This window comes from Microbacterium sp. ABRD28 (assembly GCF_003850245.1).
GTDB lineage: Bacteria > Actinomycetota > Actinomycetes > Actinomycetales > Microbacteriaceae > Microbacterium.
The window spans coordinates 1754503-1812173 of sequence record NZ_CP031015.1; the positions used below are offsets into that span (position 1 = coordinate 1754503).

Here is a 57671-nt window from a genome sequence, read left to right on the forward strand (position 1 = left end):
CAGATCCGCACCGCGGTGGAGCAGCTGCGTGCCGCAGGCATCCGCGACCTCGCCGGCACGACGCTCATGAGCGACGGCGCCTCGGTCTACCTCTGCACCTCGAACGACGAGGTCATCGACCTGGTCAGCCGTGGGCAGGGCGTGTTCGGCATTGCCGTGGGCAAGGTCCTGCGCGAGGTCGAGTCGACTCTGGTGGAGTTTGATCCCCAGGCTCCCGACCCCGTCGACGAGCTCGCTGCACGCCGCACCGCGCGCTCGGCCTGAGCCGAGCCGGTCTGCCTCATCGGCGGCGGCGGACGCCGCGGGGGTCAGACGCGGGTTTCGCCCGGAGTCGGGATGCGCCCCGTGCGGATGACGCGGTCCAGCAGCGCGTCGAAGTCGGCGGCGAGCTCCTGCGCCGAGTCTCCCGGCCAGATGTGGAGCGGCTTCGCGGCGCCCTGCGCCTGCTGGAGCGACGTCCGCTCGGGAAGCTGCGGGCTCAGGACGAGCGGACCGAACATGTCGCGCAGCTCCTTGATCCGGAACTGGTGCTCGATCGACTGGGGACGCACGCGGTTCACCACGAGGCCCAGCGGCTGGAGCCGGGGGGAGAGGCCTCGACGGATCTCCTCGATGGCGCGCAGCGCGCGGTCGGCGGCGGCCACGGAGAACAGACCGGGCTCGGTGACGACGATGACGCGGTCGCTCGCGGCCCACGCGGTGCGCGTGAGGGCGTTGAGCGAGGGCGCGCAGTCGATGAGGACGAGATCGTAATCGGCCTCGATCGTGGCGAGGGCCTCTTCGAGCTTCCACACGTCGCGAACGCTCGGGTGCGGTCCGTCGAAGTTGATCGCGGACGGGCTGCCGATCATCACGTCGATCGTCCCGGGGTGCACCTTGGCCCAGCCGGAGGAGGTGATCGCCTGGCGGACGACCTTCTCCTTGGGATTGGCCAGGACATCGGCGATGTTGAGGCGACCGGCGACCTGGATGTCCATCCCCGTCGACACGTCGGACTGCGGGTCCAGGTCGACGACCAACGTCCGGACGCCGCGTGCGAAAGCGGCGGAAGCGAGTCCGAGCGTCACGGTCGTCTTGCCGACCCCGCCCTTGAGCGAGCTGACGGAGAGTACGTGCACGAGGCACTACGTTACCGTCCCCTAGGCTGAGAGCACACTCAGCCCAGACCACACGGCCCAACCGCGAGGTGTGCATGTTCGAGAAGATCCTGGTCGCCAATCGCGGTGAAATCGCGATCCGCGCCTTCCGTGCCGCGTACGAACTGGGAGCCCGCACCGTCGCGGTCTTCCCCTTCGAAGATCGAGGATCGCTGCACCGGCAGAAGGCCGACGAGTCGTATGTGATCGGCGAACCGGGTCATCCGGTGCGCGCTTACCTCGATGTCGACGAGATCATCCGGGTCGCGCTGGAATCCGGCGCAGACGCCATCTACCCGGGCTACGGATTCCTGTCGGAGAACCCCGAGCTCGCCTCTCGGGCCGCGGAGAACGGCATCACCTTCATCGGTCCTCCCGCCCGCGCGCTGGCGATGGCGGGGAACAAGGTGACCGCGAAGGAGCACGCCATCGCCGCGGGTGTTCCGGTGCTGCGCTCGACCGAGGCTTCCGATGACGTCGACGCTCTCGTCGCGGCGGCCCCCGACATCGGTTTCCCGATCTTCGTCAAGGCCGTCGCCGGCGGCGGCGGTCGCGGCATGCGTCGTGTGGAGACCCCGGGTGAGCTGCCGCCCGCGATCGCCGAGGCGATGCGCGAGGCCGGCGCGGCATTCGGCGACCCGCGCGTGTTCCTCGAGCAGGCGGTCGTCCGGCCCCGGCACATCGAGGTGCAGATCCTCGCCGATGCGACGGGCCACACCGTTCACCTCTTCGAGCGCGACTGCTCGGTGCAGCGCCGCCATCAGAAGGTCATCGAGATCGCGCCCGCCCCGAACCTCGACGACGAGCTGCGTCAGCGCATCCACCGCGATGCGGTCGCCTTCGCCGAGTCGATCGGTTACGTCAACGCCGGCACCGTCGAGTTCCTCGTCGACACGGCGGGGGAGCGTGCGGGCCAGCACGTCTTCATCGAGATGAACCCCCGCATCCAGGTCGAGCACACCGTCACGGAGGAAGTGACCGACGTCGACCTCGTCCAGTCGCAGATGCGCATCGCCGCGGGCGAGAGCCTGGACGACCTCGGACTGTCGCAGGACCGGATCGTGCTCCGCGGCGCCGCGTTGCAGTGCCGCATCACCACGGAGGATCCCTCGCAGGGGTTCCGACCCGACACCGGCCGTATCACTACCTATCGCTCTCCCGGCGGCGCCGGCATCCGCCTCGACGGCGGAACGACGGCTGCGGGCTCGCAGATCAGTCCACACTTCGACTCGATGCTCGCCAAGCTCACCTGTCGAGGGCGTGACTACCCGGCCGCCGTCGCGCGGGCCAAGCGCGCGCTGGCGGAGTTCCGCATCCGCGGCGTCGCCACCAACATCCCGTTCCTGCGCGCCGTCCTCGACGATCCCTCCTTCCTCGAGGGAGACCTCAGCACCGCGTTCATCGAGGAGCGCCCGCGCCTGCTCACCAGCCACCCGTCGCGAGACCGCGCGACCAAGCTGCTGAACTGGCTGGCCGATGTCACGGTGAATCGGCCCTACGGCGAGAAGCCGGTCTCGGTCTCTCCCGGCAGCAAGCTCCCGGACATCGATCTGCTCGCCCCGGCCCCGGCGGGTAACCTGCAGCGTCTGCGCGAGCTGGGTCCCGCAGGTTTCGCCCGCGCCCTCCGGGAGCAGACGCCGTTGGCGGTGACCGAGACCACGTACCGCGACGCCCACCAGTCACTCCTCGCCACCCGTGTGCGCACGCGCGACCTGGTCCGCTGCGCGCCGCACGTGGCGCGGATGACTCCCGAGCTGCTGTCGATCGAGGCCTGGGGCGGTGCGACCTACGACGTGGCGCTGCGGTTCCTCGCCGAGGACCCCTGGGAGCGCCTCGCGGCGATCCGCGATGCCGTTCCCAACATCCCGGTCCAGATGCTGCTGCGCGGCCGCAACACCGTCGGCTACACGCCGAGACCGGTCGAGGTCACCGACGCCTTCGTCCGTGAAGCCGCGTCGACGGGCGTGGACATCTTCCGCATCTTCGACGCCCTGAACGATGTCGACCAGATGGTCCCCGCCATCCGCTCGGTTCTCGAGACCGGCACCGCCGTCGCCGAGGTCGCTGTCTGCTACACCGGCGACCTCCTCAACCCCGCCGAGCAGCTGTACACGCTGGACTACTACCTGCGCCTGGCGGAGCAGATCGTCGCGTCGGGGGCGCACATCCTCGCGATCAAAGACATGGCCGGGCTCCTGCGTCCGGCCGCGGCCGCACGCCTGGTTGCGGCCCTGCGCGACCGCTTCGATCTCCCGGTGCACCTGCACACGCACGACACCGCAGGTGGCCAGCTGGCGACTCTCCTCGCTGCGAGCGCCGCCGGAGTCGACGCCGTCGATGCGGCTGCGGCGCCCCTGGCCGGAACGACCAGTCAGCCGTCGCTGTCGGCGCTGGTCGCGGCCCTTGCGCACACCGACCGCGACACCGGGATCGACCTGCAGGCGGTGAGCGACCTCGAACCCTACTGGGAGGGCGTGCGGCACCTGTACCGCCCCTTCGAGTCGGGACTGGACGGGCCCACCGGCCGGGTGTACCACCACGAGATCCCCGGCGGTCAGCTCTCGAATCTGCGCCAGCAGGCGATCGCGCTGGGCCTCGCCGACGATTTCGAACTCATCGAGGACATGTACGCCGCCGCCGACCGCATCCTCGGACGCATCCCGAAGGTGACGCCCTCGTCGAAGGTGGTCGGCGATCTCGCCCTCGCACTGGTCGCGGCGGGGGCCGACCCGGCCGACTTCGCCGAGAATCCGCAGAACTACGACATCCCCGACTCCGTCGTGGGGTTCATGGCCGGCGAGCTGGGAGACCTTCCCGGAGGCTGGCCCGAGCCGTTCCGCACGAAGGTGCTGGCCGGTCGCACCGTGTCCATCGAGATCCCGCCGCTCACACCGGAGGAGAAGGAGGGGCTGGACGGCGACGCCCCATCGCGGCGCCGGACCCTCAACCGCCTGCTCTTCCCCGGTCCCGCACGCGAGTTCGAGAAGGCGCGTGAGACGTACGGCGACCTCTCGAGCCTCGGCACCCCCGACTATCTGTACGGACTCAAGCCCGGCGAGGAGCACGTCGCCGAGATCGACCCGGGCGTGCAGCTCTACGTCGGCCTCGAGGCCATCGGTGAAGCCGATGCCAAGGGCATGCGGACGGTCATGACCACGCTGAACGGGCAGCTCCGCCCCGTCTACGTGCGGGACCGCAGCATCAGCGTCGAGACCCGTCAGGCCGAGCGGGCCGACACGTCTCGACCCGGGCAGGTCGCTGCGCCGTTCGCGGGCGTCGTCACCGTCAAGACCGAGGTCGGCACCACGGTGACCGCGGGCGCGCCGATCGCCTCGATCGAGGCGATGAAGATGGAGGCGGCGATCACCGCGCCCGTCGACGGCGTCGTCGAGCGCGTCGCGATCGCCGCGACCGCGCAGGTCGAGGCGGGCGACCTTTTGGTCGTCATCCGCCCCGCGCACTAGCCTGGAACGGCGCCTCACCGTGAGTGCGCAGTGATGTGCCTGTTCCAGGAGACCCGCAGTGACGCCCGACGCCTTCGATGAAACGCCCGAGGACGACGATGAGAACGGCGTCCTCCCCGACACCGTGAACATCGATACGACCGCTCTCGGAGTACTGAGCGGCCAGACCGCGCAAGTCAGTGTCATCCTTCCCTCCTCGACCGACGACGACGCTCTCGACGACGAGGACGTCGTCGACGATGAGATCCTGCCGGCGACCGACGACGCGGAGACCCCCGTGCGCGAGGCTCCGGATGCCGCGGACACGGACTCGCCGGTGAGCGGGCCGATCGCCATCGAGCCCCCCGCCGAGACCGCCGAGGCGGAGATCGTCGAGGACGACGCACAGCCTGAGCACGCGGACGACGACGCGCACGCCGCCCACCCTGATCACGTGGATGCCGAGATCGTCGAGGACGCGCTGGAGCCCGCCACCGCGGTCGCCGCCGCGGCCGGCGGGGCTGCTGCGGAGACGGTGGCATCCGATCCGGTTCCCGCGACCACGGCGTCATCGGACGTCGTATCGACCCCGACGAGTGCCGGGCCCGCGTCGGGCATCAGCGCGCGGACCACGCGCACCGGTTCCGTCCCCGCGACGCGATGGGAGCTGCAGCATCCCGATCAGCCCGAGCGCCCGCAGCGCGCCCGTTCAGCGGAGCGCGTGACGACCCGCAACGAGGTCGCCCTGTCCTCCAAGCGCCTCGGCGAGTTCGAGGGGGGCCGGGAGACCCCCGATCTCCTCACCGCCGACCGGCTGCTCGATCAGCGCCACCTCGTCCGGGCCGAGCCCGAGGGAATGTGGCGTCACCTGGTCTACTCACTGACCGGCCGGCGGGTGAACCTCGGTGACAGCAAGCGCGCGCGAGCCCGCAAGGAGCTCGACCGTCGCATCGGCGCACCCCTGACCGGCGGAGCACGCTTCGTCCCCGTCCTGTCGCGAAAGGGCGGTGTCGGCAAGACCACCGTGACTACGCTCCTCGGCATGGCGCTGGCCGATGCACGCGACGATCGCGTCATCGCCGTCGACGCCAACCCCGACCGGGGGACGCTGGCCGAGCGCATCGCCCGGGCCAACGGCAAGACGGTCCGCGATCTCGCGCGTGCCCGCTCGGAGGTCAGCGGCTACAACGACATCTCGCAGATCGTCGCGCGCGACGAGACCCGACTTGACGTCCTCGCCTCCGACGCCGACCCGCGGGTGTCGGAAGCCTTCAGCGACCGCGACTACCACGACGTGGCCACGCTCGCGGCGCACTATTACTCCATCGTGCTGACCGACACCGGCACCGGTATCGTCCACTCCGTCATGGGCGCCACGCTCGAGCTCGCCGATCAGCTCGTCGTCGTGGCCGGCCTGAGCGTCGACGAGGCGCGCCTGGCATCGGAGACCCTGACGTGGTTGGAGACCAACGGATATGCCGAGCACGTGAAGAACGCCGTGGTCGTGCTGAACAACTCCCGGCCCGGTCCGCCCGTCGTGCGGCCAGACGAGCTGGAGATTCACTTCCGAAGCCGCGTCCGCGCCGTGGTCAGGATGCCGTTCGACCCGCAGATCGCCGCGGGGAGCGCCATCACCTTCCGCGACCTCCAGCCGGCCACGCGCCTCGCAGCGCGCGAGTTGGCGGCGACCGTCGTCGAGGGCCTGCGGACCCTCGCCCCGGCCGCGTGAGCGCGATCCGATGACGGTTCGGCCCATCCGCCTCTTCGGCGACCCGGTGCTGCGCGCCCCGAGCGCGCCGATCACGACGATCGACGACGGCGTCCGCGCCCTGGTGCAGGACCTGCTCGACACGGTCGAGCTGCCGGGTCGCGCGGGCGTCGCCGCACCGCAGATCGGCGTGCCGCTGCGGGCGTTCAGCTACAACATCGACGGCGACATCGGGTACATCCTCAATCCCGTCCTCGAAGAGGTCTCGGGCGAGCCTGTGCCCACGGGGGAGGGATGCCTGTCGGTCCCCGGCCTCTGGCACGACGCGCTGCGTCATCCCTACGCCCGGGTGCGCGGTATCGACCTCGACGGAGCGGAGCTCATCATCGAGGGCGAAGGCCTTCTCGCCCAGGCGCTCCAGCACGAGACCGACCATCTCGACGGCATGCTCTACTTGTCGCGGCTGCGCCCCGAGGATCGCAAGATCGCGATGCGCGAGGTGCGCGAGTCCGACTGGTTCTGACACGAGCCGGGTCGATGCCGCTCAACGGCGTCGACCCGGCTCGTGCCCGCCGTCGGGTCAGGGGATCGAGACGTTCGTGGTGTTGACCGGGGCGGAATAGATCTCGTCGATCTCCGCGGCGAAGTCGTTCACGATCGTGTGCCGCTTGATGCTCATCTTCGGGGTGAGGTGGCCGCTGGCCTCGGTCCACTCCGACGGCAGGATCGTGAACTTGCGGATGGACTCCGCGCGGGAGACCGTGGTGTTGGCGTTGTCGACGGCGCGCTGGACCTCGGCACGGACCTTCTCGTTCTTCGCCGCGTCGGCCAGCGACATGTCGCCCGGCAACCCGTTGTTGGCAAGCCACGTGGGCAGCATCTCGGGGTCGAGCGTGACCAGCGCCGAGATGAACGGCTTCTGATCGCCCACGACCACGACCTGGCCGACGATCGGGTTGGCGCGGATCGGATCTTCCAGCGCCGCGGGGGCGACGTTCTTGCCGCCGGCGGTGACGATGATCTCCTTCTTGCGCCCGGTGATCTTGAGGAACCCCTCGGCGTCGAACGAGCCGATGTCGCCGGTCTTGAACCAGTCGCCGTCGAACGCGGCCGCGGTGGCCTCGGGGTTGCGCCAATACTCCTTGAAGACGTTGATACCGCGCACCTCGATCTCGCCGTCGTCGGCGAGTCGCACGCTCACCCCGGGAAGTGCCGGACCGACCGTGCCGATCTTCGACTTGGTGGCGAGGTTTACCGTGGCCGGAGCGGTGGTCTCGGTGAGGCCGTAGCCCTCGAGGATCACGACGCCCAGGCTGTGGAAGAAATGCCCGAGCCGCTCGCCGAGGGGCGCGGAGCCCGACACCGCGTAGGTCACCCGGCCGCCCATCGCCGCCCGGAGCTTGCTGTAGACCAGGCGGTCGAACAGACGGAACTTCAGCCGCAGGCCCAGCGGGATCTTCTTGCCGTCCTGCAGCAGGGCGGAGTGCTCGATCGCCGCATGGGCGGCCGCGCGGAAGATCCGCCCCTTGCCGCCGGCCTCGGCCTTCTGCTCGGCGGAGTTGTAGACCTTCTCGAACACCCGCGGCACCGCCAGCAGGAACGTCGGCTGGAATGACCCGAGCGCGGGCAGCAGCTGCTTGGTGTCGGGCTGGTGCCCGGTCTTCACGCCCGCGTGGACGTTGAGGATCGAGATGAACCGGGCGAAGACGTGCGCCGTGGTGATGAACAGCAGAGTGGATGCTCCGGGCGTCTGCACCACTTCGCTCAGCGCGACCGCCGAGTTCCGTGCCAGCTCGACGAAGTTGCTGTGGGTGAGGACGCACCCCTTCGGGCGGCCCGTCGACCCGGAGGTGTAGATGAGGGTGGCGATGTCGGCGCCGACCGCGAGGTTGCGACGACGCTCGATCTCGTCCTCGGTGACGTCCTTGCCCTGGGCGACGAGGGTGTCGAGATCGCCGGACTGCATCTGCCACACCGAGCGGACCAGCGGGAGCTCTGCCCTGACCTCGGCGACGCGGCCGGCGTGCTCGGCCGATTCCGCGATCACGGCCACGGCCCCGGAGTCGGCGAGGATCCAGGAGATCTGCGCGGCGGAGCTCGTTTCGTAGATCGGCACCATGACGGCACCGGCGAAGAAGATCGCGAAGTCGACAAGCGTCCAGTCGTAGGTCGTGCGGGCGATGAAGGCGACCTTGTCGCCGGGCTCCACGCCAGCGGCGACCAGGCCTTTGGCCAGGGCGATGACCTGGGACTGGAACTGGGCGCCCGTGATGTCTCGCCAGCCGTCTCCTTCGGGGACGGCGAACAGCGGGCGCTCGGGGGTCGCCTTGACGCGCTCCACGAGGAGGTCGCTGATGTTGGCTTGGGGGTCGGCGGGGACCACGGCCGGAACATCGAATTGGATCACGGCAACTCCTTCGGTACCGATTCGGTCGGATGTCCTCAGATTCTAGTCGAGGCATATCCGGCCACGCAGTCCGCGGGGCCGCGACTAGACTCGATCCGCCTCCTCGGGCGGGGCCCAGGACGGAAGGGATGCGCGTGCTCACAGTCGGGATCGACATCGGTGGGACGAAGATCGCCGGCGGCGTCGTCGATCAGGAGGGCCGCATCCTCGACAAGGGACGTGTGGACACCCCCACCGACACGGCCGAGCTCGCTGCCGCCGTCGTCGGGATGGCCCGGTCGTACATCGATCGCTACGACGCGGTCGCCGTCGGTGTCGCCGCAGCGGGCTTCATCGACAAGGCGCAGGCCACCGTCATCCACGCTCCCAACATCGCCTGGCGCAACGAACCCCTCAAGGCCGTGCTCGAGGCGGGGATCGGGCGACCGGTCACCATCGAGAACGACGCCAACGCCGCCGGGTGGGCGGAGTTCCGCTTCGGTGCGGGCGCCGCGGTCGACGACATGGTGATGCTGACCATGGGAACCGGCGTCGGGGGAGCGGTCATCATCGGCGGCCGGATGTTCCACGGCGGCCACGGGATCGCCGGTGAGCTCGGCCACATCCGCTTCACCCGCAACGGTCTGCCATGCGGGTGCGGCCAGAACGGATGCCTCGAACAGTACGCCTCGGGGCGCGCGCTGCAGCGCGAGGCCAACACCATCGCCGATTCCGGCGGCCTCGGCGAGGCTCTCGCCGAGGCACGCGCCACGCACGGAACGCTCACCGGTCACGCCATCTCCGACCTGATCCTGGCCGGCGACCCCGGCGCGCTCGAGGCGCTGCGGCGCGTCGCCACGGCCCTCGGCGAGGCCTGCGGTGGGTTCCAGGCCGTCCTCGATCCCGAACTCTTCGTCATCGGCGGGGGAGTGGCTCAGCTCGGCGACATCCTTCTCGAGCCTGTGCGTCTGGCCTACGAGACGTCGCTCCCGGGGTACGGCGAACGACCCGTGGCCGATTTCGCGATCGCCCGACTCGGCAACGACGCCGGCCTCATCGGTGTCGCCGACCTCGCCGGCCGGGAGGCGTGAACGTCGATGTTCTACTGGCTGATGAAGTACGTGGTCATCGGACCCATCCTCAAGGCCATCTTCCGGCCGTGGGTCGTCGGTCGGCGCAACGTCCCCGCGGAGGGCGCGGCGATCCTCGCGAGCAACCACCTGTCGTTCGCCGACTCGATCTTCCTGCCGCTCATGATCGACCGGCCGATGTCGTTCCTGGCCAAGAGCGACTACTTCACGGGCAGGGGTCTGAAGGGCTGGGCGACCCGCGTCTTCTTCAAGGCCACGGGGCAGCTCCCGATCGACAGATCCGGCGGCAAGGCCTCTGAGGCATCGCTGAACACCGGCCTCCAGGTCCTCGGCCGAGGTGATCTGCTCGGTATCTATCCCGAGGGCACCCGCAGCCCTGACGGCAAGCTGTACCGCGGTCGCACCGGCATCGCGCGGATGGCGCTCGAGGCCCGCGTCCCCGTCGTCCCCGTCGTCATGGTCGACACCGACACGATGATGCCCATCGGCACGCGCGTTCCCCGCGTCGCGCGGGTGGGCGTCGTCATCGGCGAGCCGCTGGACTTCTCCCGCTTCGCGGGCATGGAGGGCGACCGCTACATCCTGCGTTCGATCACCGACGAGATCATGGTGGCGCTTCAGCGACTGGGGGCACAGGAGTACGAGGATGTCTACGCCTCCACGGTCAAGGACCGCCTGAAGCCCAGGGGCAGAGCGGCGTAACAACCCCGGAGGAGCGCACCGGAGGGATGGGCGGCGTCGCTAGACTGAGCGGATGCTCGCTCCCCTCGACGGTCTCGATCACTGGCGTTCCCTGCCCATCAAGCAGCAGCCCCAGTGGTATGACCTCGATGCCGCGGCGGCGGCCTCCGCGGAGCTGGCCACCCTCCCGCCGCTCGTCTTCGCCGGTGAGGTCGACATGCTGCGCGAGCGTCTCGGCCGCGCAGCGGCCGGGCAGGCCTTCCTGCTGCAGGGGGGAGACTGCGCCGAGACCTTCGCGGGTGCCACGGCGGAGCAGATCCGCAACCGCATCAAGACCGTGCTGCAGATGGCTGTCGTCCTCACGTACGGCGCATCGATGCCGGTCGTGAAGATGGGGCGCATGGCGGGGCAGTTCGCCAAGCCGCGCTCGAGCGACACCGAGACCCGCGGCGAGGTGACGCTGCCGGCTTACCGTGGCGACATTGTCAACGGGTACGACTTCACCGAGGAGTCCCGCAAAGCCGACCCGGCACGGCTGCTGAAGGGGTACCACACCGCCGCGTCGACGATCAACCTCATCCGGGCCTTCACGCAGGGCGGCTTCGCCGATCTGCGCGAGGTGCACAGTTGGAACCAGGGATTCGCCAAGAACCCCGCCAACCAGCAGTACGAGCGGCTCGCGGGCGAGATCGACCGCGCCATCAAGTTCATGGAGGCGGCGGGCGCCGACTTCGACGAACTCAAGCGCGTGGAGTTCTACACCGGGCACGAGGGTCTGCTCATGGACTACGAGCGCCCGATGACCCGCATCGATTCGCGCACCGGCACGCCGTACAACACCTCGGCCCACTTCGTCTGGATCGGGGAGCGCACGCGCGACCTCGACGGCGCGCACATCGACTACTTCTCGCGCATCCGCAACCCCATCGGCGTGAAGCTCGGGCCCACCACCACGCCCGAGACGGCTCTCGCCCTCATCGACAAGCTCGATCCGGAGCGCGAGCCCGGCCGACTGACGTTCATCACCCGCATGGGTGCCGGGAAGATCCGCGACGCACTGCCGCCCCTCCTGGAAGCCGTCCGGGACTCCGGCGCGATGCCGCTGTGGGTCACCGATCCGATGCACGGCAACGGCATCACGACCCCCACGGGCTACAAGACGCGTCGGTTCGACGACGTCGTGGACGAGGTGCGCGGGTTCTTCGAGGCGCACCGGGCGGTCGGCACGTTCCCCGGCGGCATCCACGTCGAGCTCACCGGCGACGACGTGACCGAGTGCCTCGGCGGATCGGAGATGATCGACGAGGCCACCCTTGCGACGCGCTATGAGTCGCTGTGCGACCCGCGCCTGAATCACATGCAGAGCCTGGAACTGGCGTTCCTGGTCGCCGAGGAGCTCGAGAAGCGCTGAACCGGCACCGGCGTCGGTCGGCGGCGGTGTCGACCGGTGAGAGTGTCGACCGGCGACAGTGCCGACCAGTGAGAGTGTCGACCGGTGGCGGTCTCAGCCGGTGACGGTGAGCTGGATGTAGATCCGCGTGCCGCGGACGACGAACTCCCCGGCGCCGGGGTCCATGCTGACCACCTCGGTCAGGGAGTCGGGGATGGCTGCGAAGAAGACCGCGTAGTCCACTTGGAATCCCGCATCCTCCAGGGCGGCGATGGCCCCATCGCGGGTCTGACCGACCACGTTCGGGATCTCGAACAGGGGAGGACCGGTGGAGACGATCAGCGTGACGGTGTCTCCGGGCTGCCACCAGCCGCCGCCTTCGCGATCGGCGATGCCGATGACCTCGCCGGAGGCGTAGGTGTCACTGCTCTGCTCGATGACCTGATCGGCGACCGTGAGTTGCACGCCCCCGAGTTCCGACCGGGCGGCGTCGACGGAGTCGCCCGCAACGTTCGGCACCGGGCCGCGCGAGATCAACAGCGTCGCCTCGTCGGCCTGGCGCGCGGTGCAGCCCTCGCCGCAGTCGATGTCGTCGCCGCCCGCGCGGGGGTGGATGCGCATGCCGACCACCGTGCCCGCCGGCGCGTCGGTGAAGAACTCCGCGTCTTCGCGCGTGGTGATGACGTTCTGCGCCAGCAGATCGCGCACCTGTTCGGCGGGGAGGTCGATCACCCGGCCGAGGGCGACCTCGGCGGGCCCGAGGGAGACGATGACGGTGACGAGCGCATCCTTGTCCACCCGCGCCCCCGGCGGGGGATCGGTCTCGATCACGAGACCCGTCTCCACGTCGACGCTGTACTCGCCGCGTTCCTCTGCGCGCAGCGACTGCTCGGCGAGGCTGGTCTGGGCTTCGGCGAAGGTGGCGCCACGCACATCCGGAACGGCCACGAGCGACCCGGGACCCGACCCGAACCACCAACCCGTCCCAGCGGCGAGGGCTGCGAGGATCACGACCAGCGCGATCAGCCATCCCCCCCTCGCGGCTCGGCGGCGGGTCACCTGGCGCAGACGCGCGGCGTTGTCGGTGTCGCTGACGATGGCAGCGGGTCCGGTCGCCGAGGCGGGCAGCACCTGGGTGAGCTCACCCGAGGGAAGGCCGTCGTCATCGGGGATGCCACGACCGGCGGTCCTCGTGACCTGCGGTGCGACGCCCAGCTGTCGTTCGATCTCGCGCAGTCTGTCGAGCATCTCCCGGGCATCGACCGGACGCTCGTCGGGGTTCTTCTCGGTCGACCACAGGACGAGTTCGTCCAGCTGCTCGGGAACGCCGGGGTTCTTCGCGCTCGGGCGGGGCACGGAGTCGGTGGCGTGCTGGAAGGCGATCTGCATCGGCTGCTCGCCCTTGTAGGGCTGCTCGCCCACGAGCATCTCGTAGAGCATGATGCCGAGGGCGTAGATGTCGGAGCGCGCGTCGGCCACTCCCCGCGTGACCAGCTCCGGGGCGAGGTAGGCGATCGTGCCGAGAAGCTGAGCCCCGCTGGCGGTGTTCGCCGTCGCCGCACGCGCGAGGCCGAAATCGCCGATCTTGATGCGACCGTCCTCGGCGAGGAGGACGTTCTCGGGCTTGACGTCGCGGTGGATGATGCCGGCGCGGTGTGCGGCGGCCAGGCCCGAGAGCACGGCGTCCATGATCGTGATGGTCTGCGGGATCGTCAGGCGGCGCTGCTCGCGCATCAGCTCGCGCAGCGTGATCCCCGGCAGGTACTCCATGACGAGGTAGGCCATGTCGCCGTCCTGGCCCTGGTCGAAGACGTTGACCACGTGCGGATCGGCCAGCCGCGCGGCGGCACGGGCCTCCTGGATGAAGCGGCTCTGGAAGACGGAGTCGTCGCTGAGGTGGCCATGCATCACTTTCAGGGCGATGCGGCGCTCGAGCCTCAGGTCGGTGGCCACGTACACGGTCGCCATGCCCCCGCGCGCGATGCGCGCACGGACCCGGTATCGGCCGTCGACGAGACGTCCGATCAGCGGGTCGGCCTGCTGACTCGTGCTCACGGTCAGAGTCTACGGACGGCGGGGTGGGAGCCCGGGCAGCGGCTCACCCCGGCAGCCACACGGATCACCCGTAGGTCGCGAGCCACGCGTAGGCGGGCGCCTCCCACTTCGCATAACGATCCGGGAACGCCGAGATCTGCACGGCCTGCGCCGCGCCGGCGAAGGACATCGACTCCCAGCCGGGGATGTCGAGCAGGCCACGGGTGCGCGACCCGTTGGGATCGGCGGGGCCCCCGAAGAACGCCGCGGTCGCCCGGACCGGGTCGCGGACCTCGTCGGCGCTTCCCCACCCCGTGCTGGGTCGCTGCTGGAACAGGCCCAGGGAATCCCTGTCGCCCCAGTCGAGGTTGCGCAGCCACGACTCGACCATCGCCGTTCCGAGCGCGATGGCGATACCGCGATCGGAGACTCCCCGTTCGCGCCCCACGGCGATGATGGTCCGCACATTGCCGATCTGCTCGTCGTCCAGCGTGACGGTCTCGGCCGCCAGGACAGGCGCAGGCGCGGGGGCGGCGGCCGGCGCCGGCGCGGTCGGCGACGGGATCGCGATCGCCTGGCCGGGGTAGATGATGGACGACGTCTGCAGGGCGTTCGCGTCGAGCACCGCCTGGGTCGACACCCCATGACGGCGTGCGATCGCGCTGATCGTATCGCCCGCCACGACGGTGTACGCCGTCGCCGCGGCGGGCGCCGCCGGAGCCGCGGGCGCTGCCGCAGCTGCGGGCGCGCCGGTCAGACGGATCACCTGCCCCGGATGGATGACGCTGCTCCACCCCAGTCCGTTCAGAGCCAGGACGTCGGTGGTCCGGAGTCCGTGGCGGGCCGCGATCGCACTGATCGTGTCTCCGGGTTGGACCACGACGCTCTCGGGTCCGGCGCTGTGGGCGGGCACCATCGCGGGTGCGCGACCCGTCGACGACACGGCGCCGCCGAGCGAGATCCGCCCCGCGCCTTCGCGGGCCAGGGGAGCGGCCTCGTTCGCAGAGGCGATGGGCGCCGGCAGCATCGCGACCGCGAGGGCGCCGAGGGCGGTTGCGGGAAGGCCGAGGCGGGCCGCGGTGAGCCGGACGGTTCGTGAGCGAGACATGGCGGTCCTCCCTACGGGGATTCTCCCCGCCAGCTACCGTGTCACGCGTGTAAACCACTGTCAACGAAAGTGACGGATGTGAAACATGAGGATGTCCTCATGTGTCCGAGATGAGATAGTTGCTGCGTGGCGGAGAAAGACGCACCTGTACCCACCGAGTGGCTCACCCTTCCCGAACTGGTCGAGGCGCTCGACCTTCCCCTCGGGCGCGTTCGTCGTCTGCTCGACGACCGCGCGCTCATCGGTTCTCGGCGACACGGGGCCCTCTCGGTGCCGGCCGTGTTCATCGTCGACGGAAAGCCGCTCGGTTCCCTCCGCGGGACGGTCATCGTGCTCGGCGATGCCGGGTTCAGCGACGACGAGGCCATCGACTGGCTGCTGAACCCGGAGGAGTCGATCGGCGTCGCGCCGATCGAGGCGCTGCGCGCCGGCCGCAAGAGCGAAGTGAGGCGGGTCGCTCAGACCCTCGCCTGAGCGCGCGCGATCAGGCCACGCGTACGGTCGCCGCGCGTGCCAGCTCGCGCAGGTCGTTGACGGCCGCGTGACCGAGCTCCGCCCCCGACAGCGCCCGGCCGGCCTGCGAGGAGTACTCCTCGATGAGGGTCTCGACCCGGCTCAGGGCCCCGCTGTCGATGATGGTGCGCTGAAGCGATGCGATCTGCTCGTCGTCCAGGTCGGGGTCTCCGATGAGTTCATCGACGATCTGTCGTGCCGAGGCGCCGATGCCCTCGCGGGCGTAGGCGATGAGCACCGTGCGCTTCCCCTCGCGCAGGTCGTCACCGGCGGGCTTGCCGGTCTCGGCGGAGTCGCCGAAGACGCCGAGCACGTCGTCGCGCAGCTGGAATGCCATGCCGAGGGGGTGGCCGAAGGCGGCGAGGGCGGCGCGCTGGGCGTCGGAGCCCCCCGCGAGGGCGGCGCCGATGACGAGCGGCTGCTGGATGCTGTATCGCGCCGACTTGAACGACGCCACCCGCAGGGCGCGCTCGGCGTGCTCCTCATCGGGCGCGACACGGAAGGCGGACTCCTCGGCGATGTCGAGGAACTGTCCGACCGTGACCTCACGACGCATGCGGGCGTATTCCTCCCGCGCGGTCGCGGCCGCGGCATCCTGCGCCCGATCCATCTCGGCGAGGGATTCCTCGAAGAGATCGTCGCTCCACGCGACCAGGAGGTCGCCGAGCAGGATGGCGCCGGATCGGCCGAACGCCGCGGCGTCGCCGCGCCAGCCCGAAGCGCGATGGCGCGCCTCGAGTGCACGATGCGCGGAGGGTCGGCCGCGGCGGGTGTCGGAATTGTCGATGACGTCGTCGTGCACGAGGGCCGCGGCGTGGAAGACCTCCAGCGCCGCGGCGGCGCCGATCACGGGCGCGGGTGGGTCGCCGGCGCGCGACTGCGCCTCGTGCACCGCCCGCCAACCGGCGATGAGGAAGCGTCCCCGCAAGCGCTTGCCGCCGGTCAGGGCGTCGGCGGCGGCGTCGATGATCATCGCCGCCTCGTCGCCGAGCTCCTTCGCCTGGGCACGCTGACGTGCAAGGAAGTTGTTCAGTCGCTGAGAAACAGCCTCTACGGCGCCCGCGGAAGATGACACGGCCCTAGCCTAGTAATCAGCGGGACGCGTAGAATCGTCCAACCGGATCCAGAGGGGGACCCATGCCACTCTCCGAACAGGAGCAGCGTCTGCTCGATGAGATGGAACGTCATCTCATGCGCAACGACGCCGACGTGGTCAGCGCGCGTGAAGGGCGCGCCCTCAGCTATCGCAACATCGTGTACGGCACGATCCTCGTGCTGCTGGGCCTGGGCGGCCTGATCGCCGGTGTGGCGCTGAAGCTCATCGTCGTCGGGGTGATCGCGTTCGTGGTGATGCTGGGCGGTGTCATCCTCGCCGTAACGCCTGCGCGGGGCGCCCCGAAGACCGCGCCTCGTCCGGTGAAGACGACCCCCGGGCGCGCCGCCGCCGGCGGTTCCTTCATGGACCGCATGAACGATCGCTGGGACCGCCGACAGGGCGAGCGATGATCACCGGCTGACTGCCGGCATCCACTTCCAGAGCACCGACCTTCGGGTCGGTGCTCTTTTTTGCGTCCGGTGGAGGAAAAGGGTGGTCACCGGCGCGCTCGGATGCGCGGAAAATCGCGGGTGAACAGGTGCGCAGGGTATCAAAGTGGAGGAAAGTGGAGTAAAGTGGCGAGCATCTTCGAAGGCCGGACGGAGAAGGGGGTGGTGTGCCGATGCTGCTGGGTACGCACACTCCCAAGCTCGACGACAAGGGTCGGGTCATCCTGCCCGCCAAATTCCGCGACGATCTCGGCGCCGGCATCGTCATCACCCGTGGCCAGGAGCGTTGCCTCTACGTCTTCAGCGAAAGCGAGTTCGAGCGCGTGCACGACCGCATCCGCGAGGCGCCGCTGAGCAATAAGCAGGCGCGCGACTTCCTCCGGATGTTCCTGTCGGGGGCGAGCGCCGAGAAGCCCGACGGCCAGAACCGCATCACCATCCCGCCGCCGCTGCGCGCCTACGCGGGACTGGGCAAGGACCTCGTGGTCACCGGTGTCGGCGCCCACGCCGAGATCTGGGACGCCGAGGCCTGGAACGCCTACGCCCTCGCCAACGAAGACAGCTACTCGGAGATGGAGCAGGAGGTGATCCCCGGCCTGTTCTGACGCCCCCGGCTGTGACTCCCAGCCGCTGCCGCCCTGTCGCACTTCCCCGGCGCCAGGTCGAAGCGGATGGGGATCAGAGCCGGGGGACCGGCCCCACGATCATGAACCTTCGCGACATCCACACCCCGGTCCTGCTCGAGCGCTGTCTCGAGCTGCTCGGCCCTGCGCTCGAAGCGCCCGGAGCGGTCTTCGTCGACGCCACGCTCGGCATGGGAGGACACAGCGAGGCGTTCCTCGAACGGTTCCCCCACCTCCACCTCATCGGACTCGATCGCGACCGCGACGCGCTTCGGATCGCCGAGGAACGCCTCGCACCCTTCGGTGACCGGGTCGACCTGGTCCACACGGTCTACGACGGCATCGACGCCGCGCTCGAGAGTCTCGGGGTCGACGCCGTTCACGGCATCCTGTTCGACCTCGGCGTCTCTTCGCTCCAACTGGACGAGGTCGACCGCGGTTTCGCGTATTCGCGCGACGCCCCGCTCGACATGAGGATGGACCAGTCGACCGGTGTCACGGCCGCAGACGTGGTCGCCACTTTCAGCGAAGGTCAGCTGCGGCGGATCTTCGAACGCTACGGCGAGGAGAAGCTCGCCGGCCGCTACGCCCGGGCCATCGTGGCCGCACGGGCGGATGCACCCATCGAGCGCTCCGGACAGCTCGTCGACATCCTCACCCGCGCCACCCCGTATGCCGCGCAGCGGAGCGGCCACCCGGCCAAGCGGGTGTTCCAGGCGCTGCGGATCGAGGTCAACGGCGAACTGGCCGCCCTCGAAGCGGCGATCCCCGCCGCTCTCGATCGGCTGGTCGTCGGCGGGCGCATGGTGGTGCTGTCCTACCAGTCCTTGGAGGACCGGCTGGTCAAACGCGTCTTCGCCGACGCCGTGGCATCCACCTCCCCGCGCGGGCTCCCGGTCGAGCTCCCCGAGCACGCCCCCCGCTTCCGGCTCCTGGTCCGCGGAGCAGAGCAGGCGGATGCCGACGAGAAGGCGCACAACCCCCGCGCCACCCCGGTACGGCTGCGTGCCGTCGAACGAGTGAGAGAGGCCGCGGCATGAGCGCACCCCTGATCGCCGCACCGCTGACGTCTCCCACCGGGCCGCGGCCGGCGCGTCCGGGAGCCCCCGACCGGACGACGGAGCGACGGCTGCGGCCGGTCGAGCAGACCGTGCCCGGCGCGCGGCGCCGGCCACGGCTGGCCTACGGAATCGTCGCCGTGGTGGCCGCCCTCGCCATCGCCGGGGTGCAGATGATGCTCTCGATCCTCACCACCCAGAGCTCCTACGAGATCTCCTCCCTCACCCAGCAGCAGAGCGAGCTGCAGTGGCAGCGGCAGATGCTCTCCGACGATGTCGCAGGCCTCAGCTCGCCCCAGTACCTCGCGGCCAACGCGGCGGCGCTCGGCATGGTCATCGAGGAGTCGCCGAACTACCTGCGTCTGAGCGACGGCGCCGTGCTCGGCCCGGGGATCGCTGCGGAGGGCGGCGTCTCGATCGACGCGCTCGGACGCGGCTCGGTCGCGAACAACCTCATCGCCGACCGGCCGCTGGTGACCGAGCCGGACGCCACCATCCAGGGGGCCCCGGTGGCCAGCACCGGGGACGGGCTCACCGACACGCCGCCGCCGGTAGCCGACACTCTGCCGACCCCCGCCACACACTGAGAGCAATGACCACCCGAGCAAGCCGCAGTCCACGCCGCCGCACGGTGGTCGCGCTGGCCGTCGTCCTGGCGGTCCTCGTCGGCTTCATCGTCCGCCTCGTCGACATCCAGGTGGTCAACGCCGACGAGCACATCGAAGACTCGATGGAGTGGGCGTTCAGCGGATCCCGCGATCTCCACGGCTCGCGAGGGGCGATCGTCGACACCGCGGGCAACACCCTCGCCGGCAGCATCCTGCGCTACGACGTGGTGATCGATCCCAAGAACACCGGCGACATCACCAGGGCGGACGACGACGACGTCGAATCCACACTGACGTGGCCCGAGGCGTCAGGTCTCATCGGGTCCGTCACCGGACAGGAGGCCGACGACATCCAGCGGATCGTCGCGTCGGCCCTGGCCGCCGATCCCGCCGACCAGTACGAGTTTATCCAGCGTGGGATCTCCACCGAGCAGTACCGGGCGTTGGCCGACCTGAAGCTGCCCTACCTGACCTTCGAGCAGCATCCCGCTCGGACCTACCCGGACGGCGCGGTCGCGGGAAACCTCATCGGGTTCATGGGCACCGACGAGGTGCCCCTCGCGGGACTCGAGCTCAGCCAGGACGGCTGTCTCACCGCCACAGACGGGCAGCTCCACTTCCAGCGCGGCAAGGACGGCGTGATCATCCCCGGCACCGAGGTCGAGGATCCCGCTGTCGACGGCGGCACCCTGGAGTTGACCATCGACCGGGACTTGCAGTGGTACCTCATGCAGCTGATCGCCGAGCAGGTGCAGGACATGGGGGCTCTGAGCGGGTCGATCATGGTCACCGAGGTCGGCACCGGCAAGATCCGCGCGGCGGCGGAGTTCCCCGCCGTCGACCCCAACAACGTCGCGGCCTCCCCGGACGACGACCGCAGGAGCCGGATCTTCACCGACTGGTTCGAACCCGGGTCGACGTTCAAAGCCCTCACGGCCGCCACGGTGATCGATGCCGGGGGACAGAACGCCCAGTCGACGGTGGTCGCCGCCAGCACCGAGACCTTCGCCAACGGTGCGCGCGTGCGGGACTCCTTCGTCCACCCGGCCTACAACTACACCCTCACCGGCGTCCTCATCGACTCCTCCAACGCGGCCATCTCCCGCATCAGCGAGACCGTCGACTCCCAGACGCGCTACGAGTACCTGCAGCGCTTCGGCGTCGGCGAGGGGAGCGCGGTGGATTTCCCCGGCGAGCAGACGGGTCTGCTGCGACCGGCGTCCGAGTGGGACAACCAGACGGTCTACAACACCACCTACGGCCAGGGCCTCACCACGACCCTCCCCGAACTCGTGGGGGCGTACGGGGCGATCGCCAACGACGGAGAGCGTGTCCCCCTGACGCTGGTGGAGAGCTGCACCGCAGCCGACGGAACCGTGACCACCCCCGACACGCCCGATCCGGTCCGCGTGGTGAGCGAAGACACCGCGACCCAGGTGCAGCAGATCCTCGAGAACGTCGCCCTGCAGGCCAACTACGCCGACGAGATCGCGGTGCCGGGCTATCGCATCGCCGTCAAGACCGGCACGGGTGAGAAGTCCGACCCCGTGACGCGCGGGTACAAGAGCGGCGCGTACTTCACCACGATGATCGGATTCGCACCCGCGGACGACCCGCAGTACGTCGTCGCCGTGACGCTCGACGAGCCCACCAAGGTAAAGTCTTCTGTGGCCAACGCCGCGGCATTCCAGCAGGCGATGACGCAGGTGCTCAAGACCTACCGGGTCATGCCGTCCACGACGGAACCGCCTGTCCTGCCGAAGTTCGGCTGACGATCTCCCTTTTGACACATGATCTCCCTCTCCCTGCACCACATCGCCCTGACACTCGGCGGAGACCTTCTGCTCGTCGGTGACGACACCGTCGACACCGAGGTCTCCGGGGCCGTCGACACCGACTCCCGCGCCATCGGGCCGGGCGACATCTTCGTCGCCAAACCCGGTGAGACCACCGACGGTCATCTGTTCGTCCCGGCGGCCCATCGGGCCGGTGCGGTGCTCGCGATCGTCGAGCGGCCGGTCGACGAGCCCATCACCCAGATCGTCGTTCCCGACGTGGTGCAGGCCCTCGCCGATCTCGCGCGGGAGGTCGTCGCGCGGGTGCGCTCCCGTGGCGCGCTGAAGGTCATCGGGATCACCGGCTCCAACGGCAAGACCACGACGAAGAACCTCCTGGCGCGCATCCTTCAGGATGAGGGCGAGACCATCGCCCCTCGCGCCTCGTACAACAACGAGGTCGGGGCTCCGCTGACGATGCTCCGCGTGACCGAGGACACCCGCTACCTCGTGAGCGAATTCGGTGCGAGCGGTCCGGGGGCGATCGCGGCCCTCGCCGGTCTCGTCCACCCTGACATCTCGGTCGTCCTCATGGTCGGCATGGCCCACGCCGGCGGTTTCGGCGGAATCGAGGGCACGTTCCGTGCCAAGTCCGAACTCGTCCAGGCACTGCGGCCCGGTGGTGTGGCCGTCCTGAACGCCGATGATCCGCGCGTTGTCCAGATGGCCCCGATCGCCGCGGAGAGACCAGCCGCGGTGCGCTGGTTCGGCCGAGGGGGCGCCGCCGAGGTGCGGGCCGAAGATGTCGAGGTGACCGCCGACGGCACCTCGTGCACGGTCTTCGTCGACGACGTGTCCGCGTCGCTGCGGCTGCGTGTGCTCGGCGAGCACCACGTCATGAACGCCCTCGCCGCCATCGCCGCGGCGACCGCCCTCGGTGTGCCGCTCGCGAATGCCGTCGCCCGGCTGGAGACGGTGGAACTCGCCGAGCGGTGGCGCATGCAGCCGCTGGGGTCCGCGCGTGTCCGCATCATCAACGACGCCTACAACGCCAGCCCCGATTCGATGTCCGCGGCCCTGCGGACGCTCGCCCAGATCACCGGACCCGGTGAGCGCACGGTTGCCGTCCTCGGTGCGATGAGCGAGCTGGGGGAGTATGCCGGCGAGGAGCACGACCGCATCGGACTCCAGGCCGTGCGCCTGGGCATCCAGCGCATCGTCGTGATCGGCCCGGAGGCCCGCCGCCTCTTCCTCGCCGCCGTGGGCGAGGGGTCGTGGGACGGCGAGGCGGTGTTCTTCGCCACCGCCGACGAGGCCTACGACTACCTCACCGGTGAACTGCGCGACGGCGACCGGGTGCTGGTGAAGTCATCCAATTCCGCGGGCCTGAGGTTCCTCGGCGACCGACTGGGAGAATTCTTCTCGTGAGATCCCTCCTGACCGCCGCGGCGATCTCGCTGGCCTTCACGCTCTTTCTCACCCCGGTGTTCCTGCGCCTGTTCCGCAAGTGGGGCTGGGGTCAGGTGATCCGCACACCCGACGACATCCGCAACCCCAGCCATGGCGAGAAGCGCGGCACGCCCACCATGGGCGGGACGATCTTCATCGCCGGCACCATCATCGGCTATCTCGTCGGCGGTGTGGCGGGGAACAACCCACCCACCGTGTCGGGTCTTCTGGTGCTGTGGATGATGGTCGGGTTCGGCACCGTCGGCTTCATCGACGACTTCATGAAGGTCCGCAGTCAGCGCAGTCTCGGCCTGAGCGGGTGGCGGAAGATCGTGGGTCAGGTCATCGTCGCGGTGCCGTTCGGCATCGTCGCGCTGAACTTCCCCAACATCTACAACGAAACGCCCGCGTCGCCCTACATCTCGGTGTTCCGCGACGTCCAGGTGCTGTGGTTCTTCGCCCTCGGTCCCATCCTCGGCTGGTTGCTGTACCTGGCCTGGATCTCGTTCATCGGTGTCGCCGCATCCAACTCGGTCAACGTCAGCGACGGGCTGGACGGTCTGGCTGCCGGAGCCGGCATCTTCGTCGTGGGCGCCTACAGCCTCATCGCCTTCTGGCAGTTCAATCAGGCCTGCTTCGGCGGCGGGGAGTTGAGTCCGGGTGGGCTCTCGGCCTGCTACGCCACGAGGGACCCGTTCGACCTCGCGATCGTCTCCGCCGCCTTCGTCGGGGCGCTGGTCGGCTTCCTCTGGTGGAACGCGCCGAAGGCGCAGGTCTTCATGGGCGATGTCGGATCGATGGCGATCGGGGGCGTCCTCGCCGCGATGGCGATCCTGACCCGCACCGAACTGCTCATGGTGCTCGTCGCCGGTGTCTACGTGATCGCCTCGGGATCGGTCATCCTCCAGCGCGTGTACTTCAAGGTGACGCGCGGCAAACGGCTGTTCCTCATGAGTCCCCTGCACCATCACCTCGAGATGCGCGGGTGGTCGGAGATCACCATCGTGGTGCGGATGTGGATCATCGCCGGGCTCCTCGCGGTCTCGGGTGTCGGGTTCTTCTACGTCGAATGGCTCTCGCAGACATGACGCGTCTGGACGGCCTCACGAGCTGGCACGCGGACTGGTCGGGGCTGCGCGTCGCAGTCCTGGGACTGTCGGTGACGGGCTTCGCCGCCGCCGACACCCTCGCCGAACTCGGCGCGGAGGTGCGGGTCTTCTCCGAGGCGGCCGAGCCCGAATACGAGAGGCTCCTGCCCGTCGTCGGCGTCGACGCCGTGATCGGGCCCCTCGGCACGGTTCCCGAGGCGCTGCGCGCCTTCGCGCCCGAGGTCGTCATCGCCTCGCCGGGCTTCTCTCCGAACCACCCCGTCATCGCGTGGTGCGCAGACGAGGGCATCGCCCTGTGGGGCGACATCGAACTGGCGTGGCGTGTGCGCGACAAGGTGGTCCGCCAGGACGGCAGACCCGCCGACTGGGTCCTGGTGACCGGGACCAACGGCAAGACGACCACGACGCGCCTCGTCGCCGAGATGCTCGTCGCGGGCGGGCTGCGGGCAGCCCCGGTCGGCAACATCGGCACTCCCGTGCTCGACGCCGTCCGCGACCCCGGCGGCTTCGACGTCCTCGTCGTCGAGCTCTCCAGCCATCAGCTCTGGTACCTCGGACGCCAGACCGGTCCGTCGCGCGTCTCACCGCACGGCAGCGTGTGCCTGAATCTCGCTGAGGACCACCTGGAGTGGCACGGTTCGTTCGTGGCGTATCGCGATGCGAAGGCGCACGTGTACGACAACACCCGCGTCGCGTGCGTCTACAACAAGTCGGATGTCGCGACCCGCCTCATGGTGGAGGAGGCGGAGGTCGTCGAGGGCGCACGCGCCATCGGGTTCGACCTGGGCGTTCCGGGCCCGAGCGACCTCGGCGTCGTCGACGGGATCCTCGTCGACCGTGCCTTCCTCGACGATCGTCGCACCAGCGCCCTGGAGCTGACGACGGTCGCCGAACTCGCCGAGCGCGGCCTCGCCGCACCGCACATGGTGGCGAACATCCTCGCCGCTGCGGCCCTGGCCCGGGCGCTGGATGTCGCCCCGGCGGCGATCCGCGACGCGCTCCGCGGGTTCCGGCTCGACCCTCACCGCATCGAGGTCGTCGCGTCCCACCGCGGGATCGTCTGGGTGGATGACTCGAAGGCCACCAACCCGCACGCCGCGGCGTCGTCGCTCTCGGCCTTCCCCGGGGCGATCTGGATCGTCGGGGGACTGCTGAAGGGCGTGGAGATCGCCCCGCTCGTCGCCCAGGTCGCAGGGAAGGTGCGCGCCGCCGTCGTCATCGGTGAGGACCGGGCCACGGTCATCGCGGCGTTCTCGCGACACGCGCCGGACGTCCCCGTCTACGAGGTGACCCGCGGCGAGACTGAGGACGTCATGGCGCAGGCGGTCGAACTGGCCGCGCAGGTCGCCCGTGACGGGGATGTGGTCCTCCTCGCCCCCGCCGCGGCGTCGTTCGACCAGTTCTCGTCCTACGCCGACCGCGGAAGGAAGTTCGCTGCCGCCGTGCAGCGGTGGATCGAGATGGGGGATGACGGTGACGACGACGCAGACCCGCACCCCCCGCACGGCACGCACGCCTGACGTCGACGAACGGCGTGGACTCGCGGCCCGCGTGTCGCTCGGCAGGGTCTTCGCCCCGGTGCCGAGCGAATTCCTCCTCATCGCCTCCACGGCGCTGCTGCTGACGATCTTCGGTCTGGTGATGGTGCTCTCCGCCACCTCCGCCACCTCCACCGCCGCAGGCCAGGCCCCCTGGGATGCCGCGATGAAGCAGGCGGTCTTTGCGGTCATCGGCGTCCCCCTGATGTTCATCGCCAGTCGCCTGCCGATCACGTTCTGGAAGCGGATCGCATGGCCCGCCCTCATCGGGGCCGTCGCGTTCCAGCTCTTGGTCTTCACGCCCCTCGGCCACGGCGCCGACGGAAACCGCAACTGGATCACCATCGCCGGATTCCAGGCGCAGCCCTCGGAGTTCCTCAAGCTCGCGCTGGCCCTGTGGGTGGGGTACGTCCTCTACCGCAAGCGCACACTGCTGGCGATGTGGCGGCACGTCTACATCCCGCTCGTCCCGGTCGCGGGCCTCGCCATCGCGACGGTGCTCGCCGGCCGCGATCTCGGCACGGCGATGATCCTCGTGCTCCTCGTGCTCGGGGCGCTGTTCTTCTCCGGAGTTCGGCTCCGCATCTTCATCCTTCCCGCCATCGCCGCGGCAGCGGCGGTCGCCGTGCTCGCCGTGACGAGCCCCGACCGCATGCGGCGCTTCCTCAGCTTCCTCAATCCCAACTGCCTCGAGGACTACTTCAACGACTGCTATCAGCCCCTCCACGGCATGTGGGGCCTGGCCGGGGGCGGTGTCTTCGGCCTCGGGCTCGGCAACTCGAAAGAGAAGTACGACTGGCTCCCCGCCGCGGCCAACGACTACATCTTCGCCATCGTGGGCGAGGAGCTCGGCCTCATCGGATGCGCCGTGGTGCTCGGCCTCATCGCCCTCTACGCCGTGGGCGCCTTCCACGTCATCCGGCGTACCGACGACCCGTTCGTCCGCATCGTGGCCGGCGGCATCACGGTCTGGATCGTCGGTCAGGCACTGATCAACATCGGCGTGGTCCTGCGTGTCTTCCCTGTGCTCGGGGTGCCGCTGCCGTTCATGTCGCAGGGCGGGACGTCGCTCGTCTCGGTGCTCGTGGCGTCGGGCGTGCTGCTGTCCTTCGCGCGTTCGCTCCCACCCAGACGGGCGGTTAGTGTCGTCGGGTGACGACCTACCTCCTGGCCGGCGGCGGCACCGCCGGGCACGTCAATCCGCTGCTGGCGGTCGCCGACGCTCTCCGCGCGCGGGAGCCCGACGCCGAGGTGCTCGTCCTCGGTACGCGAGAGGGTCTGGAAGCCCGACTCGTCCCCGAACGCGGCTACGAGCTGCTGTTCGTCGACAAGGTGCCCTTCCCCCGGCGTCCTGATCGCGCCGCCGCGATGTTCCCGCAGCGATTCGGGCGGGCAGTCGCGCAGGTGCGGCGTCACCTGCGCGATCGGGGGGTCGAGGTCGTCGTCGGCTTCGGCGGATACGCCGCGGCGCCGGGTTACGTCGCGGCCCGGCGCGAGCGCATCCCGACCGTCGTCCACGAGGCCAACGCGCGTCCGGGGCTTGCCAACGTGCTCGGGGCACGACGCGCGGCGGCGGTGGGTGTCGCCTTCCCGGGGACGCGCTTGCGCGGGGCCCGGGTCGTCGGGATGCCGCTGCGCCGGGAGATCGTCGACCTCGACGCCGGCGCGCGGCGCGGCGAGGCTGCGGCGGTGTTCGGTCTCGACCCGGCGCGGCCCGTGCTGCTGGTGTTCGGCGGGTCGCTCGGCGCGCAGCGCCTGAACGAGGCCTTCGGGGAGGACGGGGGCGCAGCCTGGCGGGACGTGCTCGATGCCGGCTGGCAGCTGCTGCACGTCACGGGGGAGCGAAGCACCACCCCCGATCCGGGCGTCGCCGGGTACTCTGTGCGCCGGTACATCGATCGGATGGATCTCGCGTTCGCGCTGGCCGACGCGGTGGTCTCCCGCGCCGGAGCAGCGACCGTCAGCGAGATCAGCGCGCTCGGCATCCCCGCGGTCTACGTGCCCTATGCGGTCGGAAACGGCGAACAGGCGCTCAACGCGGCATCAGCCGTCGCCGCCGGGGCGGCGGCACTGATCCTGGATGCGGACTTCACCGCCGAGCGGGTGCGTCGCGAGGTCATCCCGCTCCTCGCGGAACCGGCGCGCCTGGAGGCGATGCGCCGCGCCGCGGCATCCGTCGGCACGCGCTCGGGAAGCGAGGCGGTCCTCGCCCTCATCGACGAGGCGCTCGCCCGCGCCCGGTGACCTCAGCGCGCCGGGAGGAGGTGCGCAGGAGGCCGATCTAGGATTGACGGGCCATGATCAGACCTGACCTGTCTCTGCCGATTCCGGATGACATCCGCGCCGCCCACTTCATCGGCATCGGAGGATCCGGGATGTCGGGACTGGCCCGGATGTTCCTGGCCCGAGGAATCCGGGTGTCCGGCTCCGACCGAGCCGACAGCCCGTCCCTTCGGGCTCTTGCGGCGCTCGGTGCGACGGTGCACGTCGGCCATGACGCCGCGCACCTCGGCGACGCCGACACGGTCGTGCACACGGGAGCCATCTGGCCGGAGAACCCCGAGTACGTCACGGCGAAAGAGCGCGGTCTCGCCGTCATCCACCGTTCGCAGGCGCTGCACTGGCTCATCGGCGCGCGCCGACTGGTCTCCGTCGCAGGCGCGCACGGGAAGACCACCTCGACGGGCATGATCGTCACCTCGCTGCAGGCTCTGGGTGCAGACCCCACCTTCGTCAACGGCGGTGTCATCGCGCAGCTCGGCGTCTCCAGCGGAACGGGGGCGGACGACCTGTTCGTCATCGAAGCAGATGAATCCGACGGCACGTTCCTCCTCTACGACACCTCGGTCGCCCTCATCACCAACGTCGACCCCGACCACCTCGACCACTACGGATCCGCCGAGGCCTTCGTCGAGGCCTTCGCCCGGTTCGGCGGCGAGGCGCGCGAGGCGGTGGTGATCTCCGCTGACGACCCCGGCGCGAAAGAGGTCGCGGCGCTGCTCGCTCACCCTCGCGTGATCACGTTCGGCCTCGACGCCGAGGCCGACGTGCGCCTGAGCGACATCGACGCGCACGGGCCCGTCGGCTTCCGACTGACGCATGAGGGCGAGACGGTCGAGGTCCGCCTGCAGATCCCGGGTGTGCACAATGCCGTCAACGCCGCGGGCGCGGTGGCCGTGCTCATCGGCCTCGGCTTCCCGCTCGGCTCCGCGGCCGACGCGGTCACCGGCTTCGCCGGAACCGACCGGCGGTTCGAACTGCACGGCATCGAGCGCGGGGTGAGCGTCTACGACGACTACGCCCACCACCCGACCGAGGTCGCCGCTGCCCTCGCCGGCGCTCGGAGCGTCATCGGCGACGGTCGCATCATCGCCGTCCACCAGCCCCACACCTACTCGCGGACGCAGCACATGTACCGGGAGTTCGCCGAAGTGCTCGAACGCCATGCCGATCACACCGTGGTCCTCGACGTGTACGGCGCGAGGGAGGATCCCGTCCCCGGCGTCACGGGCGATCTCGTCGCCCACGCCTTCTCCGATCCCGATCGGGTGCGCTTCGTCGCCGACTGGCAGCGTGCTGCGGACCACGCCGCGGCGGTCGCGCGACCGGGCGACTACGTCATCACCCTCGGCTGCGGGAACGTGAACCTCATCGTCCCGCAGATCCTCGAGGCGCTGACCCGCATCCGTCCCGACGCCGCCGCCGTCGAAGGCTGACCCGTGGTGCGACGGCCGTCTCCGCTCCCGCCGCCGGCCGCTCCGCCGCGGAGCGCTGCTGCGGTGGAGCAGGCGAGCGTCGGCGCTCGGGACGAGCAAGACGGCTCGGGCGTCATCCTGCCGCTGCGCGACGCCGGCGGCAGCTCGGACGCCGTCTCCGACGACCTTCGCGCGGAGGGTGCCGGACAACCGGAGCAGCCCGCGCAGCCCGAGCGGCCCGTCGGCCTGCTGGCGGTGTGGCGCGCGTCGCGGGCCCGGAGGAAGGCGCTGCGCGCAGAAGTCCGGCGTTTCACCGTGCGACAGCGCCGCCGGCGGGCGCTGTGGGTGTCGGCGATCGGCGCGATCCTCGTCGTGGCGGGGGTGACCGCCGCCGTCGCGTACAGTCCGCTCTTCGCCGTCGAACGTGTGCGGGTCGTCGGAGCGGTCCAGCTCGACGCCGGCGGTGTCGAGGCGGCGCTGGCTTCGCAGCTGGGCACGCCGCTTCCGCTCGTCGACGAAGCGGCCATCCAGGACACGCTCTCGGACTTCCCGTTCGTGCAGAGCTACACCCTCGAGGCGCGGCCGCCGCACGAGCTCGTCGTCCGGATCGTCGAACGCACGCCCATCGGCGCGATCGCGTCGGCCTCGGGGTACTCCGTCGTCGATGCCGCGGGGGTCGTCCTCGCCGCCAGCACGGAACCGCCGGCCGGCGAGCCGGTCCTCGATGTCCGCGGCGGGGTCGACGGCGATGCGTTCGCGGCCGTCGGCAGGGTGATGCGGGCGCTTCCGGCCTCGATCGGCGACCAGGTGACGGCCGTGAGTGCGACGTCGGCCTTCGACGTGACGTTGACCTTGACCTCGTCCTCCCGCGTGGTGTGGGGGAGTGCGGAGGAATCGGCGATGAAGGCCCGCGTTCTCGAGACCGTCATGGCCGCGCGGCCGGCCGACACCGTCACGGAGTACGACGTCTCCTCGCCTGACGCCGTCGTGATCCGCTGACGCGGGTCACATGGTCGTGAATTCGCGGTCGTGATGGGCGTCGCGGGGCAACCGGACGGAGCCGAGGCGGGGCTTGCGAATCAGGATGTCGCGACACGCCGTGTCCCTCCGCGCCGAGCCGCGTCGGCCCCTTACCTTCAAGAACAGGAATTGCATACCGAGCAATTCTTTATACCTCTAGTAGAGGTTGAAGGTTCGGGAAGACGGAGGCCGGCATGAGCCAGAACCAGAACTACCTCGCCGTGATCAAGGTGGTCGGTGTGGGTGGCGGCGGCGTGAACGCCGTCAACCGCATGATCGAGCTCGGGTTGCGCGGCGTGGAGTTCATCGCGATCAACACCGACGCCCAGGCATTGCTCATGAGCGACGCCGACGTCAAGCTCGACGTCGGACGCGAGCTCACGCGTGGGCTCGGCGCCGGCGCCGACCCCGAGGTGGGTCGTCGAGCGGCGGAGGACCACGCGGAGGAGATCGAGGAGGCCCTGCGCGGTGCCGACATGGTCTTCGTCACCGCGGGCGAGGGCGGTGGCACCGGCACCGGTGGCGCGCCGGTCGTCGCCAAGATCGCGAAGTCCATCGGAGCCCTCACCATCGGTGTGGTCACCAAGCCCTTCTCGTTCGAAGGTCGTCGTCGACAGAGCCAGGCCGAGGCCGGTGTCGCGCGGCTGAAAGAAGAGGTCGACACCCTCATCGTCGTGCCGAACGATCGTCTGCTCGAGATCAGCGACCGCGGCATCTCGATGGTGGAGGCTTTCGCCACCGCCGACCAGGTGCTCCTGGCCGGTGTGCAGGGCATCACCGACCTGATCACGACCCCGGGTCTGATCAACCTCGACTTCGCCGACGTCAAGTCGGTCATGCAGGGCGCCGGGTCGGCCCTCATGGGCATCGGCTCCGCTCGCGGCGCCGACCGCGCCATCAAAGCCGCAGAGCTCGCCGTCGAATCGCCCCTCCTCGAAGCGTCGATCGAGGGTGCGCACGGTGTGCTGCTGTCGATCCAGGGCGGGTCGAACCTCGGAATCTTCGAGATCAACGATGCCGCTCAGCTGGTGAAGGAAGCCGCGCACCCCGAGGCCAACATCATCTTCGGAACGGTCATCGACGACACCCTCGGCGACGAGGTGCGCGTCACGGTCATCGCGGCGGGATTCGACGGCGGAGAGCCGTCGCTGCGGATCGATCCGGTCGCTGCGGCCCGCCCGGCCAGTGTGCCGGTCGTGCCCGCGATGCCCGCCGTCGATGCAGCGCGGGAGGCCGAGCCGGAGCGGGTCGAGCCGAAGAGGGAGTCGGTCGCGGTAGGGGCGACTCTGCCCGACACCGGGTACGACTCGGCGTTCGGCGACGACGATCTCGACATCCCCGACTTCCTGAAGTGATCCGCATCGCCTCGCGATGACCGCACCTGCGACCCTCGGCGAGCCGCCGGACGAGGACGACCTCGCCCGGCGGCTCGCCGACGTGGATGCGCGCATCGTCGACGCGGCGCGCTCCTCCGGTCGTCATCCGGAGAAGATCACCCGGATCGTGGTGACCAAGTTCCATCCCGCGCATCTCGTCGAGAGGCTCTACGGGCTCGGCGTCCGGGATGTGGGAGAGAACCGTCAGCAGGAACTCTCCGCCAAGCACGAGGCCGTAGGTCCGCTGCCCGGCCTCCGCTGGCACTTCATCGGTCAGGCGCAGACCAACAAATCCCGAGCGATCCGTTCCGCGGCCTCTGTCGTGCACTCGGTGGATCGTCCGAAGATCGCCGACGCCCTCGAGCGCGCCGCCGAGGAATCCGATCCCCTGCTGGATGTTTTCCTGCAGGTCAACCTCACCGATGACCCCGGCCGCGGGGGAGTCGCCCCGGGCGAACTGATCGCGCTGGCCGACCACACCGCCCGCTGCGCCACCTTGCGCGTGCGCGGAGTCATGGCGGTCGCCCCCCTCGACGAGGCCCCCGCCGCGGCGTTCGAGCGCCTCGCGCGGTACGCCGAGGCGGTGCGCACCGTCGTTCCCGACGCGACCTGGTTGTCCGCGGGAATGACCGGAGACTTCGCCGAGGCGATCGCCGTCGGCGCGACACACCTACGCATCGGTACGGCAATCACCGGCCCGCGGCCCGAGCGCGGTTAACCTCGGAAACGACACGAGCAAACGGAGGATCCGATGTCGAACCCGCTCAAGAAGACCATGGTGTACCTGGGCCTCGCCGACGAGGAAGAGGTCTACGAGGAGCCCACGTCGCAGCCCGCTGCTCGGCAGAAGCCGCAGGCGGTCGAGAAGGCCGCGCCCATCACCCCGATCCACCGCCCGGCCGTCGTCCGTCAGCCCGCGCCGACCGCGGTGAGCGAGATCCTGACCGTGCACCCCAAGCAGTACCGCGACGCACAGGTGATCGCCGAGAACTTCCGCGACGGGATCCCCGTGATCATCAACCTGTCGCAGATGTCCGATGCCGATGCGCGCCGCCTCATCGACTTCGCCAGCGGCCTGTCGCTGGGTCTGTACGGGCGAATCGAGCGCGTCACCAGCAAGGTCTTCCTGCTCTCGCCGGAGAACGTCGCCGTGTCCGGGGATGGTGCCATCGCGCACGCGGACCCGGAAGCCGTGCCCTTCTCGTAGCCTAGGTACGTGCCCGTCATCGCGTTCATCGCTTCCATCCTCAACGCGATCCTCTTCATCTACGTCTTCGTCCTGCTCGGGCGTCTGGTGCTCGAGTGGATCCCCTTCTTCAACCGCGAGTGGCGGCCGAAGGGCGTAGGCCTGGTGCTCGCCGAGGTCGTCTACACCGTCACGGATCCGCCGATCAAGATGTTCCGGCGCTTCATCCCGCCCCTGCGGGTGGGGCCCGTCGCTCTGGATTTCGGCTTCGCACTGACGATGCTGCTCTGCTTCATCCTGCTCGCCGTCACCCGTTCGCTCACGATGGTCTGAGCCTCTCCGGCGCCTTCGACACGTCCCGGGCCCGGGGCTATGCTTGGCTGGATACGACCGCCGCAGGACGGTGGGAGGGCCGCGACGTCGGCCAACGACCAGCTCGAAAGAGGAATCACCATGGCATTGACCCCCGATGACGTCGTCACCAAGCAGTTCCAGCACGTCCGCTTCAAGGAGGGTTTCGACCCGGACGAGGTCGATGACTTCCTCGACGAGATCGTCGTCGAATGGCGCAAGACGATCGCCGAGAACGAAGAGCTGAAGGCCAAGATCGCCGCTCTCGAGTCCGGCGAGTCCGCCGGCCCGGCCACGGTCGCCGCCCCGGTTGCAGAGGTCCCCGCTGCGGTCTCCGAGCCCGCGCCCGCCGCGGACGCCGGCTCGCCGAGCGCCGCCAGCGCCGGCATCATCGAGCTCGCGCAGCGCCTGCACGACGAGCACGTCGCCGAAGGCCGCGCCAAGCGCGACCAGCTCATCTCCGACGCCCAGGCGCAGGCCACGTCGATCGTCTCCGAGGCCGAGGCCCGCGGACGCGACGAGATGGCTCGCCTCGAGAAGGAGCGCGCCACGCTCGAGGGCCGCATCAGCGAGCTGCGTCAGTTCGAGCGCGACTACCGCACGCAGCTCCGCAGCTACATCGAGGGGCACCTGCGCGACCTGGACGCGTCGTCGACCGCCACCGGCTCTGCGCCCGTGCCGGCCGTCGGCCTGTAGTCCTTGACCGGTCGAACCCCGCTTCACCGGGCGGCGGCCAGCATCATCGTCGTGATCCTCGCGACGATCGTGCTGGCCGCCGACCAGTTCACGAAGTACCTCGCCATCGAGAACCTGCCCTACCAGGAGCCGGTCCGGATCCTCGGCGACTTCCTGATCTTCTACCTCACCCGCAACCCCGGGGCCGCGTTCTCCCTCGGTGAGGACGTCACCTGGATCTTCACGATCGCCCTGGCGGTGGTGGCGGTCGTGATCGTGTTCCTCGCCCTCACCCGCCTGCGCTCGCGCATCTGGGCGGTCGTCCTGGGGCTTCTCCTCGGCGGCGTGCTGGGCAATCTGACCGACCGCCTGCTGCGCGAGCCCGGGTTCCCCGTCGGTCACGTGGTGGACTTCATCAACACGCCGTGGATGATGCCGGCGATCTACAACGTCGCCGACATCTTCATCGTCACCATGATGATCTCGGTCGCGGCCCTCGTCCTGTTCGGTCCGCACCTGGACGGGACACCGCAGGAGCGCTCGCCCCGCAAGGGGGAACCGGCATCGGCCGATCCCGCCTCACGTTCAGAGCGCGCGGCCGACTGACGTGGAATCGCGTCACCTCCCCGTTCCGGACGGGCTCGACGGCACCCGCGCCGACGCCGCTCTGGCGAAGATGCTGGGCTTCTCCCGCACCTTCGCGGTGGACGTCCTCGACGCCGGCGGTGCGCGGATGGACGGGCGTGCCCTGGGGAAGTCGGATCGCCTTCGCGGCGGCGCCTGGCTCGAGGTCGAATGGGCGGCCAAGGAGGAGCCCCGCGTCGTCCCGATGGAGGTCCCCGATCTCGGGGTGGTGCACCAGGACGACGACCTGATCGTCGTGGACAAGCCGGCAGGAGTCGCTGCGCATCCGTCGGTCGGCTGGGAGGGACCCACCGTCCTCGGCGCCCTCGCAGCGGCAGGTGTGCGCGTCGCGACGACGGGAGCGGCTGAGCGACAGGGCGTGGTCCACCGCTTGGATGTCGGAACGAGCGGTCTCATGGTGGTCGCCAAGACCGAGGCGGCCTACACCGCTCTCAAGCGCGCGTTCAAGGAGCGCGAGGTCGAGAAGATCTACCACGCCGTCGTGCAGGGGCATCCCGATCCGCTGGCGGGCACGATCGAGGCGCCGATCGGGCGCCACCCCACCCACTCCTGGAAGTTCGCGGTCATTCCGTCCGGCAAGGATTCCGTCACCCACTACGAGACCCTCGAGGCCTTCCCGGGCGCATCGCTGCTGGAGATCCACCTCGAGACGGGCCGGACCCATCAGATCCGCGTGCACATGGCCGCCCACCGGCATCCGTGCGCCGGGGACCCGCTGTACGGAGCCGACCCCACCCTCAGTGCGCGGCTGGGTCTGACCAGGCAGTGGCTGCACGCGCATCACCTCGCTTTCATCCACCCCGCCACGGGGGAGTGGGTCTCGTTCACGTCGGACTACCCCGCCGACCTCGCCGCAGCGCTGGAGATCCTCCGCGGCGAGTGACCGGTGACGATGTCGGCGGGCCGCGGCAGAGTGGAGCCATGGCCATCCAGGTGAGACCGGCGACGGTGTTCGATGACATCCGCACCATGGTCGGTCCGAAGAAGCCGACGTCCAACGTTTGCTGGTGCCTCGGCTACCGCATCCCCGGTACCGAGAATCGCGGGTTGCGCGGCGTCGCACGCGGCGAGAGAGTGCGAGAGCTGCTCTCCGCCGGGCCACCGGGCGTGCTGGCCTACGACAGCGGGGAGGTGGTGGGCTGGGCAGCCGTGCATCCCCGCGCCGACACGTCGTTCGCCACGAACCGGAAGATCCCCCACGTGGATGAGAAGGATGTGTGGAGCGTGTGGTGCATCCGGGTCAGGCCCGGCTTCCGCGGACGCGGGATCTCCCACGCACTGCTGGATGGCGCGGTCCGATTCGCGCGCGAGAGCGGTGCACCCGCGATCGAGGGATACCCCGTCGACAACCGCGGGGCGAGGGTCGACCTGACGATGGCCTACGTCGGCACCCGCGCGTTGTTCGAGCGGGCCGGTTTCGTCCACGCGGCTGACACGACGTCTGTCCTGAACGGCTTCCCGCGCGTGCTCATGCGGCGCGACCTCAGCTGAGACTCCGGCGCTCAGCGCCCCTGGAGGAAGACGGTCGGACCGTCCTGGAGCGCACGACGGACGCGCTCGGCCATGTCGTCGTCGAGAAGGTGCTCGACCGCGGTGATCGGGTACCAGCCGACCTCGGTCATCTCACCGTCCACCGGTGCGGGCGAGCCCGAGATCCACTCGCAGCGGAAGGTGAGGTCGAGATAGTCGCTCTGATCGCCGTTGTCGTAGGTGATCCGGGGGATCTGGTGCACGAAGGCGAGTCGGACCGCGCGGACGACGACCCCCGCCTCCTCCTCCGCCTCACGGCGGGCGGCATCCGCGGGCTCCTCGCCGGGGTCGACGATCCCGGTGACGGGGGTGAGTCGGCCGTTGTCGCTGCGACGCCCGAGCAGCACGGCGCCGTCGCGTTCGATCACGGCGGTCACGCCCACCAGGGGGAGGGGGCGGGTCCCCACGTGACGGCGCAGCTCCAGCACGAAATCCGGTGTCGGCATCGCAGGCTCCCTCTGTCCGGCTGCCACGCTATCCGACACGCCGCCGGTGTCCGACCTCCCGCGTACGCTGGTTGCGTGGCATCCGACTCCTTCGTTCACCTGCACGTGCACAGCGAGTACTCGATGCTCGACGGGGCGGCCAAGATCGGCGCCATGACGCAGGCGGCGGCCGATTACGGCATGCCGGCCATCGCCGTCACCGACCACGGCAACACCTTCGCCGCGTTCGAGTTCTACAACGCCGCCAAGGCGGCGGGCATCAAGCCGATCATCGGTCTCGAGGCCTACGTCACCCCCGGCACGCACCGCAGCGACAAATCCCGCGTGCAGTGGGGCACCCCCGAGCAGCGCAGCGACGATGTCTCCGGCTCCGGCGCGTACACCCACATGACGATGTGGAGTCAGAGCACCGAGGGCATGCACAATCTCTTCCGGCTCAGCTCGTTGTCGAGCATGGAGGGGTACTACTTCAAGCCGCGTATGGACCGGGAACTGCTCGAGACCTACGGCAAGGGACTGATCGCGACGACGGGGTGCCCGTCGGGCGAGGTGCAGACGCGACTGCGTCTCGGCCAGTACGACGCCGCGCGGGCGGCGGCCGCGGAGTTCCAGGACATCTTCGGCAGGGAGAACTACTTCGCCGAGATCATGGATCACGGTCTCTCCATCGAGCGGCGGGTGATGACCGATCTGATCCGCATCTCGAAGGATCTCGGCATCCCGCTGGTGGCGACCAACGACTCCCACTACACCCACCAGCACGAGGCCGACGCGCACGCGGCGCTGCTGTGCGTGCAGTCGGGATCGACCCTCGACGACCCCAACCGGTTCAAGTTCGACGGCGACGGGTACTACGTCAAGACGGCGCAGGAGATGCGGCAGATCTTCCGCGAGCACCCGGAGGCGTGCGACAACACGCTCCTCATCGCCGAGCGATGCGAGGTCGAGTTCAACACGAGCGCCAACTACATGCCGCGCTTCCCCGTGCCCGACGGTGAGACCGAGGACAGCTGGCTGGTCAAGGAGGTCGAGAAAGGCCTCCATTACCGGTACCCGAACGGCATCCCGGACAACGTCCGCAAGCAGGCCGAGTACGAGACCGGAATCATCCTGCAGATGGGGTTCCCCGGCTACTTCCTGGTCGTCGCCGACTTCATCAACTGGGCCAAGGACAACGGCATCCGCGTGGGTCCCGGCCGCGGTTCCGGCGCGGGGTCGATGGTCGCCTACGCCATGCGCATCACCGACCTCGACCCGCTCGAGCACGGCCTGATCTTCGAGCGCTTCCTCAACCCCGACCGCGTCTCGATGCCCGACTTCGATGTCGACTTCGACGACCGGCGCCGCGGCGAGGTGATCGACTACGTCACCGAGAAGTACGGCTCCGAGCGGGTCGCGCAGATCGTGACGTACGGCACCATCAAGTCCAAGCAGGCTCTGAAGGACGCGGGCCGGGTGCTGGGCTTCCCGTTCAGCATGGGGGAGCGGCTGACCAAGGCCATGCCGCCGGCGGTCATGGGAAAGGACATGCCGCTGAGCGGGATGTACGACGCCCAGCATCCGCGCTTCAAAGAGGCCAGCGAGTTCCGCGCCCTCATCGACACCGATCCCGAGGCCAAGACGGTCTTCGACCGGGCTCTCGGGCTCGAGGGGCTGAAGCGTCAGTGGGGCGTTCACGCCGCGGGCGTCATCATGTCGTCGGAGCCCCTGCTCGACATCATCCCGATCATGCGCCGCGAGCAGGACGGGCAGATCGTCACGCAGTTCGACTATCCGTCGTGCGAAGCCCTGGGTCTGATCAAGATGGACTTCCTCGGGCTGCGCAACCTCACGATCATCTCGGACGCGCTCGACAACATCCGGATGAACCGGGGCGAGGAGCTCGACCTCGAGCACCTGGCGCTCGACGACACAGCGGCGTACGAGCTGCTCACCCGTGGCGACACCCTCGGCGTGTTCCAGCTCGACGGTGGTCCGATGCGCTCGCTGCTGCGACTTCTCAAGCCCGACAACTTCGAAGACGTGTCGGCCGTCATCGCGCTCTACCGACCCGGCCCCATGGGTGCGAACTCCCACATCAACTACGCCCTCCGCAAGAACGGTCAGCAGGAGGTCACGCCGATCCACCCCGAGCTCGAGGAGCCGCTCAAAGACATCCTCGACATCAGCTACGGCCTGATCATCTATCAGGAGCAGGTCATGGCGATCGCGCAGAAGGTGGCGGGCTTCTCGCTCGGCCAGGCGGACATTCTCCGCCGCGCGATGGGGAAGAAGAAGAAGTCCGAGCTCGACAAGCAGTACGAGGGCTTCTCGGGTGGGATGAAGGAGCGGGGCTACGGCGAGTCGGCGATCAAGGCGCTGTGGGACATCCTGCTGCCCTTCTCGGACTACGCGTTCAACAAAGCGCACTCGGCTGCGTACGGACTGGTGTCCTACTGGACGGCGTACCTGAAGGCCCATTATCCGGCTGAGTACATGGCGGCGCTCCTGACGAGCGTGGGCGACTCCAAGGACAAGATGGCCGTCTACCTCAACGAGTGCCGACGCATGGGCATCAAGGTGCTGCCGCCGGACGTGGGGGAGTCGATCCGCTACTTCGCGGCCGTCGGCGAAGACATCCGCTTCGGACTGGGCGCGGTGCGCAACGTCGGGGCTAACGTGGTCGACGCCATCGTCGCGGCCCGCCAGGAGGCGCGCTTCACGTCCTTCCACGACTTCCTGTCGAAGGTTCCCGTGCCCGTCGCCAACAAACGGACCGTCGAGTCGCTGATCAAGGCGGGCGCGTTCGACTCGCTCGGGGCGACACGCCGTGCGCTGATGGAGATCCATGAGGATGCCACCGAGCAGGCCGTCCTCGACAAGCGGCGTGAGGCCAACGGCGAGGTCGGATTCGACTTCGATTCCCTGTGGGACGAACCGCAGCAGGTGCAGAAGGTGCCCGACCGGCCGGAGTGGACCAAGAAGGACAAGCTGGCCTTCGAGCGCGAGATGCTCGGGCTCTACGTCTCCGACCACCCGCTCGCGGGGTTGGAGATCCCGCTGGCCAAGCACGCCTCGCTGTCGATCCACGACCTGTTGGCCTCGGAGGACATCGCCGACGGCGAGCAGGTGACCGTCGCCGGTCTCGTCACGAGCGTGCAACACCGGGTCGCCAAGTCCAGCGGCAATCCGTACGGCATGATCACCGTCGAGGACTTCGATGGTGAGGTCACCGTCATGTTCATGGGCAAGACCTACACCGAGTTCCAGTCGATGCTCCAGGCCGACTCGATCCTCGTGGTCCGCGGACGCGTATCGCGACGCGATGACGGCATGAATCTGCACGCCGTCTCGGCCTTCGTACCCGATCTCGGGGCGGTGGACGCGGCCGGTCCGCTCGTTCTCCTCGTTCCCGAGCATCGGGCGACCGAAACGGTGGTGACCGAACTCGCTCAGGTGCTGACTCGTCACCGCGGCGACACCGAGGTGACTCTGCGTCTGCATAAGGGCGGTGTGGCCAAGGTGTTCGAGGTCCCGCTGCCGGTGACGGTGACCGCCGACCTGTACGGCGAGTTGAAAGGTCTTCTCGGGCCCCAGTGTCTCGGGTGATCGAGCGCGGCGGCTCGTCTCCCGCAGCGTGCTGTCGCGACGACGCCCATGATCAGGATGGGCGGCGCAGGTAAGATCGGGAGTCGCCGTGCGGACCGCGCGGCTCCCCGGGAAGGATGACTGTGACCGACGGAATCAGCAACGACGAACCGACCGTGGGCGCCCCCGCCACGACCGCCGCGACCGATGACGCGCCCACCGTCGACGGCGGCCCCTCCGACACCGGGGTGGAGTACGGCGTGGGGCCCTTCTCGCTGCGAGAGGTGATCCTGGGCGGCGTCTGGCTCGTGGCCTTCGTCGTGTCGTTCTTCTCCTTCAGCACCGTGCAGTTCAGCTCGGTGTGGACCACCGGTCTGTGGTGGATCCTCACCATCGGCGTGCCCACGGCCGCGGTCTTCCTGCTGGCACTGCGACGGCTCTCGCCGGAGGGGATCCGACGTGTCGGCTCGCTCGGGATCGACCAGTTCGCCTCCGTGGCCTTCACCGTTTCGGCGGTCATCTGGCTGCACCTGATCTGGGAGACCGTCGCCATCGTCGTCGCCGGCGGCCCGTGGCTGCGCGGCTGGGTGATCTGGGTCGAGTTCTTCCTCATGCTCGCCGGTGTCGTCCTCACCGTGTTCGCGCCGCTGGTCCCTGCCGTCGCCGAGGACTTCCGCGACCGTCGCGAGGTCGTCGCCCACCGTTTCGCCCGCCCCGCGCGACCGGTCACGCCGCGTCCGCGCACCCCTCGTGCTCCGAAGCCCACGCCGGCCCCCGCCGCCGCGCCGGCGCAGGACAGCGCCCCCGACACCGCCGCCGACGACACCGGATCGTACGACACCGGCGCATACGGCGTGAACCCCTACGCACCCGCCTCCGCGGGCGCGCACGCCTCCGCAGGTGTCCCGGTCGGACCCGAAGCGATGAGCGGATCGGACGCGGATGCCGACCGTGCGAGCCAGACAGGCGATCTCGAGGCGATGTTCGGGCCTTCGCGCACCGAGCGCCCCGACGCCGATGACGACGAGCCGAAGACGGCGGTCGCCGACACCGTGGCCACCGACGTCACTCCCGACGACGATGCTCGGGATGCCGACCAGACGGCCACCACGGTGATCGAACCCGAGACGCGCTACCAGGCGTTCTGGGCCCTCGTGCCCGAGGAGCGCGACATCGTCGACGAGAACGGCGCCACCCTGTTCCGCATCGGTCCGACCGCGTGGGCGCTCGTGATCGAAGACCGCAAGACCCACTTCGTCGTGCGTCACGAAGACGGCCGCACCGGGTACCTGCACGACGTCTCCGGCGTCACCCGCGGCTGAGGATCCCCATCGATATGCGCACCATCGATCTGCGGGGACAGGCTCTCGCCCCCGCCGAGCTGCTCGCTGCCGTTCCCCGTGCGGCGGGCACCCGCGAGGCGGCGTTCACCGCCGCGTCCGACATCGTCGCCGACGTCGCGGCGCGCGGCGAGGCGTCGCTGCGTGAGCAGGCGGAGCGATTCGACGGGGTCACCGGACACGACATCCGGGTGCCGGCCGCGCACCTCGATGAGGCGCTGACGGGCCTCGCCCCCGACATTCGCGCAGCGCTCGAGGAGGCGATCGACCGCGTGCGCCTCGGTTCGGCGGCGCAGGTCCCGGCGGAGATCGTCACCATGATCCGTCCCGGCGCGCGCATCGTGCAGCGGTGGCAGCCCGTACGTCGCGTGGGCCTGTACGTCCCCGGGGGCAAGGCCGTCTACCCGTCGAGCGTCGTGATGAACGTCGTCCCCGCGCAGATCGCCGGGGTCGCCGAGGTCGCACTCGCCTCGCCCCCGCAGCGTGAGCACGGTGGGCGGGTGCATCCCGTCATCCTCGCCGCCGCGCGACTTCTGGGCGTCGCCGAGGTCTACGCGATGGGCGGTGCCGGAGCGATCGGCGCCTTCGCCCACGGCGTCACCGACATCGGCCTGTCGCCTGTCGACGTGGTGACCGGACCCGGCAACAACTTCGTCGCAGCGGCCAAGCGCGCCGTCGCGGGTCTGGTCGGCACCGACTCCGAGGCCGGGGCCACGGAGATCCTCATCGTCGCGGACGATTCCGCTGACGCCGACATCGTCGCGGCTGACCTCATCAGTCAGGCAGAGCATGACGAGCAGGCATCCGCCGTCCTCGTCACCACGTCGCCCGCCCTCGCCGACGCCGTTGCGGCGGCGGTCGCGCGGAGGGCCGCCGCAACCCGTCATGCGACACGCGTGCAGACCGCCCTCGCCGGCGCGCAATCGGCCATCGTGCTGGTGGACGATCAGGCCGCCGCCACGGCGTTCAGCAACGCCTACGCCCCCGAGCACCTCGAACTCCACCTGGCCGATCCCCGCCCGGAGGACTTCGTCCACGCCGGCGCGATCTTCGTCGGTCGTCACACGCCGGTGAGTCTCGGCGACTACCTCGCAGGGAGCAACCATGTCCTCCCGACCGGGGGACAGGCCCGCTATGCGGCCGGGCTGTCGGCGTCGACATTCCTCCGGCCGCAGCAGGTGGTGACATACGACGAGCAGGCGCTGGCCGACGTGCGCGACGCGATCGTGACGCTGGCCGATGCCGAGGACCTCCCCGCGCACGGCGAGGCCGTGACCGCACGCTTCTCGGCGTAACCTGTTCTCGCCATGCATTGTCCCTTCTGTCGTCATTCCGACTCCCGCGTCATCGACTCGCGTACCAGCGACGACGGACTGAGCATCAAACGCCGCCGGCAGTGCCCGGAGTGCGGCGGCCGGTTCTCGACCATCGAGACGGCGAGTCTCAATGTGATCAAGCGATCCGGGGTGATCGAACCATTCAGCCGCGAGAAGGTCATGTCGGGTGTCCGCAAGGCCTGCCAGGGGCGCCCTGTCACCGAGGGTGACCTCGCGGTTCTCGCCCAGACCGTCGAAGAGGCGGTACGTCAGACCGGCGCCTCGCAGATCGACACCAACGAGATCGGCCTGGCGATCCTCGGCCCGCTCCGCGAGCTCGACGAGGTCGCCTTCCTGCGTTTCGCCAGCGTCTACCAGGCCTTCGATTCCCTGGAGGATTTCGAATCGGCCATCGCCGGCCTCCGTGCCGACCACGCCGATCGCGTGCGGACGGGTGAGAGCGAGCCGACTCGCTAGCCTGGAGGGGATGTATCCCCTCCTGTTTCGCACGGTCCTCGCGCGCATGGACCCCGAAACCGCGCACCACGCCGCGGTCGTCGTGATCCGGGCGCTCGGCGTGCCGCCGCTGTCCGTGCTCGCATCCCGCCTCACCCGGCCGGCTCCGACGCTGGAGACCTCAGCGCTCGGCCTGACGTTCCCGACGCCGTTCGGTGTGGCAGCCGGGTTCGACAAGGACGTCCGTGCCGCGCGCGGACTCGCCGCACTCGGATTCGGTCACATCGAGGTGGGCACGATCACCGCCCACCCGCAGCCGGGGAACCCCCGCCCGCGCTTGTTCCGCTTGATCCCCGACCGTGCGGTCATCAATCGAATGGGCTTCAACAACGCCGGTGCCGAGGCCGCCGCCGCGCGATTGGTCGCCCTCCGCCGACGTCGGCGCCGGCCCCTCATCGGGGTGAACATCGGCAAGAGCCGCGTCGTGGAGGTGGCCGATGCGACGGCCGACTACGTGCGCAGCACGAGACTGCTCGCCCCCCTCGCCGACTACCTCGTGGTCAACGTGTCCTCGCCCAACACGCCGGGCCTGCGCGACCTCCAGGCGGTCGCCAGCCTCGGGCCGCTGCTGAAGGCCGTCAAGGATGCCGCCGGCGACACACCCCTGCTGGTGAAGATCGCTCCGGATCTCGCAGACGAAGACATCGTCGAGGTTGCCAGACTCGCTGTCGACGGCGGACTCGCGGGCATCATCGCCACGAACACCACCATCGGGCGCGAGGGGCTCACCACCGATCCGCAGACCGTCGCCGCTGCCGGCGCAGGCGGCCTCTCCGGAGCGCCGCTGCGCCATCGCTCGCTCGAGGTGCTGCGACTGCTGCGCCGAAGCGTTCCCGCCTCCTTCGCAGTGATCTCCGTCGGCGGGGTGGAAACGGGGGAGGACGTGCGCGAGCGGCTGGAGGCCGGCGCCACCCTCGTCCAGGGGTACACCGGATTCCTCTACCGCGGTCCGCTCTGGGCGCGTCAGATCAACCGAGCGCTCGCCCGCTCGGTCGCGCACCCGTCGGTCTGAGTCAGGCGATCCGCCCGCCGCGGAATCCGCGACGCTTCACCTGGGGCTTGGGAAGGCGCAGGAATCGCATCTGGATGCTGCGCATCGCGGCGTACCACCCCAGGCCCTTCTCCATCTTGTCGGCTCCGAACTTCTCCCGGGCGCCGCGCTTGACGCGGATCGAGGTGATGATCATGTCGCCGATGACGAACAGGATGAAGATCCACAGCACCACGAACGACCAGTACTGCACGGCGAGCACGGGGACGAAGGTCGCCACGATCACCAGGACCATGGCCGGCATGACCGCTTCACCCAGGTGGAACCCCGAATCGACGAAGTCGCGCACCCAGCGGCGCTGCGGGCCCTTGTCGCGGACCGGGAGATAGCGCTCGTCTCCGGCCGCCATGCCGGCGCGGGCCTTCTCGCGCTGCGCGGCGAGGTCGGCGCGCGCGCGTGCCTTGGCCTCCTTGGTGTCGGGAACCAGGGGACGCTTGCGAGCGGCCTCGCGCTCGGCGCGGGTCGGCGTCGCGCGGCCCTTCCCCGTCGCGGATGCGGCGCCCTCGGGCGCGTCCTTCGGTGTGGAAGCTGCGGGGGTGGGTGCGCCGGGAGTCTTGGCCACGGGAGATCCTTGGAAGCGGAGAACGGGTGTCCGCTTAAGATTACCCGCATGACCTCCACCCCCACCCGGCGCGATGCCGTCCGCGACGCCGCGCTCTCCGGCATCCCCACCGCCCTGGCCGATCTCGGTGCGCTCGTGCGCATCCCCTCCGTGGCGTTCCCCGGTTTCGATCACGCCGAGGTGCGCCGATCGGCCGAGGCGGTGGCGACGCTCGCACGCGAGACCGGCGTCTTCGACGACGTGCGGATCGTGGACGCCGCCGTTCCCGACACCGGCGAGCGGGGGATGCCGGCGGTGCTGGCCACGCGCGCCGCGGCGCCCGGGCGGCCGACCATCCTGCTCTACGCCCACCATGACGTCCAGCCCGTCGGTGACGAGTCGCTGTGGGACTCACCCCCCTTCGAGCCCACCGTGCGCGACGGGCGGCTCTACGGGCGGGGCGCCGCCGACGACAAGGCCGGCGTGATGGCCCACATCGCCGCGGTCCGTGCGCTCCGCGATGCTGCGGGCGAAGACCTGGGGCTCGGCATCGCCCTGTTCATCGAAGGAGAGGAGGAGGCGGGCTCGCGTTCGTTCGCGCAGTTCCTCTCCGACAACGCCGAGACACTGCGTGCCGACGTGATCGTCGTCGCCGACTCGGGCAACTGGGACGCGCGGACGCCGGCGCTGACCGTGTCGCTGAGAGGCAACGTGCGCTTCACGCTGATCGTGCGAACCCTCGATCACGCCTCGCACTCCGGGATGTTCGGGGGTGCCGTGCCCGACGCCATGCTCGCCACCATCCGACTGCTGTCCACGCTCTGGGACACCGACGGGTCGGTCGCGGTCGAGGGGCTCGCTCGCCGGGACGCGGCGACCCCCGAGTACACCGAGGAGACCCTGCGCGACGAGGCGGGCCTGCTCGACGGCGTGAGCCCGATCGGCTCGGGCTCGATCCTCAGCCGCATCTGGAACCAGCCCTCGGTGACGGTCACCGGCATCGACGCGCCGAGCGTGAAGAACGCCTCCAACACGCTCAGCCCGGAGGTCTCTGTCGTCGTCAGCGCGCGCATCGCGCCGGGCCAGTCGGCGTCGGAGGCGTACGAGGCCCTCCGTGCCCATCTCGAGCGGCACGCGCCGTTCGGTGCTCGACTCGCCTTCGGCGATGTCGACCTCGGTGACGGCTTCCTCGTCGACACCAGCGGCTGGGCCGTGGAGTCGGTCCGGACCGCTTTCGCCGAAGGCTACGGCGTCGACCCGGTGGACTTGGGTGTCGGCGGATCGATTCCGTTCATCGCCGACCTCGTCCGCGAGTTCCCCACCGCCCAGATCCTCGTCACCGGTGTCGAAGACCCGCACGCCCGCGCCCACGCGCCGAATGAGTCGCTCCACCTCGACACGTTCCGCAACGCTGTCGTCTCGGAAGCGCTGCTCCTGGAGGAGCTGGATCGCAGAGTCTCTTGATGGGCGTGCTATCCCGTCCTGAACGAGGGGCCGGGGCGTAGAATCGGTTCACCGAGCCCTGTCTCGCGCACTGCACCCGGAGGATCTGAAATGACCGACACCGCTCTGTCCACCGACACCGCGCGCGCACACGGCGTGCTTCTCACCGATGCCGCCGCGCTGAAGGTGAAGAACCTGCTCGATCAGGAAGGTCGCGACGACCTGCGGCTTCGCGTCGCCGTCCAGCCGGGCGGATGCAGCGGGTTGATCTATCAGCTCTACTTCGATGAGCGTCTGCTCGAGGGCGACAAGACCGTCGACTTCGACGGCGTCGAGGTCATCGTCGACGACATGAGCGTCCCCTACCTCGATGGTGCGACGATCGACTTCAAGGACACCATCTCCGAGCAGGGCTTCACGATCGACAACCCGAACGCGGCCGGCAGCTGCGCCTGCGGCGACAGCTTCCACTGACCCGCTCATGACCGGTCATCTCACCTCGGCGACGCGTCGTCGGGGGCGACGATGAGCGTGTCCTCGCGGTCGAACAACCTGTGCGTCAGGCCAGAACGCGCCCAGAGGTTGCCCTAGACTGGCCACGGAAACACACTGAACGGAAAGGTGCGCACGTGCCCTCGAAACGCCGTCTCCGCTGGGCGTTCGTCCCGGTCGGGATCGCCGCGGCCCTCGCGCTCGCGGGATGCACTCCGACCGAGTTGAACGGGTACCTGCCCGGCTTCGTCGAGGAGGGGACGCCGGCGACCAACCGGACCGAACTCGTCTCGGGTCTGTGGGTCAACTCCTGGATCGTCCTCCTCGCCGTCGGCGTGGTGACCTGGGGTCTCATGGGCTGGGCGGCGATCGCCTACCGTCGGCGCAAGGGTCAGACCGGCCTTCCCGTGCAGCTGCGGTACAACATGCCGATCGAGATCTTCTACACGATCGTGCCGCTGATCCTCGTCGTCGGCTTCTTCGCCTTCACCGCCCGCGACCAGGCGATCATCGAGACGCAGTATGAGGACCCCGACGTCTCGATCACCGCGATCGGCAAGCAGTGGGCGTGGGACTTCCAGTACAACGGCGAGGACGAGGACAACTCCGACGCCGTGTGGAGCATGGGTGTGCAGGCCGAGCCCGACGCCCGCGGCGACTACGACCAGGCAGCGCTGCCGACCCTCTACCTTCCCGTGAACCAGACGGTGAAGATCGATCTCGAAGCCCGCGACGTCATCCACAGCTTCTGGATCATCGACTTCCTTTACAAGAAGGACATGTACATCGGCAAGGACAACGAATGGTCCTTCACGCCGACCCGAGAGGGCACGTACGCCGGCAAGTGCGCCGAGCTCTGCGGCGAGTACCACTCCGCGATGCTCTTCAACGTCGAGGTCGTCAGCGAGGCGGAGTACGAGCAGTACCTCGACTCTCTCCGCGACCGCGGCCAGACCGGTGACATCACCGATGCGTACGACCGGTTGCAGAACCTTCCCGGCACCGGGGCGGGCTCCGAAACGGAGACCAGCTCGAGCGGGGAAACGAGCACAGAGGATCAGGGCTGATCATGGCGACGACACTGCCACTGCAGGAATCCACCCCCGGCCGCTCGACCACGCTGCCGCCGCGGCAGGCCGCGCTGCTGAGCTCGTCCCGCGTCGAGCAGAAGGGCAACATCGTCGTCAAGTGGATCACCTCCACTGACCACAAGACGATCGGGTACATGTACCTGATCGCGTCGGTGGTGTTCTTCATGTTCGCCGGCGTGATGGCCCTCATCATCCGCGCCGAGCTGTTCGAGCCCGGCATGCAGGTCGTTCCGACCAAGGAGCAGTACAACCAGCTGTTCACGATGCACGGCACCGTGATGCTCCTGATGTTCGCGACGCCGCTGTTCGCGGGCTTCGCCAATGCCATCCTGCCGCTGCAGATCGGCGCTCCCGACGTCGCCTTCCCGCGTCTGAACGCCTTCGCCTTCTGGCTGTTCCTGTTCGGTTCGATGATCGCGGTCTCGGGCTTCCTGACGCCGGCGGGTGCGGCCTCGTTCGGCTGGTTCGCCTATCAGCCATTGGCGAGTGCGACCTTCTCACCAGGTGTCGGTGGGAACCTCTGGATGCTCGGCCTCGGCATGAGCGGTTTCGGCACGATCCTGGGTGCCGTGAACTTCATCACCACCATCATCACGATGCGTGCCCCGGGCATGACGATGTGGCGCATGCCGATCTTCACCTGGAACACCCTCGTCACCAGCATCCTGATCCTGATGGCCTTCCCGGTCCTCGCCGCCGCGATCCTCGCCGCCGGTTCGGACCGCATCTTCGGCTCGCACGTCTACGACCCCGAGAACGGCGGCGTGCTGCTGTGGCAGCACCTGTTCTGGTTCTTCGGCCACCCCGAGGTCTACATCATCGCGCTGCCGTTCTTCGGCATCGTCTCCGAGGTGTTCCCGGTGTTCAGCCGCAAGCCGATCTTCGGTTACAAGACGCTCGTCTACGCGACCATCGCCATCGCGGCGCTCTCGGTGGCGGTGTGGGCGCACCACATGTACGTCACCGGCGGCGTGCTCCTGCCCTTCTTCGCGTTGATGACGATGCTCATCGCCGTTCCCACAGGCGTGAAGATCTTCAACTGGATCGGCACGATGTGGCGAGGGTCGGTGACCTTCGAGACGCCCATGGTGTTCGCGCTCGGCTTCCTCGTCTCGTTCGTCTTCGGCGGTCTGACCGGCGTCATCCTCTCGTCCCCGCCGCTGGACTTCCACCTCTCCGACTCGTACTTCGTCGTGGCGCACTTCCACTACGTCGTCTTCGGAACGGTCGTGTTCGCGATGTTCGCCGGCTTCTACTTCTGGTGGCCGAAGTGGACGGGTCGCATGCTGAACGAGCGCCTCGGCATCATCCACTTCTGGCTGCTGTTCATCGGCTTCCACATGACCTTCCTCATCCAGCACTGGCTGGGCGTGGACGGCATGGTCCGTCGCTACGCCGACTACTCCGCCGCCGACGGGTGGACCTGGCAAAACCAGGTCTCCACCATCGGTGCGATGATCCTCGGTGCGTCGATGATCCCGTTCCTCTTCAACGTCTGGATCACCGCGCGCAAGGCGCCGAAGGTCACCGTCAACGACCCGTGGGGATACGGCGCTTCGCTCGAGTGGGCGACGTCGTGCCCGCCGCCGCGGCACAACTTCACCTCGATCCCGCGCATCCGCAGCGAGCGTCCGGCGTTCGACCTGAACCACCCCGAGGCGGGCCTCCCCGTCGGCGTGGGCCCGGCGAAGGACGCGCCCGACACGCCCGTGGTCGACCTGGCACAGGGAGAGGTCAAGTAAGTGCGTACCAACGTCGGACTCTGGTGGCTGCTCAGCGGCTTCTTCCTCCTGGTCTTCGCGTTCTACACGGTGTGGAACATCATCTCCTACACGACCGCCGAGGTTCCGTGGTTCTCGGCGATCGAGTGGGTCGGTTCCGTCGCGCTGCTGTTCACGGCCTTCATGGCGGCCCTGATCGCGTTCTACATCCAGCGCGTGCATGTCGCTCAGGGTGGCGAGCTGCCCGAGGACGTGCTGACCGCCGACATCGATGACGGCGACCCCGAGATGGGCGAGTTCAGCCCGTGGTCGTGGTGGCCCATCGTGCTGGCCTTCTCTGCGGGTCTCGCGTTCATCGGCCTCGCCGTGGGGGCGTGGATGGTGCCGATCGGCCTCGGAGTCTTCGCTGTCGCGATCGTCGGCTGGGTGTACGAGTACTACCGCGGATACTTCGCCCGCTGACGGTGGGCTTCCGACTGGAGTCGGTCGCGGTATCCGCATCGGGCCCGAGACCGAGCAACCAGGACTCCGCGTTCGCCGCGCCCTGGGGTGCGGGAGTCGCCGACGGAGTTGGCGGCGGTCCGGCCGGAGATCTCGCGTCAGCCGCCTTCGTGCACCGTCTGGTGGCGGGGTGGCACCAGTCTCCCGATGCCGAGATGCTGACCGAGCGGACGCTGCTGGCCAACTGGGACATCGCCGCCCATGCGCACCGTGATCCCCGGCTCGCCGGCATGGCGACGACCTTCACGGGCCTGTTCGTCGGATATCGGAACCGGCTCCTCCTCGCCCACATCGGAGACTCCCGCGCCTACTCGCTCCGGTCGGGCACGATGACCCGGATGACGCGGGACGACTCGTTCGTCCAGGCGCTGGTCGACGGCGGCCACGTGCGCGCCGAGGACGCCATGAGCCACCCGCACCGGAACCTGATCACCGCCTCCATGTCCGGCGGCCCTGACGACCTTCCGCTGGTGACGTGGGTCGATCCCCTCCACGATGACCGCTGGCTCCTGTGCAGCGACGGGCTCACCGACTACGTCGACGACGGGGCCGTGAGCGAGGTCCTGAGTCGGGATGACCGCGAGGACGCGGCGTCCGAGCTCGTCGACCTGGCGCTCGATGCCGGCGCTTCTGACAACGTCACCGTGGTGGTCGCCGACGTGATCGCGTCGGGCGACTCCCCGCCCCGGAAGACGCCGGTGTTCGTCGGTGCCGCGGCGCGACGGTTCACGCTCGACGATCCGTTCCGCGACGTCGCCGTCTGAGTCCAATCGCGTCTCGCAGAGCGCCGGTCATCCGGCCGCGGTCGTCTCCGACCGCACGACCATGACGGTCGGGTCGAACGTGCGGGGGAGGGGGCCTTCGTCGTTCTCGGTGGGCTGTCCCTCCCTGACCCAGTACTCGTACCCGCCGATCATCTCCCGCACCGCGATGCCGAGGCCGGCAAGGGCGGCCGCCGCCTTGGTGCCGGCGTTGCAGCCGGGGCTCCAGCAGTAGACGACGACCTCTCCCCCCCCCGCCAGCTCCCGAGGCGCCCGTGTGGGGATGTCGCGATAGGGGAGGTGCCGGGCGCCCGTGATGCGCCCCTGCCGCCACGCTTCGTCGCTGCGCACGTCGAGGAGCACGACGTCCTCGCCCGCGCGCTGCGCGGCGTACACGTCGGAGGCGTCGGTCTCGTAGGCGAGCTTGGCGGCGAAATACGAGGCAGCGTCGATCATGAGCCCACCGTAGGGGCGGACGATCGACGTCGCGATCCGCGTGTCGGTCACCGACCGGTGGTTTCCTGCCGATTCGCGAGATGCGCCCACCGGGGTGACGCGAACAGGGGCCGCGCGGACGCACCCGCAACCCGAGGGTCGACATGATGAAGGGCCCTGCCCTCCCGGGGGAGTGCAGGGCCCTTCATCATGAACGGATCAGTCTTTGTCGCGGTTCGGGGGACGGGTCTCCTCGGCGACGATGACGTTCGAGGGACGCACCGCCGTCTCCGAGCGGTTGCCGTCGTCGATGGGCACATGCGGGGCGTCGGGGACTCCGGCGCGCTCGTGGGCGCCCTGCAGCTCGGCGTCCTTCTCGCTGGCGACGTGGTCGAGCGTGTGGTGCTGGTGCTCCAGCGCCGCGTCGAGTTCCGTCTGCGTGAGCGGGGTGAGGCGGTCCTCGAAGAACCACCGAGAGATCGACGCGCGCACGTTCTGGTGCCACGGGATGCGGCCCTTCGCGTTCGGACGCACCACGAGGGGCTCGTACACGTCGGTCTCGATGAGCTTCCAGCGCTCGTACTCGTCGACCGGCTGGTGGACCTCGATGTACTCGCCGCCCGGGAGGCGCACGATGCGGCCCGACTCGTAGCCGTGAAGGAGGATCTCGCGGTCCTTCTTCTGCAGCGCGATGCAGATGCGCTTGGTGACGAAGTAGGCGATGATCGGGCCGAGGATGAGCGCGACCTGCAGGGTGTGGATGACACCCTCCATGGTGAGCCAGAAGTGGGTTGCGATCAGGTCGGAGGACGCTGCCGCCCACATCACCGCGTAGAAGGTGACACCGGCCGCGCCGATGGCGGTGCGGGTCGCCGCGTTGCGGGGACGCTGGGCGATGTGGTGCTCGCGCTTGTCGCCCGTGATCCACGCTTCGATGAAGGGGTAGAGGGCTACCACGACGAGGAAGAGGCCGAGGATCGTGATCGGGATGATGATGTTCCACGACCAGGTGCGGTCGAGGAAGACCGTCTCCAGGTGCGGCGGAATCAGACGCAGCATCCCGTCGGCGAAGCCGATGTACCAGTCCGGCTGGGTTCCCGCCGACACCGGCGACGGGTCGTACGGGCCGTAGTTCCAGATCGGGTTGATCGTGAACAGTGACGCGACCAGCACGATCACGCCGAACGTGATGAAGAAGAAGCCGCCCATCTTGGACATGTAGACCGGCATCATCGGGTAGCCCACGACGTTGTCGTTCGTGCGGCCAGGGCCGGCGAACTGCGTGTGCTTGTTGATGATCATCAGCATCAGGTGCGCGACGAGCAGCGCGACCAGGATGGCGGGCAGCAGCAGGATGTGCAGCGCGTAGAGGCGACCGACGATGGCGGTGCCCGGGAACTCGCCGCCGAAGAGCAGGAACGAGGTCCACGTGCCGATCAGGGGGATGCCCTTGATCATTCCGTCGATGATGCGGAGGCCGTTGCCCGACAGCACGTCGTCGGGGAGCGAGTAGCCCGTGAAGCCCTCGCCCATCGCGAGGACGAACAGCACGAAGCCGATGACCCAGTTGAGCTCGCGGGGCTTGCGGAACGCGCCGGTGAAGAACACGCGGAGCATGTGCACACCGATGCCGGCGATGAAGACCAGCGCAGCCCAGTGGTGGATCTGGCGGACCAGGAGGCCGCCTCGGATATCGAACGAGATCTCGAGCGTCGAAGCCATGGCAGCCGACATCTCGATGCCGCGCATCGGCAGCCACGACCCGGTGTAGTGGGTCTCGACCATGGACGCGTCGAAGAAGAACGTCAGGAACGTCCCCGAGATGAGGACGACGACGAAGCTCCACAGCGCGATCTCACCGAGCATGAACGACCAGTGGTCGGGGAAGATCTTGCGACCCAGCTCTTTGACGAGGCCGGAGACGCTCGTGCGCTCATCGACGTAGTTGGCCGCCCAGCCGACGAATCGGCCTCCCAGCGGCTTGCCGTCGGTCGTGCCCTGGGTTCCGTCCGTCATGGCCGGCTCGAGGGTCACGTTCTCTGTGGGGTGGTTCCCGGTGCTCATCGGCGCTCCCAGAAGCTCGGGCCAACGGGTTCGGTGAAGTCACTCTGGGCCACGAGGTAGCCCTCGTCGTCCACCGTGATCGGTAGCTGCGGCAGCGGCCGAGCGGCCGGGCCGAAGATCACCCGTGCGCCGTTGGCCACGTCGAACTGCGACTGGTGGCACGGGCACAGCAGGTGGTGGGTCAGCTGCTCGTAAAGAGCGACGGGGCAGCCGACGTGCGTGCAGACCTTGGAGTAGGCCACGATCCCGTCGTAGGTCCAGTCCAGACGGTTGGTCTCGGCGGGGAGGTCCTCGGGGCGCAGGCGCATGAGGAGGACGATCGCCTTGGCCTTCTCCTCGAGGTAGCCCTCTTCGTGCGACAGCTCGGCGAGGGGTTCGGGGATGACGTGGAAGGCGGAGCCGAGCGTGACGTCGGCGGCCCGGATGGGCTCACCGGTGGGATCGAGGGCGAGACGCATGCCCTCCCCCCACATGGTGTGCTCCAGAAGGGCGACGGGGTTTCCGGCGATCGGGTTCTCGGTCGAGTTGAACGGAGCGAGACCGCGGAACAGCGTGATGCCCGGGAGGATCGAGGCGACCAGCGCCGCGAACAGGCCGTTGCGGATCAGCGCGCGGCGGCCGAAGCCGGACTCCTCGTTCGCCGTGCGGAACGATTCCACGACCGCGGCTCGGGTCGTGTCCTTGCCACGGGTGGCGTGGCGGGGCTCGACATGCTCCTTGTCGGCCATGATCGCCTTGGACCAGTGGATGGCGGCGATGCCGATGGCAAGGAGCGCCAGGGCGATCCCCAGACCGATGAAGAGGTTGTTGTACCGGATGTCGGTCAGGCGGCCACTCTCGATCGGGAACGCGAAGTACGCCACGATCGCTGCGATGCTGCCGGCGACCGACAGGTAGAACAGGGTGTAGACCGTGCGGACCGCCCGCTTCATCGCGGCGGGATCCTTGTCCGTCATCCGCTCGCGGTGGGGCGGCGGGGCCGGTGCTTTCACCGGATCCTTGACGGCCACGGCAAGACCGCTCGAGGGCTGCCAAGAAGCCCTCTCGTGGGCGAGCGCGTCGTCCTCGTGTGCCATGGTGCTCCTCGTTGCTGTGTCGTGTCGGGTCAGTTGGATTTCGCCGTGACCCACACGGTGATGGCGATCAGCGAACCGATGCCGAAGATCCAGATGAACAGACCCTCGGAGACCGGGCCCAGCGAACCGAGCTCGAACCCACCGGGGGACCGGTTTTCCTGTATGTAGAGCAGGTAGGTGATGATGTCCCGCTTCTCCTCGAGGGAGAGGTTCATGTTGTTGAACACCGGCATGTTCTGCGGGCCGGTCACCATCGCGGCGTAGATGTTCAGCGGCGACGTGCCGTCCAGCGCCGGAGCGTACTTGCCTTCGGTCAGCGCGCCGCCCGCGCCGGCGACGTTGTGGCACATCGCGCAGTTGATGCGGAACAGCTCGCCACCGTGGGACGCGTCGCCCTGACCGTCGAGGACCTCCTCGGCCGGGAACTCGGGACCGGGCGCGACCGACTGGACGTACTCGGCGAGAGCCTGGGTCTGCGCCTCGGTGAACTGCACCGGCTTCTGCGGGGCCTGCGGACCCTGCGCCTGCAGCGGCATGCGTCCGGTGCTGACCTGGAAGTGGACCGACAGCTCGCCGACGCCGTAGAGCGACGGGCCGGCCTCGGAGCCCTGGAGGTCCAGGCCGTGGCAGGTGGCGCAGTTGGCCTGGAACAGCAGTTCACCGTCTTCGACCGTGAGCTCCTGCGTCGAGCCACCGTCGTCGGTGGCCGCGACGGCCGCGGAGGCGCCGGCGTAGACGCCGCCGGTGATCAGCAGGCCGATGCCGATGAGGGCTGCGGCGGCCCAGGGGCTGCGGCGACCGGTCGCGCGGTGTGATTTCTTGCGTGCCATGTCGGGGTTCAGCTCCGCTCTCACTTGAGGAAGTAGATGACGAGGAAGAGGGCGATCCAGACGACGTCGACGAAGTGCCAGTAGTACGACACGACGATCGCCGAGGTCTCTTCCTTGCGCCCGAAGTTGCGGACCGCGTAGGCACGGCCGATGACGAGGAGGAAGGCGATGAGACCACCTGTGACGTGCAGGGCGTGGAACCCGGTGGTGAGGTAGAAGGCCGAGGCGTACGAGTCGGAATCGATCGTCATGCCTTCGTAGACGAGCTGGGCGTACTCCCACACCTGACCCGACACGAAGATCGCGCCGAGCGCGAAGGTGAGCCAGAACCACTCGACCATGCCCCAGCGGTTCCAGAAGCGGTTCGACTTCACCGTGTACGGCTGTGCGCGCTCAGCGGCGAAGACACCCATCTGGCATGTCACCGATGACAGCACCAGGATGATCGTGTTCACGGTCGCATACGGCACGTTCAGCAGCTCGGTGCGGTCGGCCCAGAGCTCGGGCGAGGTGCTGCGGAGGGTGAAGTAGATCGCGAACAGTCCCGCGAAGAACATCACCTCCGAACCGAGCCAGACGATCGTTCCGACGGCGACCGGATCGGGTCGCTTGACGGACCGCATGGCCTGGGAGTATGTGGCAGGGGTGGTCGTCACGCTCCCCATTATGTCTGAGATCGGGCCGTCGATCGCCCAACGGATCGGGTGGATCTCTCACCGTCGAACCAATCCTGGGGCTGCGTGATCGCTGAGGTTCCCCTCACAGAAGCCCAGGAAATGGCTCGACGGCGGTCGACAGTAGGCTGATGGCCATGGCGGAGCTCTCTTCATGGCCGAGTGTGCTGACGAGCCTGTTGGATCGACGCGACCTCAGCGTGTCCGAATCCACCTGGGCGATGCGTCAGATCATGACGGGCGACGCGACCCCCGCGCAGATCGGCGGCTTCCTCACCGCCCTGCGCGCGAAGGGCGAGACGGTCGACGAGATCGTCGGGTTCCGCGACGCGATCCTCGAGGCCGCGGTGCCCCTCGACGTGCCGGCCGAGGTCCTCGACATCGTCGGCACCGGCGGCGACAGGTTCGGCACGGTCAACGTCTCGACCATGGCTGCCGTCGTCGCCGCGGCATCCGGAATCCCCGTCGTCAAGCACGGCAACAAGGCCGCCAGCTCGTCGTCGGGATCCTCCGACGTGCTCTCGGCCCTCGGCATCGATCTCACCCTCGATCCCGCGGCCGTGGCCGAGAGCCTCTCCCGCGCGGGCATCACCTTCGCCTTCGCCACCGCGTTCCACCCCGGATTCCGCCACGCCGGTCCGGTGCGGCGAGAGCTCGGCGTCCCGACGGTGTTCAACTTCCTCGGGCCGCTGTGCAACCCCGCACGCGCCGAGGCGAACGCCGTGGGTGTGGCGAACCTCGACCGTGTCCCCCTCATCACCGGTGTCTTCCGCACGCGAGGCGCGACCGCGCTGGTCTTCCGCGGCGACGACGGATTGGACGAGCTCACCACCACCGGTCACAGCCGGTTGTGGGAGATCAGCCTCGGCGACGTGCACGAGCACGACCTGGATCCGCGCGATCTCGGCATTCCGCTCGCCGACATCGATGACCTGCTCGGTGGTCAGCCCGAGGAGAACGCCGCCGTCGTGCGCCGCGTGTTCGACGGCGAGAGAGGTCCGGTGCGCGACATCGTGCTGCTCAACGCCGCTGCAGGCATCGTCGCCTACGGGCTCTTCCGCGATCCCGGCCAGGCGGGTCGCCCGATCCTCGAGCGGCTGGCGGAGGCCCGGGATGTCGCTGCCGCGACCATCGACGACGGGGCGGCCGCCCGCAAGCTCGACGAGTGGGTCACCACGTCGCAGGCGCTCGCGGGGGCATGAACCCGCACGACGCGCTGACCGAGATCGCGCGACTCCTCGAACGCGAGCGGTCGTCTCGGTACAAGTCCAAGGCCTTCCGGACGGCGGCGGACGCCATCGCCGACCTCGACGACGCACAGCTGCGCGACACCGCCGCGCTGAAGCGGCGGAAGGGCATCGGCGACTCGACCTTCGCCGTGATCCAGGAGGCGCTGGCGGGCCGGGTCCCGCAGTATCTGAGCGATCTGCGCGCCAAGGCCGGGGGAGAGCGCATGTCTGCGCTGCGTCCCCTCCTGCGGGGAGACCTGCATGCGCACAGCGAGTGGTCGGACGGACTCACCTCCATCGACCTGATGGTCGCCGCGGCGAACGACCTGGGGCACGAGTACTTCGCGCTGACCGATCATTCGCCGCGTCTGCGCGTGGCGAACGGCCTGTCGGCCGAGCGCCTCCGCGAACAGCTGGGGGTCATCCGGTCGCTTTCTCCCGGCGGTGTCACCGTCCTCACCGGCATCGAGGTCGACATCCTCGACGACGGCGGTCTGGATCAGCAGGACGACCTGCTCCACGAGCTCGACGTGGTCGTCGCGTCGGTGCATTCTCACCTGCGCATGGAGCGCGGTCCCATGACGCGGCGGATAGTGGCGGCGGTCTCGAGCGGTCGCGTCGACGTGCTCGGGCACGTCACGGGACGGCTGGTCGAGGGATCGCGAGGGACGCGTCCGCCGTCGGAGTTCGACGCGCACGCCGTGTTCGAGGCCTGCGCAGCACACGGGGTGGCGGTGGAGATCAACTCCCGCCCCGAGCGCCAGGATCCGCCCGACGACCTCATCGCGATCGCGCTCGATGCCGGCTGCCTGTTCTCCATCGATTCCGATGCCCACGCGCCCGGACAGCTGTCGCTGCTGGACTACGGCGCCGAACGTGCCGAGAAGGTCGGGGTCCCCGCGGA

53 protein-coding genes (2 of these 53 only partly in view) are annotated in these 57671 nt (G+C 69.1%); 41 read left to right on the forward strand and 12 right to left on the reverse strand.

Annotated elements, in window-relative coordinates; all coding sequences use genetic code 11:
* A protein-coding gene (locus DT073_RS08505; RefSeq protein ID WP_124292996.1) for a MerR family transcriptional regulator crosses the window boundary here: on the forward strand, window positions 1-264 show its final stretch. Its footprint begins 282 nt before the window's first position; the window shows 264 of its 546 coding nt (coding positions 283-546); the start codon falls outside the window, past its left edge; its stop codon occupies window positions 262-264.
* A gap of 44 nt (window positions 265-308) precedes the next feature.
* On the opposite strand, the gene DT073_RS08510 is transcribed toward DT073_RS08505, so the two are convergent.
* Window positions 309-1118, reverse strand: a complete 810-nt coding sequence (locus DT073_RS08510) for a ParA family protein (RefSeq protein WP_124292997.1) — start codon at window positions 1116-1118, stop codon at window positions 309-311.
* A 74-nt stretch (window positions 1119-1192) separates the two neighbouring features.
* On the opposite strand from DT073_RS08510, the gene DT073_RS08515 reads away from it, so the two are divergent.
* Genes DT073_RS08515 through DT073_RS08525 form a run of 3 tightly spaced genes read left to right on the forward strand, consistent with a single transcriptional unit; the run spans window position 1193 to window position 6810 of the window.
* A complete protein-coding gene (locus tag DT073_RS08515) occupies window positions 1193-4600 on the forward strand; it encodes a pyruvate carboxylase (RefSeq protein WP_124292998.1) in 3408 nt (1135 codons plus the stop codon).
* Between the two features lie 58 nt (window positions 4601-4658).
* On the forward strand, window positions 4659-6308 hold the full coding sequence (locus DT073_RS08520) for a MinD/ParA family ATP-binding protein (protein WP_205782912.1): 1650 nt from the start codon (window positions 4659-4661) through the stop codon (window positions 6306-6308).
* Window positions 6309-6318: 10 nt separating this feature from the next.
* On the forward strand, window positions 6319-6810 hold the full coding sequence (locus DT073_RS08525; protein ID WP_124292999.1) for a peptide deformylase: 492 nt from the start codon (window positions 6319-6321) through the stop codon (window positions 6808-6810).
* A gap of 57 nt (window positions 6811-6867) precedes the next feature.
* Here DT073_RS08525 and DT073_RS08530 read toward each other — a convergent pair whose 3' ends face one another.
* Complete coding sequence (locus DT073_RS08530; RefSeq protein WP_124293000.1) at window positions 6868-8694, reverse strand: AMP-dependent synthetase/ligase; 1827 nt, start codon at window positions 8692-8694, stop codon at window positions 6868-6870.
* Between the two features lie 134 nt (window positions 8695-8828).
* Between DT073_RS08530 and DT073_RS08535 the strand changes: the two genes are divergently transcribed.
* Genes DT073_RS08535 through DT073_RS08545 form a run of 3 tightly spaced genes read left to right on the forward strand, consistent with a single transcriptional unit; the run spans window position 8829 to window position 11856 of the window.
* Window positions 8829-9764, forward strand: a complete 936-nt coding sequence (locus DT073_RS08535; protein WP_124294431.1) for an ROK family glucokinase — start codon at window positions 8829-8831, stop codon at window positions 9762-9764.
* 6 nt (window positions 9765-9770) lie between these two features.
* The gene (locus DT073_RS08540) at window positions 9771-10466 is read left to right on the forward strand and encodes a lysophospholipid acyltransferase family protein (protein ID WP_124293001.1); all 696 of its coding nucleotides are present in this window, start codon (window positions 9771-9773) and stop codon (window positions 10464-10466) included.
* Between the two features lie 52 nt (window positions 10467-10518).
* Complete coding sequence (locus DT073_RS08545; protein WP_124293002.1) at window positions 10519-11856, forward strand: class II 3-deoxy-7-phosphoheptulonate synthase; 1338 nt, start codon at window positions 10519-10521, stop codon at window positions 11854-11856.
* Between the two features lie 93 nt (window positions 11857-11949).
* Here DT073_RS08545 and pknB read toward each other — a convergent pair whose 3' ends face one another.
* Entirely contained in the window at window positions 11950-13890 is a 1941-nt protein-coding gene (gene pknB, locus DT073_RS08550; protein ID WP_124293003.1) for a Stk1 family PASTA domain-containing Ser/Thr kinase, read from the reverse strand.
* Between the two features lie 64 nt (window positions 13891-13954).
* Entirely contained in the window at window positions 13955-14977 is a 1023-nt protein-coding gene (locus tag DT073_RS08555) for a LysM peptidoglycan-binding domain-containing protein (protein ID WP_124293004.1), read from the reverse strand.
* Between the two features lie 126 nt (window positions 14978-15103).
* Here DT073_RS08555 and DT073_RS08560 point away from each other — a divergent pair, with 126 nt between their 5' ends.
* Window positions 15104-15451 (forward strand): Rv2175c family DNA-binding protein, encoded by a 348-nt coding sequence (locus tag DT073_RS08560; protein ID WP_124293005.1) that lies wholly within the window; start codon window positions 15104-15106, stop codon window positions 15449-15451.
* 10 nt (window positions 15452-15461) lie between these two features.
* On the opposite strand, the gene DT073_RS08565 is transcribed toward DT073_RS08560, so the two are convergent.
* Window positions 15462-16565, reverse strand: a complete 1104-nt coding sequence (locus DT073_RS08565; protein ID WP_124293006.1) for a polyprenyl synthetase family protein — start codon at window positions 16563-16565, stop codon at window positions 15462-15464.
* A 62-nt stretch (window positions 16566-16627) separates the two neighbouring features.
* Here DT073_RS08565 and DT073_RS08570 point away from each other — a divergent pair, with 62 nt between their 5' ends.
* The 20 genes from DT073_RS08570 (at window position 16628) to DT073_RS08665 (ending at window position 35634) form a co-directional block, all read left to right on the forward strand.
* On the forward strand, window positions 16628-16996 hold the full coding sequence (locus DT073_RS08570) for an SCO2097 family morphological protein (protein ID WP_124293007.1): 369 nt from the start codon (window positions 16628-16630) through the stop codon (window positions 16994-16996).
* A gap of 212 nt (window positions 16997-17208) precedes the next feature.
* Window positions 17209-17640: a division/cell wall cluster transcriptional repressor MraZ gene (gene mraZ / locus DT073_RS08575; RefSeq protein WP_124294432.1), complete on the forward strand. Its 432-nt coding sequence runs from the start codon at window positions 17209-17211 to the stop codon at window positions 17638-17640.
* Window positions 17641-17741: 101 nt separating this feature from the next.
* Window positions 17742-18698, forward strand: coding sequence for a 16S rRNA (cytosine(1402)-N(4))-methyltransferase RsmH (gene rsmH / locus DT073_RS08580; protein ID WP_124293008.1), 957 nt, complete (start codon window positions 17742-17744; stop codon window positions 18696-18698).
* On the forward strand, window positions 18695-19303 hold the full coding sequence (gene ftsL / locus DT073_RS08585) for a cell division protein FtsL (RefSeq protein ID WP_124293009.1): 609 nt from the start codon (window positions 18695-18697) through the stop codon (window positions 19301-19303). The genes rsmH and ftsL overlap by 4 nt, the downstream gene beginning before the upstream one ends.
* A 5-nt stretch (window positions 19304-19308) precedes the next feature.
* Window positions 19309-21096: a peptidoglycan D,D-transpeptidase FtsI family protein gene (locus DT073_RS08590; protein ID WP_124293010.1), complete on the forward strand. Its 1788-nt coding sequence runs from the start codon at window positions 19309-19311 to the stop codon at window positions 21094-21096.
* Window positions 21097-21114: 18 nt separating this feature from the next.
* Entirely contained in the window at window positions 21115-22527 is a 1413-nt protein-coding gene (locus DT073_RS08595; RefSeq protein WP_124293011.1) for a UDP-N-acetylmuramoyl-tripeptide--D-alanyl-D-alanine ligase, read from the forward strand.
* Window positions 22524-23636, forward strand: a complete 1113-nt coding sequence (mraY, locus tag DT073_RS08600; RefSeq protein ID WP_124293012.1) for a phospho-N-acetylmuramoyl-pentapeptide-transferase — start codon at window positions 22524-22526, stop codon at window positions 23634-23636. The genes DT073_RS08595 and mraY overlap by 4 nt, the downstream gene beginning before the upstream one ends.
* Window positions 23618-25177 (forward strand): UDP-N-acetylmuramoyl-L-alanine--D-glutamate ligase, encoded by a 1560-nt coding sequence (gene murD / locus DT073_RS08605; protein ID WP_124293013.1) that lies wholly within the window; start codon window positions 23618-23620, stop codon window positions 25175-25177. The genes mraY and murD overlap by 19 nt, the downstream gene beginning before the upstream one ends.
* Entirely contained in the window at window positions 25125-26351 is a 1227-nt protein-coding gene (gene ftsW, locus DT073_RS08610) for a putative lipid II flippase FtsW (RefSeq protein WP_124293014.1), read from the forward strand. Before murD ends, ftsW begins: the two co-directional genes overlap by 53 nt.
* The gene (locus tag DT073_RS08615) at window positions 26348-27439 is read left to right on the forward strand and encodes a UDP-N-acetylglucosamine--N-acetylmuramyl-(pentapeptide) pyrophosphoryl-undecaprenol N-acetylglucosamine transferase (RefSeq protein ID WP_124293015.1); all 1092 of its coding nucleotides are present in this window, start codon (window positions 26348-26350) and stop codon (window positions 27437-27439) included. The genes ftsW and DT073_RS08615 overlap by 4 nt, the downstream gene beginning before the upstream one ends.
* A gap of 53 nt (window positions 27440-27492) precedes the next feature.
* A complete protein-coding gene (gene murC / locus DT073_RS08620; RefSeq protein WP_124293016.1) occupies window positions 27493-28911 on the forward strand; it encodes a UDP-N-acetylmuramate--L-alanine ligase in 1419 nt (472 codons plus the stop codon).
* Between the two features lie 63 nt (window positions 28912-28974).
* Window positions 28975-29889 carry a cell division protein FtsQ/DivIB gene (locus tag DT073_RS08625; RefSeq protein ID WP_240638448.1) on the forward strand — a complete coding sequence of 305 codons (915 nt, stop codon included), beginning with the start codon at window positions 28975-28977 and terminating at the stop codon, window positions 29887-29889.
* 215 nt (window positions 29890-30104) lie between these two features.
* Window positions 30105-31265, forward strand: a complete 1161-nt coding sequence (gene ftsZ, locus DT073_RS08630; RefSeq protein WP_124293018.1) for a cell division protein FtsZ — start codon at window positions 30105-30107, stop codon at window positions 31263-31265.
* A 16-nt stretch (window positions 31266-31281) separates the two neighbouring features.
* The gene (locus DT073_RS08635; protein WP_124293019.1) at window positions 31282-32004 is read left to right on the forward strand and encodes a YggS family pyridoxal phosphate-dependent enzyme; all 723 of its coding nucleotides are present in this window, start codon (window positions 31282-31284) and stop codon (window positions 32002-32004) included.
* 33 nt (window positions 32005-32037) lie between these two features.
* The gene (locus tag DT073_RS08640; protein WP_124293020.1) at window positions 32038-32493 is read left to right on the forward strand and encodes a cell division protein SepF; all 456 of its coding nucleotides are present in this window, start codon (window positions 32038-32040) and stop codon (window positions 32491-32493) included.
* 9 nt (window positions 32494-32502) lie between these two features.
* Complete coding sequence (locus DT073_RS08645; protein WP_124293021.1) at window positions 32503-32805, forward strand: YggT family protein; 303 nt, start codon at window positions 32503-32505, stop codon at window positions 32803-32805.
* Window positions 32806-32925: 120 nt separating this feature from the next.
* Window positions 32926-33519 (forward strand): DivIVA domain-containing protein, encoded by a 594-nt coding sequence (locus DT073_RS08650; RefSeq protein WP_124293022.1) that lies wholly within the window; start codon window positions 32926-32928, stop codon window positions 33517-33519.
* Between the two features lie 3 nt (window positions 33520-33522).
* On the forward strand, window positions 33523-34104 hold the full coding sequence (gene lspA / locus DT073_RS08655; RefSeq protein WP_124293023.1) for a signal peptidase II: 582 nt from the start codon (window positions 33523-33525) through the stop codon (window positions 34102-34104).
* A 1-nt stretch (window position 34105) separates the two neighbouring features.
* Window positions 34106-35026, forward strand: a complete 921-nt coding sequence (locus tag DT073_RS08660) for an RluA family pseudouridine synthase (protein ID WP_124293024.1) — start codon at window positions 34106-34108, stop codon at window positions 35024-35026.
* A gap of 38 nt (window positions 35027-35064) precedes the next feature.
* Window positions 35065-35634 carry a GNAT family N-acetyltransferase gene (locus tag DT073_RS08665; protein ID WP_124293025.1) on the forward strand — a complete coding sequence of 190 codons (570 nt, stop codon included), beginning with the start codon at window positions 35065-35067 and terminating at the stop codon, window positions 35632-35634.
* Between the two features lie 11 nt (window positions 35635-35645).
* On the opposite strand, the gene DT073_RS08670 is transcribed toward DT073_RS08665, so the two are convergent.
* Window positions 35646-36119 (reverse strand): NUDIX domain-containing protein, encoded by a 474-nt coding sequence (locus tag DT073_RS08670; protein ID WP_124293026.1) that lies wholly within the window; start codon window positions 36117-36119, stop codon window positions 35646-35648.
* Between the two features lie 123 nt (window positions 36120-36242).
* On the opposite strand from DT073_RS08670, the gene dnaE reads away from it, so the two are divergent.
* From dnaE to DT073_RS08695, 5 genes are all read left to right on the forward strand, one after another.
* Window positions 36243-39707, forward strand: coding sequence for a DNA polymerase III subunit alpha (dnaE, locus tag DT073_RS08675; RefSeq protein ID WP_240638838.1), 3465 nt, complete (start codon window positions 36243-36245; stop codon window positions 39705-39707).
* Window positions 39708-39823: 116 nt separating this feature from the next.
* A complete protein-coding gene (locus DT073_RS16065; RefSeq protein ID WP_502697149.1) occupies window positions 39824-41008 on the forward strand; it encodes a hypothetical protein in 1185 nt (394 codons plus the stop codon).
* Between the two features lie 14 nt (window positions 41009-41022).
* Window positions 41023-42321 (forward strand): histidinol dehydrogenase, encoded by a 1299-nt coding sequence (hisD, locus tag DT073_RS08685; protein WP_124293028.1) that lies wholly within the window; start codon window positions 41023-41025, stop codon window positions 42319-42321.
* A 12-nt stretch (window positions 42322-42333) separates the two neighbouring features.
* Complete coding sequence (nrdR, locus tag DT073_RS08690) at window positions 42334-42819, forward strand: transcriptional regulator NrdR (RefSeq protein WP_124293029.1); 486 nt, start codon at window positions 42334-42336, stop codon at window positions 42817-42819.
* Between the two features lie 10 nt (window positions 42820-42829).
* Window positions 42830-43870 carry a quinone-dependent dihydroorotate dehydrogenase gene (locus tag DT073_RS08695; RefSeq protein WP_124293030.1) on the forward strand — a complete coding sequence of 347 codons (1041 nt, stop codon included), beginning with the start codon at window positions 42830-42832 and terminating at the stop codon, window positions 43868-43870.
* Between the two features lies 1 nt (window position 43871).
* Here the strand turns inward: DT073_RS08695 and DT073_RS08700 are convergent, their stop codons facing one another.
* Window positions 43872-44471 carry a DUF3043 domain-containing protein gene (locus tag DT073_RS08700; RefSeq protein WP_124293031.1) on the reverse strand — a complete coding sequence of 200 codons (600 nt, stop codon included), beginning with the start codon at window positions 44469-44471 and terminating at the stop codon, window positions 43872-43874.
* A gap of 48 nt (window positions 44472-44519) precedes the next feature.
* Between DT073_RS08700 and DT073_RS08705 the strand changes: the two genes are divergently transcribed.
* The 6 genes from DT073_RS08705 (at window position 44520) to DT073_RS08730 (ending at window position 50462) form a co-directional block, all read left to right on the forward strand.
* On the forward strand, window positions 44520-45914 hold the full coding sequence (locus DT073_RS08705) for a dipeptidase (RefSeq protein WP_124293032.1): 1395 nt from the start codon (window positions 44520-44522) through the stop codon (window positions 45912-45914).
* 90 nt (window positions 45915-46004) lie between these two features.
* Window positions 46005-46367, forward strand: a complete 363-nt coding sequence (gene erpA, locus DT073_RS08710) for an iron-sulfur cluster insertion protein ErpA (protein ID WP_124293033.1) — start codon at window positions 46005-46007, stop codon at window positions 46365-46367.
* Window positions 46368-46522: 155 nt separating this feature from the next.
* The gene (gene ctaC, locus DT073_RS08715) at window positions 46523-47452 is read left to right on the forward strand and encodes an aa3-type cytochrome oxidase subunit II (protein WP_124293034.1); all 930 of its coding nucleotides are present in this window, start codon (window positions 46523-46525) and stop codon (window positions 47450-47452) included.
* Window positions 47453-47454: 2 nt separating this feature from the next.
* Window positions 47455-49218, forward strand: a complete 1764-nt coding sequence (gene ctaD / locus DT073_RS08720; RefSeq protein ID WP_124293035.1) for an aa3-type cytochrome oxidase subunit I — start codon at window positions 47455-47457, stop codon at window positions 49216-49218.
* The gene (gene ctaF, locus DT073_RS08725) at window positions 49219-49659 is read left to right on the forward strand and encodes an aa3-type cytochrome oxidase subunit IV (protein WP_124293036.1); all 441 of its coding nucleotides are present in this window, start codon (window positions 49219-49221) and stop codon (window positions 49657-49659) included.
* Between the two features lie 2 nt (window positions 49660-49661).
* On the forward strand, window positions 49662-50462 hold the full coding sequence (locus tag DT073_RS08730) for a PP2C family protein-serine/threonine phosphatase (protein ID WP_124293037.1): 801 nt from the start codon (window positions 49662-49664) through the stop codon (window positions 50460-50462).
* 27 nt (window positions 50463-50489) lie between these two features.
* On the opposite strand, the gene DT073_RS08735 is transcribed toward DT073_RS08730, so the two are convergent.
* The 5 genes from DT073_RS08735 to ctaE form a co-directional block, all read right to left on the reverse strand.
* On the reverse strand, window positions 50490-50915 hold the full coding sequence (locus DT073_RS08735) for a rhodanese-like domain-containing protein (protein WP_124293038.1): 426 nt from the start codon (window positions 50913-50915) through the stop codon (window positions 50490-50492).
* A gap of 198 nt (window positions 50916-51113) precedes the next feature.
* Window positions 51114-52910, reverse strand: coding sequence for a cytochrome bc1 complex cytochrome b subunit (gene qcrB / locus DT073_RS08740; protein ID WP_124294433.1), 1797 nt, complete (start codon window positions 52908-52910; stop codon window positions 51114-51116).
* A gap of 44 nt (window positions 52911-52954) precedes the next feature.
* Window positions 52955-54034 carry a cytochrome bc1 complex Rieske iron-sulfur subunit gene (qcrA, locus tag DT073_RS08745; protein ID WP_124293039.1) on the reverse strand — a complete coding sequence of 360 codons (1080 nt, stop codon included), beginning with the start codon at window positions 54032-54034 and terminating at the stop codon, window positions 52955-52957.
* A gap of 29 nt (window positions 54035-54063) precedes the next feature.
* Window positions 54064-54864: a cytochrome bc1 complex diheme cytochrome c subunit gene (qcrC, locus tag DT073_RS08750; RefSeq protein WP_124294434.1), complete on the reverse strand. Its 801-nt coding sequence runs from the start codon at window positions 54862-54864 to the stop codon at window positions 54064-54066.
* A 20-nt stretch (window positions 54865-54884) separates the two neighbouring features.
* The gene (gene ctaE / locus DT073_RS08755) at window positions 54885-55529 is read right to left on the reverse strand and encodes an aa3-type cytochrome oxidase subunit III (protein WP_124293040.1); all 645 of its coding nucleotides are present in this window, start codon (window positions 55527-55529) and stop codon (window positions 54885-54887) included.
* 146 nt (window positions 55530-55675) lie between these two features.
* Here ctaE and trpD point away from each other — a divergent pair, with 146 nt between their 5' ends.
* Window positions 55676-56740, forward strand: a complete 1065-nt coding sequence (gene trpD, locus DT073_RS08760; protein WP_124293041.1) for an anthranilate phosphoribosyltransferase — start codon at window positions 55676-55678, stop codon at window positions 56738-56740.
* Window positions 56737-57671, forward strand: the 5' portion of a protein-coding gene (locus DT073_RS08765) for a PHP domain-containing protein (protein WP_124293042.1). 61 nt of this gene lie beyond the right edge of the window; only the first 935 of its 996 coding nucleotides appear in the window; the start codon lies at window positions 56737-56739; its stop codon lies beyond the right edge, outside the window. Before trpD ends, DT073_RS08765 begins: the two co-directional genes overlap by 4 nt.

Bases quoted from the DNA above. Each gene is read 5' to 3' on its own strand.
- DT073_RS08540 (WP_124293001.1), top strand. From the start codon at position 9,771: ATGTTCTACTGGCTGATGAAGTACGTGGTCATCGGACCCATCCTCAAG.
- DT073_RS08590 (WP_124293010.1), top strand. From the start codon at position 19,309: ATGACCACCCGAGCAAGCCGCAGTCCACGCCGCCGCACGGTGGTCGCG.
- DT073_RS16065 (WP_502697149.1), top strand. From the start codon at position 39,824: ATGACTGTGACCGACGGAATCAGCAACGACGAACCGACCGTGGGCGCC.
- mraZ (WP_124294432.1), top strand. From the start codon at position 17,209: ATGCTGCTGGGTACGCACACTCCCAAGCTCGACGACAAGGGTCGGGTC.
- qcrA (WP_124293039.1), bottom strand. From the start codon at position 54,034: ATGGCACACGAGGACGACGCGCTCGCCCACGAGAGGGCTTCTTGGCAG.
- ftsZ (WP_124293018.1), top strand. From the start codon at position 30,105: ATGAGCCAGAACCAGAACTACCTCGCCGTGATCAAGGTGGTCGGTGTG.
- qcrB (WP_124294433.1), bottom strand. From the start codon at position 52,910: ATGACGGACGGAACCCAGGGCACGACCGACGGCAAGCCGCTGGGAGGC.
- DT073_RS08515 (WP_124292998.1), top strand. From the start codon at position 1,193: ATGTTCGAGAAGATCCTGGTCGCCAATCGCGGTGAAATCGCGATCCGC.
- nrdR (WP_124293029.1), top strand. From the start codon at position 42,334: ATGCATTGTCCCTTCTGTCGTCATTCCGACTCCCGCGTCATCGACTCG.
- ftsL (WP_124293009.1), top strand. From the start codon at position 18,695: ATGAGCGCACCCCTGATCGCCGCACCGCTGACGTCTCCCACCGGGCCG.
- DT073_RS08525 (WP_124292999.1), top strand. From the start codon at position 6,319: ATGACGGTTCGGCCCATCCGCCTCTTCGGCGACCCGGTGCTGCGCGCC.
- rsmH (WP_124293008.1), top strand. From the start codon at position 17,742: ATGAACCTTCGCGACATCCACACCCCGGTCCTGCTCGAGCGCTGTCTC.
- hisD (WP_124293028.1), top strand. From the start codon at position 41,023: ATGCGCACCATCGATCTGCGGGGACAGGCTCTCGCCCCCGCCGAGCTG.
- dnaE (WP_240638838.1), top strand. From the start codon at position 36,243: ATGCTCGACGGGGCGGCCAAGATCGGCGCCATGACGCAGGCGGCGGCC.
- DT073_RS08570 (WP_124293007.1), top strand. From the start codon at position 16,628: ATGCCACTCTCCGAACAGGAGCAGCGTCTGCTCGATGAGATGGAACGT.
- DT073_RS08695 (WP_124293030.1), top strand. From the start codon at position 42,830: ATGTATCCCCTCCTGTTTCGCACGGTCCTCGCGCGCATGGACCCCGAA.
- ctaD (WP_124293035.1), top strand. From the start codon at position 47,455: ATGGCGACGACACTGCCACTGCAGGAATCCACCCCCGGCCGCTCGACC.
- murC (WP_124293016.1), top strand. From the start codon at position 27,493: ATGATCAGACCTGACCTGTCTCTGCCGATTCCGGATGACATCCGCGCC.
- DT073_RS08640 (WP_124293020.1), top strand. From the start codon at position 32,038: ATGTCGAACCCGCTCAAGAAGACCATGGTGTACCTGGGCCTCGCCGAC.
- DT073_RS08650 (WP_124293022.1), top strand. From the start codon at position 32,926: ATGGCATTGACCCCCGATGACGTCGTCACCAAGCAGTTCCAGCACGTC.
- trpD (WP_124293041.1), top strand. From the start codon at position 55,676: ATGGCGGAGCTCTCTTCATGGCCGAGTGTGCTGACGAGCCTGTTGGAT.
- DT073_RS08705 (WP_124293032.1), top strand. From the start codon at position 44,520: ATGACCTCCACCCCCACCCGGCGCGATGCCGTCCGCGACGCCGCGCTC.
- qcrC (WP_124294434.1), bottom strand. From the start codon at position 54,864: ATGGCACGCAAGAAATCACACCGCGCGACCGGTCGCCGCAGCCCCTGG.
- murD (WP_124293013.1), top strand. From the start codon at position 23,618: ATGGCTCTCGCAGACATGACGCGTCTGGACGGCCTCACGAGCTGGCAC.
- ctaE (WP_124293040.1), bottom strand. From the start codon at position 55,529: ATGGGGAGCGTGACGACCACCCCTGCCACATACTCCCAGGCCATGCGG.
- erpA (WP_124293033.1), top strand. From the start codon at position 46,005: ATGACCGACACCGCTCTGTCCACCGACACCGCGCGCGCACACGGCGTG.
- DT073_RS08635 (WP_124293019.1), top strand. From the start codon at position 31,282: ATGACCGCACCTGCGACCCTCGGCGAGCCGCCGGACGAGGACGACCTC.
- DT073_RS08555 (WP_124293004.1), bottom strand. From the start codon at position 14,977: ATGTCTCGCTCACGAACCGTCCGGCTCACCGCGGCCCGCCTCGGCCTT.
- DT073_RS08545 (WP_124293002.1), top strand. From the start codon at position 10,519: ATGCTCGCTCCCCTCGACGGTCTCGATCACTGGCGTTCCCTGCCCATC.
- DT073_RS08735 (WP_124293038.1), bottom strand. From the start codon at position 50,915: ATGATCGACGCTGCCTCGTATTTCGCCGCCAAGCTCGCCTACGAGACC.
- DT073_RS08670 (WP_124293026.1), bottom strand. From the start codon at position 36,119: ATGCCGACACCGGATTTCGTGCTGGAGCTGCGCCGTCACGTGGGGACC.
- DT073_RS08595 (WP_124293011.1), top strand. From the start codon at position 21,115: ATGATCTCCCTCTCCCTGCACCACATCGCCCTGACACTCGGCGGAGAC.
- DT073_RS08665 (WP_124293025.1), top strand. From the start codon at position 35,065: ATGGCCATCCAGGTGAGACCGGCGACGGTGTTCGATGACATCCGCACC.
- ftsW (WP_124293014.1), top strand. From the start codon at position 25,125: ATGACGGTGACGACGACGCAGACCCGCACCCCCCGCACGGCACGCACG.